Raw genomic sequence first — 54,672 nt, 5'->3', positions numbered from 1 at the left:
CATGCGCTCGTCGGTTTCCGACGGATGGCGGGCCAGGGTCAGCGCATGCCCCTGGTAGTAATTGCGGTCCATGTCGGCGATCTGCAGATCGGCTTTGAAGATTGTTGCTTTGAGTGCCATTGTGTCTGGGTCAGGAAAGTTGGAGATCAGCGGAAGACGACGGTCTTGTTGCCATTTTTCAGGATGCGGTGTTCCACGAACCACTTCACGGCACGTGCCAGCACCACGCACTCGACGTCGCGGCCGATCGCCGTCAGCGTTTCGGCATCCATCGCATGGTCGACCCGTTCCACGTCCTGTTCGATGATCGGGCCTTCGTCCAGGTCGCCGGTGACGAAATGGGCCGTCGCGCCGATCAGCTTGACGCCGCGGTGATGCGCCTGCGCATACGGCTTGGCGCCCTTGAAGCTGGGCAGGAAGGAGTGATGGATATTGATCGCGCGGCCGTCCAGCGCCTGGCACAGGCCCGGCGACAGGATCTGCATGTAGCGCGCCAGCACCACCAGGTCGATCTGGTGGGCGTCGAGCAGTTCGACGATCTTCGCTTCCTGCGCCAGCTTGGCCGACTCCGGCGCACCGGCCGCCAGCGGCAGGTGGTGGAAGGGAATATTGTAGCTGGCCGCCAGCTGGTAGAACTCCATGTGGTTCGATACGATGGCGGGAATTTCCACATTCAGCAAGCCGCTCTTGTAGCGGAACAGCAAATCGTTCAGGCAGTGGCCGATCTTTGACACCATCAGCATCACGCGCGGCTTGGCGTGCGCGTCGTGCAGTTGCCCGTGGAACTTGCCACCGAGCTGCATGACCTGCGACAGAGCCTCGAAGTCGGCCCGCAGCACGCTGTCGCTGATGGCCGGATCTTCCAGCGCAAAATGCACGCGCATGAAAAACAGCTGCGACTCCTGGTCGCCGAACTGGGCTGAATCGATGATGTTGCAGCCATGCTCGGCCAGGAAGCCGGACACGCGGTGCACGATGCCGCGCTGGTCCAGGCAGGACAGGGTCAGGATGTATTCAGGATGCGTCATGGTCGCGAAAAAGCAGGTCTGTAAGTAGTCTGTGAGCCTTCGCGACAATCGCGAAGGCGGTGGCGAACGGCGCTGGGCCGCACTGCCGCGAGGCCGGTATTGTCGCACGGCTGGGCCACTTTCCGAGCATATTCCAGAAGGTGCTTGTTCGACGCATCCCTTGATCTGCCGCAAATCCGCCGTTTTTTTTTACGCTTGCGTCGGCCTGCCGGGCCGAAAACACGGCGCCGGTATGGAACTTGCCATCATTCGCAGCGTCTATCTCCTTGCTTGAACTGAACGCGTATCCGGCGCTGCCGGATATTATTTCCACCACTACCGCAAGCACCGACAGCAAGGAGAACAGCATGGCCAGCAAGCAAGGTAATGAAACCGGCAACGAGCAAGACAGCAACCCTGGCAACAGCCAGAAAGGTGGCAGCAAGCGGGGCTTCGCCGCCATGAGCGAAGCACAGCAGCGCGAAATCGCCAGCAAGGGTGGCCAGGCCGCGCACCAGAAAGGCACGGCCCACGAATTCGACTCGGAAGAAGCACGCCGGGCAGGACAAAAAGGGGGTGAGGCCGTCAGCCGCAACCGCGAGCACATGGCCGAGATCGGCCGCAAAGGCGGCGAAAGCCGTCAATCGGCCAATCGCGACAACGACGGTAGCCGCAGCAGGACGCCACAAAAATCGAGCCGGCAAGGCGGCAAGGACGAGGACGAGCGCTGACGCCGAGGCGGCGCCGGCTGGCATGGGCGGGAGTGCCATCGCTGTGACGACCGGCACAGTGTGGTACATTCTCGCCTCGACCGATCCGCCCCCTCCTCCTGATGCCTGCCCTGAAATACCTGAGCGCCTATTCCGAGCAAACGCAATCGCAAGTGCAGCAACTGATCGCTCAGGACAAGCTGGGCGAGGTGCTGACAAAGCGCTATCCGCAAGCGCACGATGTGCGCAACGACAAGGCGCTGTACCAGTACGTGCAAGACCTGAAGAATGAATTCCTGCGCAACGCCGAACCGATCAACAAGGTCGCGTTCGACAGCAAGATCCATGTGATCCAGCATGCGCTGGGCTTGCATACGTCGATTTCCAGGGTGCAGGGCGGCAAGCTGAAAGCCAAGCACGAAATCCGCGTGGCTACCATGTTCAAGGAAGTGCCGCTGGAATTTTTGCGCATGATCGCCGTGCATGAACTGGCGCACGTGAAGGAAAAACAGCACGACAAAGCCTTCTACAAGCTGTGCACTTATATGGAACCGCAGTACCACCAGTATGAATTTGACGTGCGCCTGTATCTGACCCAGCTCGATCTATCCGGCCAGCGCTTGTGGTCGTAAAAAAGGCCGCTTGCAGCTAATGCTGCTAAGTTAGCGCCCCTACCCCACCAGTAAACCTGCAAAACGGATTAAAGGCCCAGTCGCCCGCACAGGCATTTTCTCGGGCTCGCATCTCCGGCCCGCCATTTTACGTTCTTACGCCTTGCGCCTTCAAATAAGTCAGAGCTTGCCGTGCCCAGACGGCATTTTACGGCGGCACATAAAACCCAGCAAACCCAGGCCGGCCAGCAGCATCGCATAAGTGCCAGGCTCGGGCACGGCACTGACACTGGCGCGGATATTATCGACCTGATAAGTGTGCAACAAGCCTTCCTGCCACGAGGCCGACACCAGCTTGCTGAAGCCGGTAAAGGTGTAGTTGCTGAAGCTGTTGTTGAAGTTATTGCTGCTGTCTACGGTGAAAGTCTGGCTGACGGTGCCGCCACCAGCCTTGGTGCCGACGAAGGTCACATCGTAGGCACCGGGCAGCAGGCTGACATAATTGGCCAGGCTGATCTTGTCGAGCGAGAAGGCTGCGCCGTCTGCGCGCGTCATGGTGGTGGTCGAAAGGGCCGCAGCTGTCAGGCCAGCCGAACCGGCGTAGGCGATCGTGTCCTGGCCGGGCGAATTCAAGGCATAAAAAAAGTTATTGTCGAATTTATAGCCCGCTTCGCTGTACGAATCGAACACGGTGGTACCGAAGCCGGAACGCTCCAGCGCGTTGAAAGTGATGACCGGTTGCTGGGCCTGGGCGGCGCCGGCGCCGAACCAGGCAACGAAAGCCGCGCTGCGCAAAATCATCAGATTGTTCAAAATGTTTACCTATGATAAATAAAGCGGCAAGGTCATGGCCGACAACGGGAAATGGCGCCATTGTTGAGGGCGCCGGCAAGGCAGTAAAACGGCACTGCTTGCTTGATAACCGTCAGTAGAACACATTCTTGTCTTGAAATCATTTTAATTTTCAAAATAACATGCCAATGTGCCATTTTTACAACTTTATCCCTGCTGTAGTACGGTGATGATCGCTTGATTTTCCATCAAGAAATAAACGAACCATGCGCTGCGCGGTACATGGCTGGCCTACGGCACAGCGACGCGATCACGGTGCGCAGTCTTTCAGGCGCTGCACCAGCGCGGCCGCATCATCATCGGCATTGAGGAAGGCGGCATGTTGCGGGCGGATAAATCCCTGTTCGCGGCCGTTTTGCACAAAACTGATCAAACCGTCATAAAAATGGTCAACATTAAGCAAACCGATCGGCTTGGCGTGGATGCCCAACTGGGCCCAGGTCAGCATTTCAAACAGTTCTTCAAGGGTGCCGTAACCGCCCGGCATGGCGATAAAAGCGTCGGACAGGCTGGCCATCATGGCCTTGCGCTCATGCATGTCCTTTACCACGAACTGGCGCGTCAGGCCCGTATGGCCCACTTCGCGTTCCACCAGGGCGGTGGGGATCACGCCCGTCACTTCGCCGCCCAGGCGCAGCACTTCATCGGCAATCACGCCCATCAGGCCCACATTGCCGCCGCCATACACGAGCGCGATATTTTCCGACACCAGCACGCGCGCCAGTTCGCGCGCCGCCACCGCATATTGAGGCGAGACGCCGGCATTGGCGCCACAGTACACACATAAAGCCTTGATCACAGGACCCTCATTTCTTCAGTTCATCAATAGCTGCCTCGACTTCAAGGCGCTCTTTCGCATCGACCGCCACGCACTCGGCGGCCTGTTCATACAAGGCCATCGCTTCGGCCAGTTTCTTATTTCCTTCGAGCATGGTCAAGGCACGCGCATATTCGCTGCGCGCAGAGGCCGAGGCGGGGTTCAGGGCCAGCGCCGTCCTGAAGTGCTGAAAACCATCCTCCTTGCTGGCGCCATAGCTGAGGCCACCGATCAGGGCGCCCACCTTGTCGATAATTTCCGTGTGATAGATGCCGAAGGCAATATGCACATCGGCATGCAGCGGCGCCAGGGTCACGGTGCGGTTCAGGCTGTTGCGCACCTTGGCGCCCATGCCCTGCGCGAGCGCCTTGACCACAGAAATGCCCAGTGCATAGCGGCCCAGGCTGTAGGCATGCCAGTAGAAGCCGGCCGGATTGTCTGGCTGCTCTGCCTGCTGGCGTTCGCAGCGCTCGGCCACTTCCTCGAACAGCGCCAGCCTGGCGCTCTCGTCAAGCTCCAGATGGGTGGCGTGCATGCAGGTGGCCTTGTGCGCCACGCTGTAGCCGGGCACGCCCACGGCCAGGCCCAGCTTCGCCGCGCGCTCGAAGTCGCCAGCATGATAGGCAATCCAGGCCTGCACCAGCGCCGCCTGCGCTGGAAACGGCTCGGCGTCGCCTGCATGCAGGCGCTGCCAGGCCGTTTCCAGCGACAAGGGTGTGTAGACATAAGCATTGTCGGGATACGGAAATTGTTTCCAGGCCATCACGGTCTCCTTGATCAAATCACGCTGTCGGTCAGCCGCCCACCGTCTTGCAGTGTAGTCAGGTATTGCTCCGACAGCTTACGGAACAGCAGATGGGTTTCATCGCGCAGATAGGGGCCGATCAGCGACAGCACCTGGTAGCAGCCACGCGCCAGCGCGTCGGACACTGATTGCTGCTCGCTGTACTTGCGCGGATTGCGCACATATTCATACGACAGCCAATAGGTGGCGACAACCACCATATTGGTTGCCATGGCGCCGATTTCCATGTCCGAGGCGACCAGCGACTGCTCGCTGCGCAAGTCTTCGCACAGCTGGGTGGCCACCTTGATCTTGTGCGCGAGGATCAGCTTGAACTGCAGTTCCAGCTTGCGGTTGCGCGACAGCAAGTCGTTCAGGTCGCGGTAGAAAAAGCGGTAGCGCCAGATCAGTTCGAACATCAGGTGCAGGTATAGCCAGACGTCCTCGATATTCGAACGGCGCCCGCTCGGCACCGTCAGTATGCGTTCAATCTCTGCCTCGAACTGGACGAAGATCGAATTGACAATATCGTCCTTGTTGCGGAAGTGGTAGTACAGGTTGCCGGGCGAGATGTTCATCTCTTCCGCAATCACGGTGGTGGTGATATTCGGTTCACCAAACTCGTTAAACAGGCGCAGCGACAATTCCAGGATGCGTTCGCGGGTACGACGTGGTGCTTTTTGTAGCATGGCGGGCAATCTCTCTTTGTTCTGCCCCAAGCATACCACCGAAGATAGCCGCCATGAAACACCGCGCGCCGGGGCTAGGACGTCTTCTTGACCTGCCTGCCGGGCGCTGCAATCTTTTTCTTGGAAGCCACTTTTTTGACGGGCCTGGCGGCGCCGGCCGACAAGCTTGCCACCTGGCGCTGCAGTTCTTCCACCTGTACGCGCAGCGCCGCCAGTGCGGCCTCGGTCGGTACGCCGATAGTCGACAGCGCGCGCGCCACGCGCTCTTCGAACACCTGTTCAAGGCGGTCTTGCGCGGCGCCGCCCGGCATCAAGGCCGCCTCTGCGCCTGGCGGCAATGGTGCGCCGTCATGGGCCAGGCTGGCCAGCACGCGCCCGCCCTCTTCCTGTGCGCGCGCAAACGCACCGAGGCTGGCCTGCCATATCTGCCGCGCCGAGGCCTGCATGCTGTCGGAGGTATCGTGCTTCAATTTTTTTGTCATTGTCCGCTCCCGTGTGATGTAAGGCCTTGCTGTTGATTCTAGAGGCCAGGAACAAATGCGGGTGACTCAATGCGCCGTTCTGTGCGCCAGCACACCCAAAAGCAGGCAGCTCAGGCGGCCGCCTGGCCCGCACCGTGCAGAAGACCATGCAGGCGGAAGCCTTCGCGGATGTTTTCGCGCAGCACCGCACCCTTCCAGGGCTTGGTATAGAAACGGTCGACGGCGCCGCGGTTAATCGCCGCCATGATGGGCGCCAGGTCGGCGTAGGCCGACAGCATGATGCGGAAGGTATTGGGGCACAACTGCTTGACCCGCTCCATGAATTCGGTACCGCTCATGGCCGGCATGCACTGGTCGCACAAAATCACCTGCACCTGGTGGCGCGCCAGGATGTCGAAGCCTTCGGCGGCCGTCTGCGCCGTCAGGATGCGGTAGCCGTCCTGGGCCAGGAAGTCGCTCAGCACGTCGAGCATGAAGACGTCGTCGTCGACGATCAGGAGGGTCTGCTGTTCTTCGTTGCCGGCGTCGCGCGGCGCCTGCAGCAGCTTGCCACCCATCAGCATCTGTTCGAACTCATCCTGGGGTACGGGACGGCTGAAATAATAGCCCTGCATTTCATCGCAGCCATGCCGGCGCAGATAGGCCAGCTGGGCATCGTTTTCCACACCTTCGGCGATTACCTGCAGCTTCATGCTGTGGGCCATGCTGATAATGGCCAGCACGATGGCCGCGTCGTCCGGGTTGCTGGTGACTTCGCGCACAAAGGCGATATCGATCTTGAGTTTGTCGATGGGAAAACGCTTCAAATACGCCAGGCTGGAATAACCGGTGCCGAAATCGTCGATGGAAATCTGCACGCCCAGCGCCTTCAGGTTGCGCAGCACGGTAATGGTTTCCTCGGCGTTTGACATCAATGAGCTTTCCGTCAATTCCAGCTCCAGCAGATCGGGGGCGATATCGTGCTTGCGAATGGCGCGCAACACTTCTTCCTCCAGCCCGCCGACAAAGAACTGGATACCCGACACATTCACCGACAGGTGCACCGGACCGATGCTGCTGGAACACCAGTCGGCGATCGCGCGGCAGGCCTGGTCGATCACCCAGTTGCCAACCCGCACGATCAGTCCGGTTTCCTCCAGCAGCGGAATGAACACGGCCGGCGACACCATGCCGTGGCCGGGGCGGCGCCAGCGTATCAGCACTTCGGCGCCGCTGACACGGCCCGAGCTGATGTGCACCTTGGGCTGGAAGAACAGCACGAATTCGTCGTTGTTGATGGCGCGCCGCAGGGCGTTTTCCATGTCCAGGCGGGCCATCGACTGGGCGTTCATTTCGGCTGTAAAGAAACGGAAGGCGTCGCGCCCCGCTTCCTTGGCGCGGTACATGGCCGTGTCGGCGTACTGGATCAGCGTGTCGGCGTCAGTCGCGTCGTCGGGAAAAACGGCGATGCCGATGCTGACCGTGACCGTCACCTCATGGCCATGCAGGTCGAACGGCTTGCGCATCGCTTCACGGATCTTGTCGACCACCGCCACCGAATGCTGGGCGCCATCGGGCAGTATCAAAATGGCGGCGAACTCGTCGCCACCGAAGCGGCCGATGGTGTCGCGCACGCGCAGGCAATCGACCAGGCGGCTGGAAAACTGGCGCAGCAGTTCGTCGCCGATGGTGTGGCCCAGGGTGTCGTTGACGTTCTTGAAGCGGTCGATATCTAGAAACAGCACCGCCACGTACCATTCATGCTCCTGCGCCTGGATCAGCGCGTGCGTGAGCGAATCGTAGAACTGGCTGCGGTTGGGCAGGCCCGTTAGCGTATCGAAATGGGCCAGTTTCAGCAGGCGCTGCTCGGTTTCCTTGCGTTCGGTGATGTCGCGCGCCACCGCTACCAGGATCCAGCTCTGGCCCGAGCGCAGGGTGCGCCGCTGCACTTCGACCGACAGCGGCGAGCCGTCCTTGCGGTGCAGCTGCAGTTCGGCCATCGGCGCCCCCTGGTCGCCGGCCAGCAGTTTGTCATACAGCTCGCCCAGCTGCGACGGGCCGTCGTACGCGCGGCCGGGGCCCACCTGCAGGAAGTCTTCGCGCTCGAAGCCCAGCATGCGGCAGGCCGTCTGGTTGACGTCGACAAAGCAGGCGACGGCGCGGTCGATCAGGAAGATGGCGTCGGCGGTAGCGTCCATCGCCAGGCGGAAGCGGCGCAGGTCTTCGTCGAGGCGGATGCGGGCCGCCATGTCGAGGGTCAGTTGTTCGTGATGGCGCTTGATTTCGTCGTACAGCAGCAGATTGTCGTAGGCCACCGCGATCTGCGCGGCCACCGTGGCGGCGACGCGCTCGTCGACTTCGGAAAACTCGTGCGCGCCCAATTTATCAACCAGGTACAGCCAGCCATGCACGCGCTCGCGCGAGGCGATCGCCACGCCGAGAAAGGAATGCACGGGCGGATGCGTGTCGGGCAGGCCCAGCGCGGCGGGGTCGCCTTCCAGGCCATTGACGCGATACGGTGGTGGCAGTTCCAGCAAACGCGACAGCACGCCCATGCGCGGTGCGGTGGCGATGTCCCCGATGTTTTCTTCTGCGCCGCACGAGGAAAAATAACTGAGCTTGTCGGCCCCTTCCTCCAGCACGCCGATGCAGGCATAGCGCGCCACGCAGATATTCTGCGCCACCTTGCAGCCGGCCGCGATCAGCGCGCGCGGATCGCGTTCGGCACCCAGGTCCATGCCCAGTTCGATCAGGGAAGTCAGGCGCAGGCTGACCGCCTGCAGGCTGGACAAGGAACGCGACAGGCGCTCGCTCATGATCGCCAGGTCTTCCGGCACGGGTGCCGCGCCATCGCTGGCCAGCTGCGAGATCTGCTTGCTGCTCGATTCGAGTTCGTCGAGGTAGCCGCTGACATGCTGTTCGATGCCGGCCAGCTTGCTCGGCTCGGCCGCGTCGGCCAGCCGCGCCTTGCTGCTGTCGAGTGGCGCCGGCACCACCAGGCCCAGCGCTTCGTTGACTGTGCGCACGATCACTTCGGGGTCGGACGGCTTTGGCAACACCCAGCGCACGCCGCAGGCTTGCGCCAGCAGGATGGCTTCCTGTTCACGGTAGGTAGCCGTGTAGAAAATGATGGGCACGTCGGCCAGCGCGGGGTTTTCATGCACGCGCGTGACGAATTCATAGCCATCCATATTGGGCATAAGGATGTCGGAGATGATCAGGTCCGGCCGCTCGGTACGCATTATTTCGAGCCCCTCGGCGCCATTCGCCGCTTCCAGCAGGCGATGGCCGCTGTAGCCCAGCAGTGCTGTCAGGAACTCGCGGTTGAGCACATGATCGTCAACAATCAGAATAGTGGAAATGTCGTTTTTAGCTGGCGTCGACGGCGCCCCGGGTAAAAAAGATTCCAGCTCCGCCACGAACAGGTCCGGTTCGATCGGCTTGCCGATATAGCCGTTGAAGCCCGCTTCAAGCAGGCGCTCGCGGTCACCCACCATCGCCAGCGCGGTGACGGCCAGCGCGGGAATCTTGCGCAGTACCGGGTCCTTCTTCAGTTCAGCCACCACGCCGTAGCCATCGAGCTTGGGCAAATGCACATCGCAGATGATCAGGTCAGGCACTTCGCTGCGCGCCATGCGCACGCCCTCCTCGCCATCGTAGGCAGCCAGCGGCGTGTAGCCGAAGGCACGCAGCAGATACACCATCAATTCCATATTGGTGGCGTTATCTTCAATAATCAGGATACGTGCGGACAATTGGCACTCCCACCCAGGTAACGTTTCACTATAAATACCCCCAAGCCCGCCTGTCGTCCGTGCGCTCTTGCGCACAACGCCAATTTGCGTGACACATTGATCCTACAACAGCGCGCGGATATCCCCGGAATTATTCGACAGGCACCGCCTCCAGCCGCCCCATCGGCCGCTACGCCACCTGTCAGCTTAAACCAGTACGCACCTGGAAAACAGTAATTTATGAGCGAAACGCTATTAAAATTTGGCAACAATAGTGTCAGAAGCGACAGCTTCGCCAGTGTGATAAAAAGTGAATAATTAGCACTTCAACAAGAAGCGAAAATGGCAGCGCCGGCTTTCGATGCGATAGCTACTTCCGACAATACCTGGCACATTACCCGTGCATCCGATGCCAGTGCCACATGGCCCAGGCCGGCATAAGCGCTATTGCGCGCGCCGGGCAGCCGCGCCGAATCCTGCGGCGCGACGATATTGTCGTGATGCGAGTAAATCGAGGTGATCAGCGCACGCGTCTGCGGCGACTCGTGCGCGTCCAGTTGCGCCAGCCAGGCGTTCGGCTGGCCGCCGGGCCGGCTCATCTGGCGCGCATTGCTACCCGGCGCCAGGTTGGCCAGCGCCGTACCGTGGTGCGGCGTGCCCAGGGTGATCACGCGCGCCACCTGCCGCGTGCCATGCTGGCGCAGGAATGCACGGGCCACCAGGCCGCCCATGCTGTGCGCGACGATAAGCACTTGCTGCGCGCCCGTTTGCGCCAGCAGCTCGTCGACGGCGCGCGCCACCAGCGGCACGAAATCGTCGATACCGGCGTTAACCGGTTCCAGGTCGACCGCCCCATGCGGCACGCCGGCCTGCGCCAGCCTGCGGCTCAACGGGGCCCAGAAGCCGCGGTTGCAGACATAGCCATGGACCAGCAGCACCGGCAAGAGGCCGCGGCCGGGCGACGGCACAGCACTGAGACGCGGGTACAGCATGCCCCATGACGAAGTACGCAGATTGGCGCCGAACTCAGCAAGAAACAGCCGCGCCGCGCCCGCCGCCGCGACCCCATGCGAGACCGGGGCGCCGCCAAAACGCCGGCTGTGCCAGAAGTTGCGTGCCACGATCAGCAAGCGCACCGCCAGCACGGCGGCCAGCGCCAGCAGCAGCGCTACCGCCGGCTGGCTGACGCCCGCTTGCAGCAGCAGCCACGCGACGCCCAGCATGGCCAGCAACTGCACCAGCATCAGCCAGCGCAAGGCGCGTGCGATCATGCGTCCGTCCTCAATCCCGGCGCCGGCTTGCCCGTCAGCTGTTGCGCCAGGGCGCTGGCCAGGCGCGCGGCCAGTGCATAGATCGACAGTTGCGGATTGGCGCCGATCGAGGTGGGGAACAGCGAACCGTCATGCACCGACAAATTGACCAGGCCCCGGTAGCGCCCATGCGCATCGCATACACCGAGGTGTTCATCGTCGGACATGGCACAGCCGCCCATCACATGGGCCGATACCACGCGCGCCAGCAGCGGCTTGAAAGGCAAGCCCTCGATGGCCTGGCGCGCCTGTGCCCAGGACGTGTAGTGGCCGGCCATTTCATGCACCGGATACACGCTGCGCGCGCCGGCGGCAAACTGGATCTCGGCCATGGCAAGCAGTGCGCGGCGCACGCCGTCCCAGATAAACGGTGTGAGCGGATAGTCGAGCACCGGTGCGCCGCTGGCGTCGATGCCGACCGTACCGCCTGCCGCTTCTTCATGAAAACCGTCGCGCAGCAGCGCCAGCAAGCCATGCACATGCGCAAACTCGCGCATGGTCCGGGCATGTGCCTCGCCAAAGCCGCCCATGGTGGTGGCCATCAGCAGCGGATGCAAAGGTGGCGCTTCAAGCTTGTAGCCGATAGCCCCGTCGATGGCCTGGGTGCCCAGAAAATGATCGGAATAAATCGTTTGCGGCGCGCCGGCATAGGCGTCGACCCGTTGCGTGAACAGCGCGGCGGAAATAACCGTTGGGTGCAGAAAGGTGCGCCGGCCCAGCAGCTTGTACGGATCGGGCGCTTGCGAGCGCAGCAGCAGCGCCGGTGTATTGATGGCGCCGCCAGCCAGCACGAAGTGTTTGGCACGCAAAGTCAGCGTGATGCCGGTCGGCACCAGTCCGGACGCGTCGAGCGCCGTCACCTGCATGCTGTCGACGCGTTCGCCCTTGAACGTGAAGCGCTGCGCCCGCGCATGCGTGACCAGGCGCGCCCCCAGGGAAAGCGCCGCGGGAATCGTCGTCACCAGCATGGACTGCTTGGCATTGGTGGGGCAGCCCATGCCGCAGTAACCGAGGTTCCAGCAACCATTTACATTGCGCCGGATGGCGGCAGTCGGAATACCCAGCTTGCGCGCACCGCGCCGCAGCAAATCGTTGTTTTCATTCGGCGGCACTGGCCAGTCACTTATATGCAAGCGGCGCTCGACCATCGCGAACCAGGGCGCCAGCGATTCTTCCGTATAGCCGGCCAGGCCATGCTGGCTGCGCCAGTGTGCCAGCGTGCCGGGCGGGGTGCGAAAGCTCGAGGTCCAGTTGACGGTGGTCGAGCCGCCAACAGTACGCCCCTGCAGGATATTGATCGCCTTGTCGCGCGTCTTGCGCGCCGCCGATTCCTGGTACAGCGCAGGGTAGGCGTCGGCTTCGCGCATCTTGAAGTCGCTGGACGACTTGAGGCCGCCCTCCTCCACGATCAGCACCTGCAAACCGGCCAGCGCCAGCAGTTCTGCCGTGATGCCGCCGCCGGCGCCGCTGCCGACAATCACCACATCGGCTTCCAGCGTGCGATCTGCCTGCAAAGTGGACGCATCGGTGACCTGCCAGCCGGCAGCCAGGCCGGCAACGACAGGATCGGGTATCGGAGAACTCATGCTTGCGCTTTCATGACAGTTCGGCCAGCGGCCCCGGATAGCCGATGGCGGCCCAGCTGGCGCTGTCGCCATACCAGGCGCCCAGGATCAGATCATGCAGCGCCAGGTAGGCCGTCTGCAAGGTGGCAAGCCGGTGAAAGCGCCAGCTGTGCAGAAACGCCGCCACCTGGCCAGGATCGGCCTGGCTCCAGTTGCCTTTGACACCGGCCACAAGGCGGCGCGCCGGCGCCAGCGCCAGCAGACCAAACAGGTCCTGCACCTCGCCCTGCTGCGCCAGCGGCAACCCCAGGATGGCGGTGCGCACGCCATCGATGGCGCGCGCCAGCGGCAGCGAAACTGCGCCCGGCGCCAGCGCACTGCCCAGCATGACGGGCACGATGGCGGCCAGTGCCGCGCGCGCTTCGCCATCGAGCACAAAACGCTGCGCCGGCGCTGGTGTTCGCCCCAGCCGGTAAGCGATGCCCCCAGCTGCCAGCGTGCAGGCGCCAGCCAGGCCCCATTTGAAAAACGATCTGCGTCGCATCGCCACCCGTCCCTTGTTGACCACGTATCTGGCAGCCAGTGTACGTCAAGGGCGCTGGCCCCTGCGCGCAAAAACTAGAGCCGCCAGTCTAACTGCGCCTCCGCGATAAACTGGCGCAGCAGCCGCATTTCGATCATCGCGGCTTTTTCGCCATCACCAGGATATGGCGCGCGATGCCGCGCAGGATATTGACTTCCTCCGTTTCCAGCCCGGTGCGCGAAAACAGGCGTTTCAGGCGCGGCATCAGCTTTTTCGGATTATCAGCGTCGAGAAAATCGATGGCCACCAGCGCTTCCTGCAAGTGCGCATACATGCCGTCGACCTGGGCCAGGCTGGCCGCGTCGCCATGAAAGCCGACCGGGCTGGCGGCCTGCTCGTCGCCCAAGGCGGCCACCCGGCATTCATAGGCCACTACCTGCGCCGCCTGCGACAGGTTCAGCGAAGAGTATTCGGGATTGGCGGGGATATTGATCAGGACATTGCACTGCTCGACGATCTCGTTGGGCAGGCCGAAACGCTCGTTGCCGAAAATCACGGCGGCACGCAGCTCGGTGCCGGCGGCCAGTTGAAAGGCGATCGCGCGCGGCGCGGTCACCGGCGGCGAAAATTCGCGCAGTCGGGCCGAAACGGCAGCGGCATAGTTGCAGCCTTCGAGCGCTTCGGCAATCGAGCCGACAATGCGCGCGCCGGCCAGGATATCCTGCGCGCCGCTGGCAAAGGCCACCGCTTCCGGGTCGACGAGGGCGTCGGCAAAGCGCGGATTGACCAGCACCAGGTCGGAAAAGCCCATGGTTTTCATGGCCCGCGCGACGGCGCCGATATTGCCGGAACGGCTGGTCTCGACGAGGATAAAGCGCAGGCGTTTGAACAGGGAAAGGTCGGTCTCGGGCAGGGTCATGTCAACGGTCATTTGTGCAGTAGCGATAAACAAGGGATGACAGCGACGTCGCCCCACAAGCCGGAATTTTAACCTGTCATCGCCGGCCAGGCGGCAAAGGAGGACAAGCGCAGTTTTTGCACGGCGAGAGAGCTGCTGCCCGAGCTCGCTTTTGCGCTGTATGATATGAAGTCGGCCTTTCCGCCGAAGCACGGCACAGGCCTTTCAAGCCCTCGTCCACAAGCAAGGAATTCTGATGTCCAACAAACCCAAAAACCCTGTCAGCCCCTGGCGCCGCTTCGGCAACGGCATGCTCGTTTCGCTGCTGATCGTGGCCGCCTGGAGCGTCATCTGCTGGTACCTGAGAGACTATAGTGGGCCCTGCCAGATGGAACTGAACGCATTGGGCATCATGCCGCTATACGTGCTGGCCATGCTGGCATACATGGTAGTGTGCCTGCTGCTGGCGCGCCGCAAAACCCTGTGGTGGAGCAGCGGCGCGGTGGCCGGCACGCTGCTCGGGGCGGCCGGTCCGATCACGCTGGCGTTGATTGCTGCCAGTGGCATGCCGGCCATGCGCTACTGACCCACGCCAGGGCGCCGCAGTGGCAGCCCGGCGACGACAAATTTCGGGGGTTTGAAAACAGACGTATTGATTTCGGGCAGATTCATTTAAAATAGCGCCATTGCGCGGTATCGATACAGGAAATGCCGGAACAAAACGTCACACAACGCTGACGCCAGGCCAACATTTCAAGCACGTCGCCACCGCTTTGCTCTTTAATTCATTCTTGCACTCCTGCGCTCCAGTACAAACCGGTACTGCCGGGCGCTCGCGTGCTTTTAACGGAAGCTCACATGCACCCAATGCTCAATACGGCCATCAAGGCCGCCCGCCGCGCCGCCACCGTCATCAACCGCGCGTCTTTCGACCTAGACCGCGTCGTCGTCACGGAAAAACAACATAACGATTTCGTCACCGACGTCGACCAGGCGGCCGAACAGGCCATTATCGAGGTGCTGTCCAAAGCCTACCCGGACCACGCGTTCCTGGGTGAGGAATCGGGCGCTTCCGCCAACTCGCACGACGAGAATGAATTCCAGTGGATCATCGACCCGATCGATGGCACCACCAACTTTATCCACGGCTTCCCGCAATACTGCATCTCGCTGGCACTGGCCCAGCGCGGCATCGTCACGCAAGCCGTGATCTACGACCCGGTGCGCAACGACCTGTTTACGGCCAGCAAAGGCGCCGGCGCCTTCCTGAATGAAAAACGCATCCGCGTGACCAAACTGGACCGCGTTGCCAACGCCATGCTGGGCACCGGCCACGGCGCCGGCCCGCGCGCGCTCGACGAATACCTGAAAATGTACGCCATCATGGGCGAACGCAGCCAGGGTGTGCGCAGCGCCGGCTCGGCCGCGCTGGACCTGGCGTATGTCGCTTGCGGCCGCCTGGACGGCTTCTATCAGAAAGGCCTGAAGCCATGGGACATCGCCGCCGGCGCCCTGATGATCACCGAATCGGGCGGCATCGTCGGTGAATTTTCCGGCGAGTCGGACTACCTGTACAAGGGCGACGTGATCGCCGCCAGCCCGAAAGTGTTTGGCCAGATGGTCAGCTTGCTGGCGCCGTTTGCCTGATCAGCCTCCTGTCCAGGAAGAGACCGGCTGCGGCCGGTTTTTTTACGCCTGCCGCGCGCCCTTGATCTGAATCAGTTACAGCGCTTTTTCTGCATGCTGTTATACTTCGCGCATGCGGCACAAATGACCAGTCCCCTTGCCGCTGTCTTTCGACCCTAATCTGATTGCCTGCGACTGGCGCCTCCCGATGGCGACAGGCCGATCTCACAATAAAGTTACCATGTCCTTTTCCTCCCTCGGATTGTCCGACGCTATCGTTCGTGCCGTTACCGAACACGGCTACACCGTACCGACCCCGATCCAGACCCAGGCGATTCCCGCCGTATTGGCTGGCGGCGACCTGCTGGCCGGCGCACAGACCGGTACCGGCAAGACTGCCGGCTTTACCCTGCCCGTGCTGCACCGCCTGTCGACCGACGCCAATGGCGCGGCCATTACCAGCAACACCTCGACGCGTCCGATCCGCGCGCTGATCCTGGCGCCGACGCGCGAACTGGCGGCCCAGGTCGAAGAAAGCGTGCGCACCTACGGCAAGTACACCAAGCTGAACTCGACCGTGATCTTCGGCGGCGTCGGCATCAACCCGCAAATCAAGCAGCTCAAACATGGCGTCGACATCCTGGTCGCCACGCCTGGCCGCCTGCTGGACCATATGGGCCAGGGCACGGTCAACCTGTCGAAAGTGGAAATCCTGATCCTCGACGAAGCCGACCGCATGCTGGACATGGGCTTTATCCGCGACATCAAGAAAGTGCTGGCCGTGTTGCCGCCAAAACGCCAGAACCTGCTGTTCTCGGCCACTTTTTCGGAAGAAATCAAGGCCCTGGCCGATGGCCTGCTGAACAAGCCGGCCATGATCGAAGTGGCGCGCCGCAATTCGACGGTCGAAGTGATCAAGCAGAAGATCCATCCGGTTGACCGCGACAAGAAACACCCGATGCTGTCCTACCTGATCAAGTCGAACAACTGGACGCAGGTGCTGGTATTTACCCGCACCAAGCACGGCGCCAACAAGCTGGTCGAGCAACTGGGCGCGGACGGCATCGGCGCGCTGGCGATCCACGGCAACAAGAGCCAGTCGGCCCGTACCCGTGCCTTGAGCGAATTCAAGGATGGCACGCTGCAAGTGCTGGTGGCCACCGACATCGCCGCGCGCGGTATCGATATCGACCAGTTGCCGCACGTCGTCAACTACGATCTGCCGAACATTCCGGAAGATTATGTGCACCGTATCGGCCGTACCGGCCGTGCCGGCGCCAAGGGCGAAGCCGTGTCGCTGGTCTGCGTGGATGAGCACGAAATGTTGAAAGACATCGAAAAGCTGATCAAGCAAACCCTGCCGCGTGAAGTCATCGAAGGCTTCGAGCCGGACCTGAACGCCCGCGCCCAGCCTGTGCAATTGCGCAGCGGTACCGGTGGTCACCGCAACAACAGCCGCGCGCCAGCCGGCGCCGTGGTGCGTGTCAAAACCGGCGGCAGCGGCGCCAAGCCACGCAGCGCCGGCCCATCGGGCGGCGGTGGTGGCGGCCGTTCCGGCAATGCACCGCGTTCGACAGCAAACCATCGTTCAGGCGGCCGCGGCCGCTAAGACCTTGTCTTGCTGACTGAAAAATGCGCTCTGCAACATCGTTGCGAGCGCATTTTTTTTCGTCTACAAGATTGCTTGATCGCAATATCAGTCACGCTGGCCGGGCCGACAATCGGTGTTTTCCTTTCCCGTCCGCCATCATGTCTCGTCTGCTCTTTACGCTATGCCTGCTGCTGGGCGGCTGCGCCACATCCTCCCCACCGCTTCCCGCCACGCAACAAGTGCTGGCGCTGGCCGACGACGCCAAAGCCCTGCAGGCGTTTGGCGAACTGGCGCTGCGTTATCGCGAAAGCTATGACCGGCTGCGCCCCTACCTGGACGAGCAACAGGACGCCCGTGAAAAGCAGCTGGACCGGCAGCGCCGCGCCATGTATGCGGACGTCATGCTGATACAGCTGGGCGTAGCGCAATACCTGCAAGGCCTGGGCCAACTGGCGCGTACAGACCGTTTTGCCTACACTGGCGAGATCAATGCAGCCAGCGTGACGATACGCGCCTGGCCCGATACCGGCATCGATGAGCGCGCGGCCAACGCGTACACCATCTTGCTGCGGCTGCTGGCACGCATGCACGGCGAAGCGCAGCACCGCCAGATGCTGGGCCAGCTGATGCACGATGGCGACGCTGCGTTGCAAACCCTGGTCTCGGCCCTGACAAGTTTGCTGCGGCTGTACGACAAGGCCGGCGACAATGAACGCGATATCGTGCTGGGCCTGCTGGAAACCGATATCGCTTTCACCGATACGCCATCGCAGCGCCTGCTGGCGGTGCTGGCGAAAACTGTGCAACAAAGCAAGGTCGACGAATATCGGCTCTACGGCCTGCGCCATACCCTGGCACGACAGCAACTGCTGGCGCTGGCGCAGGAACATGCACGCCTGGCCGGCCTGGGAGGGCTGCCATGAATCAGCACGAGCACCGTGAAGCCGCCCTCGGCAGCGCCATGCAGGTGGAGCAACTGGGCGACAGCCTGTCGCAGGCGGCCGACACCTTGCACGACGCCGTCATGCGCGCCATCCGCAAGCGCGCCAGCCTGGGCACGGCCGGCATTACCCAGGCCCAGGCGCAAGCCGTGTTCGCGCTGGAAGTGGCGCTGCGCCAGCAAGCCAATGCGCTGTATGCCGATGCCGCCGGCCACATCATCACCGGGCTCGATACGGCCCAAAGCCAGCTGAGCGGCTTGCTCGATACTGTGCGCCAGCGCATCGCCCACAACGAGAACGTCAGCCACTGGATCAGCCTGGCAACGGGCTTGCTGAACCTGGGGCGCGCCGTGCTGGCGCGCAGTCCGGAACGCGTGCTGTCGACGCTGGCGACGGTGCGTGAGCAGTTGCAGGCAGTCGCTGGCGACAGGTAGCTGGCAAACGATAGCGTGGCGGGAACCTTGCTTGCACACAGCCCGGTACAGCCGTGCGCAGGCCGGCCCGGTGTCTGTGCCAGAATGGAGCTCAGTTCTGATTGAAAGGCCGGCTCATGACTTATAAAACCGTGTTGCTCCATATCGATGACGGCGCCGGGCGCGCTGCCCGCATTGCACTGGCAGCCAGCGTGGCGCAAGCCTGCGGTGGCCACCTGACAGGCGTGGCCCTGACGGGCGTGTCGCGTCTGCTGTACCAGCACCAGCCCGACCTGGACGCCGATCCAAATTTGTCGCTGCACCTCAATTTCCTGCGCGAGCGAGCGGCCCGCGCGCTTGACGGTTTCGAACAGCAGGCCAGCAGCCTGGGCGTGGCCTCGTACGAGCAGCGCGTGGTAGACGACGAAGCGGCCGGCGGCATCAGCATGCTGGCGCGCTATGCGGACCTGGTGGTGATCAGTCAATACAACGCGGCCGACAAGTCGCCGTCGGTGATGCGCGATTTCCCCGCCTATGTACTGCTGCATTCGGGCACGCCGGTGCTGATCGTGCCGCATGCGATGCCACTGGCGCAGCCACAGTCGCCGGCTGCCGCGCGCAATGTGCTGTTGTCATGGAATGGCAGCAAGGAAGCCAGCCGCGCCGTCAGCGCCGCCCTGCCGCTGTTGCAACGGGCCGGCCAGGTGCATGTGGCCGTGTTCGACGCCCAGCGGCATGCGGCCGAGCATGGCGACCATCCTGGCGCCGACCTGCTGCAATACCTGGCCCGCCATGGCGTGCAGGCAAAACTGTTGCTGCTCGATGGCGGCGCCACGCGGCGCGGCGATATCGGCGAAGCCTTGCTGGCGCAAGTGTCCGAGCTGTCGGCCGACTTGCTGGTGATGGGCGCCTACGGCCATTCGCGGCTGCGCGAAACCATCCTCGGCGGCGTCACGCGCACGGTGTTGCAAAGCATGACGGTACCGGTGCTGATGGCGCACTGACAGCTTCAATCCCCGGAATGCCAGGTCTGCGCGCGGATCTTGGCCACCTGTCGCTGCGCCAGCCATTGCCACAGCTGCAGCGCATCATCCTGGCGCAGCGCCGTCATGCGGCGAGGGGTAGCCAAGGCGATCTCGCAATCACGGTCCGACCATTCCTCGAAAGTGACTTCGCCACCGCTAGCCACCTCTACCTGGTACATCAGGCCGTCGTCGTAGCCAAAACGCAGCATGGCGCTGGCAGGGCCGCCGTCGGGACCAGGACTGCCCCCGCGATACACCTGCTCCAGTGCTTCGGCCAGCTGAGTCGGCGTGGGGGCACTGATGTCGCGCCCGTCGGGCCGGGTGAGAATGAACCATGCTTGTGTCATGACGCGCCCCTATCCATACTCGTTAGCGTACAACTGGCAAGATGGCGGACAGCAACGGTGATCCAGGCAACGATGGCGCATGGGAACCCTCCCTGTCGGCACTATTTGTGCGATTAATAGTAACAGGGATCAAGGCGCCGGCGCACGCATGTTTGCGCGCATGGCGCGTCAAGCCACGCGCACGGGGATGCTGAGCGGGTCGAAGTCTTCCCAATCGCCGTTGACGATATTGCCTTCAGCCTGTTCGATATCCTGTGCGCCCAGCTGGCGCAGCGTGGCCAGCGCCTGTTCGCTTTCCGCGTCGCCCTCGACGGCAACTGCGATCAGCATGCCGGGCTGGCGCGGCCGGCGCTGGTTTTCATGCGGGCTGCCTTCGCCAGGTTCCACCTGTTCCGATTCGCCGGCGCCTTTCATTTTGTTAAAGCTGTACAGCGAACCCACATGGGCGCCGACCAGCGCACCGACCACTGGCCCGATCGGCCCAGCCACCATGACCGCCGCTGCCCCCACGCCGGCGCCCACCGCTGCGCCAACGGCTGCCCCTTCGGCCAGGCCTTCCGGAGTTTCCTTCGCGCCCGGCGACATGTCGCGGTCGCCACCGAGTTCATGCAGATCGTGCTGGCCCGGCTGGTTGACGAAAAAAGCACTGATGCGGCTGTCGGCAAAGCCCGCCAGGACCAGCGCCGCGCGCGCAGCGTCGACCTGGTCCTGTAACTGGAAATGACCTGCAAGGATGCGTGACATGATGGTTCTCCTGGTCGCTAGTCGATGAACTTGGCGCAACGGCGCCACCTTGCATAGCGTGCGCCCGTTGCCCGATGGGGACCGTACGCTTGCGCACACTGTCCAGACATCAACTGGCGCCAGGAAGAGGAAGCTCCTTACGCCAGCCTGACCATCTCGCGATACAGATCCGCCTTGCCCTCGAAGCCGATGCCCGGCAAATCCGGCAGCAGGATGTGGCCGTTGTCGACCTTCACGCCGTCCGGAAAACCACCATAGGGCTGGAACAGGTCCGGATACGATTCATTGCCGCCCAGTCCCAGGCCGGCCGCGATATTGAGCGACATCTGGTGGCCGCCGTGCGGGATGCAGCGCCTGGCCGACCAGCCGTGTTCCTTCAGCATGTCCAGGGTGCGCAGATATTCCACCAGGCCGTAGCTGAGCGCGCAGTCGAACTGCAGCCAGTCGCGGTCGGCGCGCATGCCACCGTAGCGTATCAGGTTGCGCGCATCCTGCATCGAAAACAGATCTTCGCCGGTGGCCAGCGGATTTTTATAATAGTTGCGCAGCGTGGCCTGCAGCTCGAAGTCGAGCGGATCGCCGGGTTCCTCGTACCAGAACAAATCGTATTGCGAGAGGGCTTTGGCGTATTTCACGGCCGTATCGAGGTCGAAGCGGCCATTCGCGTCGACCGCCAGTTTCTGGCCATCCTGCAACACGCTGAGCACGGAATCGATGCGGCGCAAGTCTTCGTCAAGGTCGGCGCCACCGATCTTTTTCTTCACCACCGTATAGCCGCGGTCGATATAGCTGCGCATCTCGTCCTTGAGCTTGTCGTGGTTCTGGCCCGGGTAGTAATAGCCGCCGGCCGCATACACGAAGATATGGCGGTCCGGCGTGCCGTTGCCGTAGCGGTCGGCCAGCAACTGGAACAGCGGCTTGCCTTCGATCTTGGCCACCGCATCCCACACCGCCATGTCGATGGTGCCGATCGCCACCGAGCGCTCGCCGTGGCCGCCCGGTTTTTCATTGGTGAACATGCAGTTCCATATCTTGTGCGGATCAAGATTGGTGCCAGCCTCGTCGACAAGGCTGGCCGGGTCCGCTTCCAGGATGCGCGGAATAAAACGTTCGCGCATCAGCGTGCCCTGGCCGTAGCGGCCGTTGGAATTGAAGCCGTAGCCGATCACCGGCTTGCCGTCGCGCATCACGTCGGTCACCACGGCGACCAGGCTCAGGGTCATCTTGCTGAAGTCGATATAGGCGTTGCGGATGGGGTAACTGATAGGTACGGTTTTTTCGCGTATTTCAACGATTTTCATGCGTGTGCCTCCTGTCAAAGTAAAACAGAGCTTACTCTTGAACTGTACGCATATAATTCACCTTAATTAAAACCATTATTCACTTGAAATGAAGATCGACACTGCGCCCGACCTGGCGTTTTTCGTGTTGTTGGCCAGGCTGGGCAACATGGCGGCCACCGCGCGCGAACTCGGTGTCACGCCACCGGCCATCACAAAACGCCTGAGCCTGCTGGAACAGCGCCTTGGCGTGCGCCTGGTCAATCGCACCACGCGCCGTATCAGCCTGACCAACGAGGGCGAGCTGTACCTGGCCCAGGCAGCACGGATACTGCACCAGATCCGCGACATGGAGGAGTCCGTTTCCAGCGGACGCGCCGCGCCGAAAGGTTTGCTGAGGGTCAATGGCACGCCCGGTTTTGGCCGCACCCGCATCGCACCCATCGTCTCGCGCTTTGCCCATGCTTACCCGGAAGTGGAAGTGGAACTGCACCTGACGGACCGGCCGATCAGCCTGGTGGAAGAAGCGTATGACGTGGCGATACGCTTCGGCGAATTGCCCGACACGCGATTGACGGCCAGGAAACTGATGGGCAACCGGCGTTTTCTGTGCGCTTCGCCGGCCTACCTGAAGCAGGCCGGGGAGCCGCAGACGCCGGAAGAGCTGCACCGCCACCGCTGTATTTTGCACCGGCAGAATGACGATGTGTACGGCACCTGGCGCCTGCAGAAAGGGCGCTCGGTGGAACTGGTGAAGGTGCGCGGCGCGGTGTCGAGCAACGACGGCGATATCGTGCTGAACTGGGCCCTGGACGGCCACGGCATCGTGCAGCGCTCGGAGTGGGACGTGGCGAAATACCTGGACAGCGGGCGGCTCAGGGAGGTGATGCCTGGCTACACCCTGCCCTCGGCCGACCTGTATCTGTACTACCTGAGCGCTCGCAACCTGCCGGCCAGGATGCGCGTGTTTATCGATTTCCTGGTGGCCGAGTTCAAGGCCTGAAGCGCGGCCCTACCATTGTGGCGCGTAATCAGGAGACTGCATAGGAAACGGCGAGTGCATGTGCTCGGGTTCTGTTGGCGGTTCGGCCCAGTCGCGCGGGTCGACCTTGTAAAACTTGAGAAACTCGGCATACAGCTCGGCGTGATGCTCGGCCATCTGGTACGGTTTTTCAAAGAACGTTTCGGTGGCGACAGCGAAGAACTCGGCCGGATTGGTGGCGCCGTAATGATCCATCACACTATGCTGGTGATAAATGGCGTCGTGGCGCAAATTGTCGAAGTCGCGCGACAGCACCGTGGCCCAGCTGCGGTAGCTGGTAACGTTCGGCAAGTACGGTGCGCCATTGGCGGCACCCGATTCGCTGTCGAGCTGGTGGGCGAACTCATGCAGTACCACGTTCTGGCCGTCGGTCCAGTCCGCAGCGCCCCGCTGCACATGGTCCCAGGCCAGCACCACCCGGCCATCGCCCCATGATTCGCCCAGCAAGCCATTTGCCGAAGGCGTAACCACTCCGCCCGGCCCCACCTCATTGCGCGTGACGACGAACTCGTTCGGGTACACCAGGATGGTATCGAGCTCGGGATAGACCAGCGTATCGCGGTTCAGCAGCAGCAAGCAGGCCTGGCCGGCGATGGTGTAGCGCATCTCGTCGGTGATCTCCAGGGCGCCGCAGCCGACAAACTTCTTTTGATACAGGAACTGCACCACCAGCCGGCGCAACTGTTGCTGCAGCGGCGCCGGCATATGGCGATACACGGGAATATTGTTTTGCAGGATAGCCAGGCCCTCGGGCGGCAGCGGACGCGACAGGGCGCGCTTCAGCCGCCAGCGGGGGAACCACAGCGACAGCACGATGCCGATGGTGACCAGGGCGATCCACAGCAAGGGGTTCATGCTGGCACCCGGGCAGGACAGAGGGAAGACAGGCAGGTGAAATCGGGCACGGCAGGAACTCCTGGTTGAGGCAGTCCAGCCAAGATGGGGTTGATTGCGATCTTTTCAATCGCTGCACATACCACCGGCACCATGCGAAAAGCCGGGTCGCAACCCGGCTTTCCTGGTGTTCAAACTGAATAAGGCTGAGAATCAAAGTGACTCTCATTACGCTGCCAGCTGGCCCGCAGGCCAACCCGACAGAACCTTATTCGCTTTTTTGCTGCGGCATGCCGAACAGGGCGGCCACCAGCGGATCGCGGGTTACCGGGCCACGGTTGACGCGGATGGCGTAATGGGTATCGTCGGCCAGTATATGGAAATGACGACCGCTACCTGCCATGCTTTGCTCGCGCAGGCCTGGACGGTCCTTGCGCGGTGGCGCGCCTTCACGTTTAGGCTGAACGATGGCGGCCAGGAAGGCACGCACGCGCTCAGGGTCAGGAGTCAGCTGGTACACGGCCTTGCCCAGATAGGTGGCGGTGCCTTCAATATAGCGTGCCAGTTCGATCACGCCCGCTTCGCGCAGGTCGCGGATGTATTTGCGTGCGCCCGACGGCGAGAATTTGAGGAACCAGGCGATTTCATCAGCCAGCATTTCGTGCATCGACAATTCGCCGATCAGCTTTTGCATGTTTTCAATCCGGCGCAGCGTAGCCGAAGTAGAACGTACGCGCTCGATGGGAGCCATGGAAATCGGGTTCATGCGCTCCGGGGGAATCGGGGCCGCACGCTCTACCATTGCCATTGAGGAACCCTTTTGGGTACCACGAAGTTCCTGGTGCGCTGCCTTCATTTCGCTCTTCACGTGAGACTGGGTCATTGCATGCATTTGAATACTCCTTTAAACGATTGCCGGTAGCCTGAATTGCTGAGTACTTGGTGTATTCCAAGAAATCACTAATTCCAGACGTCTGACCGCAGAATGCCTGCTTGGACCGTCTTGGTCTGTGCGTTAACGAACATTAACGGGCAGTCAGATCAAGAAAAGTAAAAATATTTCCGCAGGGCACTAATATTTTTGTTGCGGCGGCTGCATTGCAGTGCCGAATCCAGTATTGCACTTTCATTCCTTGCCTAACGTGCGATGGCGAACAGAAGGGAAAATTGCCTTAACATAAACTCAAGCTGATCGTCAGGCAAGTATCCATTCCACTACCTGGCGCCCAAGATCGATGCCGGGCATGACCATCTGTTGCAGCGCTGTTGAAAGATGGACGGCCCCAGCCGGCATCTCCCAACCTTACTTTGCAAAGGAATCATGATGATGAAAATGCCTTATCTGCTGGCCGCTGCTGCCCTGATCAGTCTCTCCGCGTGCAAGAAACCTGCCGATGCCCCCGTGCCGGAAGCCGCGCCGCCCGCCACCGCACCTGCGGTAGCAACAACCCCGGTCGAGCCGGCCGCGCCTGCCACCACGCCTGAAATGGCGCCAGGCACTACCCCAGCGCCCTTGACCGACCCAGCCACCACGCCGGCCGTGCCACCAGCCACGCCACCAGCGAAGTAATCAACACGACGCAAGCTGTCGTTTCCTCAGGCGCCGCGCAGCAACAACATCACAGCCCCGGCGCGGTGCGCCCCCACTCCTCGGGGGAATTACGCGTTGCGGTCTTCGATCCAACGCGTTTTTTTATGCCTGGCGCCGATTCCACGCCGCAGGTTCAGCTATCCCGTATTGATTTGCCTCAACTCCTCATTGATCCGTGCGGCAGGCCGCACGGTTTTCCCGCCATGCGTGCGGAAAACCGGAAACCACCCGGCAAACGTTTTGTGCGCGCCACAATTTAACGTTTAGAAACAATCACTTGCCATTCCCTGAAAAATACGTTTCACTGGCACGGAAGATGCTCTTATGTTTTCCATGGCCGCCGTCAGAGTGGCCCGTAAAACACCATCATCTAATGGAGACAGCATGACCCACCCTGCCCGAATTTCGTCTTTTTCATCCTTTTTCAATACCAAAGCCTTGGCCGTCGCCGTCGCGCTGGCCGCGCAATTCCCGCTGTCGGTACACGCCGCCGACCTGGTGCGCTTGGGCAACCTGAAGTTCGCCCACTACGGCGCGGTCGCCTACATGAAAGAAATCGCCCCCAAATATGACCTGAAGATCGAGGAACGCATCTTCGCCAAGGGCCTCGACATCGTGCCGGCCATGATCGCCGGCGAGATCGACGTCTCGGCCAGTGCGCTGGAAGCGGCCATCACGGGCCGTGCCACCGGCTTGCCGGTGTATTTGGTGGGCGGTTTCGCCAAGGGCGGAGTGCAGATCGTCGGCCGCCCCGACCTCAATATCAAGGGCATTGCCGACCTGAAAGGCAAGAAAGTCGGCGTCACGCGCGGTGGCCCGCAGGAAATCCTGCTGTTCGCCGAGCTGACCAAGGCCAAGCTGAGCTGGTCCGACAAGCCGGGCAAGGATGTGCAGATCCTCTACATGGGCTATCCCGACCTGAACCAGGCATTGCTTACCAAGGATATCGACGTCATGAGCCAGTCGGAACCTTATTCGACCCAGGCCATCCACAAGAAATATGGCACTGCCATTATCAAGCCTTACGACACACCGCTGGGCGAGCCGGTGCGCGCGCTGGTGATGACGGAAAAAATGTACAAGGAAAAGCCGGCCGTGGCACAGCGCTTCATGGATTGCTTCGTGGCCGCTACCCGCGCTTTCCTGGCCGACCCGAAACTGGCGGAAAAATACGTGCGTGAATCGATGTTCAAGAACCAGATCACCAGCGAGGACTACCGCGACGCCATCGACAACGCCATCTTTACGGAAGACATTACCCAGAGCCATGTGCAGCTGACTACCGACTACATGGTGAAGTTCGGCGTCGGCCGCATGGCCAAGCCACCTGTCGCCCGCGACTGGGTCAAGCTCGACCTGCTGGAAAAAGCCAAGAAATCCTACGCACCACGCTAACCCGGGAAGACTGACGATGAATCTGGAAATGATGAAACGCCTCGTGCACGGTTCCATCGTGCCGGTGGCCGTGCTGCTGTTCTGGCAAGCCCTGTCCACTTTCGGCTGGATCAATCCGCAGATCCTGCCGTCGCCGGTGGCGGTGGTGGTGAAATGGTATGAATACCTGATACCGACGCAAGCCTACACGCCCGAGGCCGGCAACTACCTGGTGTGGATGTTCTCGGGCGAATTGCCGCATGACGCCTGGGCCAGCCTGTCGCGCGTGCTGGGCGGCTTTGCCATCGGCGCCGGCCTGGCACTGCCGCTGGGCCTGTTGATGGGTACCAACAAGACCATCTACAAGCTGTTCGACCCGCTGGTGCAGGTGCTGCGCCCGATCCCGCCAATCGCCTATATTCCGCTGGCGATCCTGTGGTTCGGCCTGGGCAACCCGCCCGCCTTCTTCCTGATCAGCATCGGTTCCTTCTTCCCCGTGCTGATGAACACCATCGCCGGCGTGCGCCAGGTGGACGGTATTTATATCCGCGCCGCCCGCAACCTGGGCGCCAGCCAGATGACGATGTTTCGTCGCGTGATCTTGCCGGCCGCCACACCGTATATCCTGGCCGGTGCGCGCATCGGCATGGGCACGGCCTTTATCGTCGTGATCGTGGCAGAAATGATTGCGGTCAATAGCGGCCTGGGCTTCCGTATCCTGGAAGCGCGCGAATACTTCTGGTCCGACAAGATTATCGCCGGCATGTTTACCATCGGCCTGTTTGGCCTGGCCATCGATATCGCCATGAATGCCCTGAACAATCATCTGCTGCAGTGGCACCGCGGCCTGGAACACTAAAGAGGTAGCACCATGACCACCATCAATATCAAAGCAGTCAACAAGATCTTCACCACCGGCGGCAGCGACGTGATCGCCTTGAAGGACATCAACCTCGATATCGCCAGCGGCGAGTTCATTTGCCTCCTGGGTCCTTCGGGCTGCGGCAAGTCGACCCTGCTCAACGCGCTGGCCGGTTTTGCGCAGCCCACTTCCGGCCAGCTCCTGGCCGGCGGCAAGCTGATCACGCAGCCTGGTCCCGATCGCGGCATGGTATTCCAGGAATACGCGCTGTTTCCGTGGATGTCGATTGAAAGCAATATCGCCTTTGGCCTGGAAATCGCCGGCAAGTCGCCTGCCGAGATCCGCGAACGGGTCGACATGCTGCTCAACATGCTGGGCCTGACGGAATTTCGCCTGCGCTTTCCGAAAGACCTGTCGGGCGGCATGCGCCAGCGCGTGGCGATTGCGCGCGTGCTGGCCCTCGATTCGCCCATCATGCTGATGGATGAACCGTTCGGCGCACTCGATGCCCTGACCCGCCGCAATTTGCAGGATGAGTTGCTGAAAATCTGGAAAGTTTTCGGCACCACCATCGTGTTCGTCACGCACTCGATCGAGGAATCGATCTACCTGGCCGACCGCACCATCGTCATGACCTACCGTCCCGGCACCATCAAGCGCGACGTGGCGATCGACCTGCCGCGTCCGCGCGACCCGAGCGACCCCGAGTTCAACCGCATCAAACGCATGCTGGGCGAGATGGTGATGGAGGAGCAGCAACGGCACCATAACGCAGAGACAATGGCGAGCACGGCAGACTAGTGAAGTGGCTGAACCCCCCGGCAGGCGCCCTGCTTGCCAGCGCCTCGCTGATCTCGCTGGTGGCGCTGACCTGGTCCACCCATGCCTGGGTGCAGCAGCGCCAGCTCGACGAATTGCACCGCACCCTCGACACGCGCGCCGAACTGTATGCGGCGTCGATCGGCGGCGCGCTCGACAAATATGAATTCCTGCCGCTGGCGGTTGCCCAAAGCGAGGCCGTGGCGCAGCTGATCGAGCAGCCGACGCCAGACAAGGTCAGCGAACTGAACGCTTACCTGGTCGACATCAACCGCCGTGCCGGCGCCTTTGCCGTGTATGTGCTGGACGCAAACGGCACCACCCTGGCGTCGAGCAACTGGCAGGACGCCAGTTCCTATGTCGGCGTCAACTATGGCTTCCGGCCGTATTTCAAGAATGCCATCGCAGGCGGCATTGGCAGGTTTTACGGCATCGGCGCCTCCACCTTCGAGGCCGGCTATTTCATTTCACAGCCGGTGCTGCGCGACGGGCGCATCATCGGCATTGTCGCCGCCAAGGTCAACCTGGACTGGATCGAGCAATCGTGGCGCTCGCCGGGCGCAGGCGAGCAGATCTGGGTCAAGGATGCCAATGGCGTGATCATCCTGGCCAGCACGCCGTCGTTCAAATTCAATACCCTGGCGGCCCTGTCGGCAGCGGCCAGGCAGGATATCAGCGCGCAACGCCAGTTCTTGCAGGAAAACCTGCCCATCCTGCCGCACCGTGTACAGCGCCAGTTCGCCGATGGCGCCAGCGTGATGACACTGGAACATGCGCCAAGCGACCAACTGCCGGCCTTACCGGCCAAGGCCGACTATCTGGCCGTCAATCGGCCGCTGGGTCCATTGCGCTGGCAGATCACGGTGCTGGCCGAACTCGACCAGGTTGACGAGGCCGCCCGCAACGCCGCCATCGCCGCAGCGCTGGGCTGGGCTCTGCTGATGCTGGCCCTGCTGTATGCGCGCCAGCGCCGGCGCCGGATTGCCGACAAGCTCAAGGCCCAGCAAACCCTGGCGCTGGCCTATGAGCAGCTGGAAATCAAGGTGTCGCAGCGCACGGCCGACCTGCTGCATGCGAATGGCCGGCTGCAGGCGGAGGTGGCCGAGCGCGAACGGGCCGAGCAGACCCTGCGCTACGCCCAGGCCGAACTGGTGCAAAGCGGCAAGCTGGCCGCCATCGGCCAGATGGCGGCTGGCGTCACACATGAGCTGAACCAGCCGCTGGCGGCCCTGCAGACTTTTTCCGACAACGCCAGGGTGTTGCTGGCGCGCGGGCGCATCGATGACGCGCTCGACAACCTGTCGACCATTTCCGACCTGGTCAAGCGCCTTGGTTATGTCACCTCGCAACTGAAGGGCTTTGCGCGGCGCAGCGACGATGCGCGCAAACCGGTATCGGTGCGCCAGGCGTTTGCGCAAACCATGCTGCAAGTACGCACGCGCAAGAACTCGCAACGCTTGACCCTGCATGAAAGCTGGCCCGAAGAAGAAATCATTGTGCTGTGCAACGCCATCGGCCTGGAACAGGTATTGAGCAACCTGATCACCAACGCCATGGACGCCGTACCCGAGACCGAAGCGGTGCAGATCTGGCTGCAGGTGCGCAGCGAAGGCGCGCTGGCCGTGATCCATGTGACTGACAATGGCCCCGGCATTGCGCTGGCCTCGCTGGACCGTATTTTCGATCCCTTCTATACCACCAAGGAACATGGCCTGGGGCTGGGGCTGTCGATCAGCGCCGGCATCGTGCGCGCGGCCGGCGGCGCGCTGGCCGTACGCAACCGCTCCAGGGCCGAAGGGGGCGGCGCGCAGTTTACAATCACGCTGACGCGACAGCAAAACAAGATCAAGGACGAGACGGATGCATGAGAACAACTTCGACGGCATGCAAGTGCTGCTGGTGGAAGACGACGCCGTGGTGCGCAAGGGTGCGCGCCAGTCGCTGGAACTGGCCGGACTGCAAGTGACGGCGGTGGCCACGGCCGAGGAAGCCCTGCCTTACCTGGTACCGGAATTTGCCGGCATTTTGCTCAGCGACATCAAGCTGCCCGGCATCGATGGCCTCCGCTTGCTCGATATCGCCGTCGCGCAGGACGCCAGCCTGCCGGTGATCCTGGTCACCGGCCACGGCGACGTGTCGATGGCGGTCGGCGCCATGCGCCGTGGCGCCTACGACTTTATCGAAAAACCGTTCTCGGCCGACTTGCTGGTGGAAGTCTGCCGGCGCGCGCTCGACAAGCGCCACCTGGTGCTGGAAAACATGAACTTGCGGCGCCAGCTCGAGCAGCGTGTCGGCATCGAGGCGCGCATCGTCGGGCGCAGCCCGGCCATGGCCAAGGTGCGCCAGCTGGTGCTGAACCTGGCGCCGAAATCGGCCGACATCATCATCCTGGGCGAAACCGGCACCGGCAAGGAGCTGATCGCGCGCTGCCTGCACGACTTCAGCGAGCGGCGCGACCACCCGTTTGTCGCCATCAACTGCGGCGCCCTGCCCGAATCCATTTTCGAGTCCGAACTGTTCGGCCACGAGGAAGGCGCCTTTACGGGCGCCCAGCGCCAGCGCATCGGCAAGATCGAATACGCGAACGGCGGCACCCTGTTCCTTGATGAAATCGAAAGCATGCCGCTGGCGCTGCAGGTCAAATTGCTGCGCGTGCTGCAGGAACGCCAAGTCGAACGCCTCGGTTCGAACAAGCTCATTTCGGTGAACTTTCGCGTGATCGCCGCTGCCAAGGAAGACTTGCATCTGCTGGCCGAGCAGGGCAAGTTTCGCGCCGACCTGTATTACCGCCTGAATGTCGCCAGCCTCACCTTGCCTGCCCTGCGCAACCGGCGCGAAGATATCCCGCTGCTGTTCGAATTTTTCGTGCTGCAGGCGGCCTTGCGCTATGGCCAGCCCGCGGCCCTGGTCAGCGGCGAACTGCTGGGCTCCCTGATGGCGCAGCGCTGGGCCGGCAATGTGCGCGAACTGCACAATGTTGCCGATCGCTTCGTGCTCGGCTTGCTGGACGATACCCTGAGCCCGGCCGGCTGCCGCGAAGCCTCGCTGGCCGAGCAGGTCGACGCGTTCGAGATCTCGATTATCGAGGAGGCATTGCGGCGCCATAACGGCAATGTGATCGAGGCGGCGACAGCGCTGAATATTCCGAAAAAAACCCTGTACGACAAGCTCAAGCGTTTCGATATTTCTACCGAGCAGTTTCGCTGATGCCTGCATGCTTGCCAGCCATGCGCCCACAGCGGCGAGCGGCGTACTCCTACTTGCCGTGATCGCTCGCGGTGACAAAATGAATACTCTTTAATTCGTATCAAAAGGAGTTTTTCATGAAACCATCCTCACTGATGTTTGCCGCCCTGCTGGCCGGCGCGGCGTCCCTGGTGCAAGCCCAGTCGAACACCAAGCCACCGGTCAATGCCCCAGTGCGTGACAGCACCAGCACGCCACAAAATGGCGAAGCGGAAAAAATCGTGGATCCTGCGGGCGAACTGGACAAACGGGAAAAGAAAAACGCCAGGAAACCGACCAAAAAGGTACAGTCCGAAGCGCACAGCAACCCCAACAAACAGGGCACGCCGATGCCGCCGCCACCACCGAATATGCAAAACGACGCTGACAAGAAAGGCTCGAGCAGCAATACGGGCGTAGCACCACCACCTCCGCCGCCACCGATGCCAGGCAAATAAGCGCTGGGTGTCCACGGTGCCATCGCCGCGGGCGATGGCAAGCGGCACGATGGCTTGCACAAAAGTGATATCAGGCAATTGCCCACAAGACGATGAGGCGCGCTCCTACTTGCCGGCCTCGTCTCGCATGGGACAATGCGGCATCATATTCACCACAGGACACGCACCATGAAAACCGCCGCTCTTTTGCTTTCCGCCACCCTGATGACCGTCGGTGGCGCCTGGGTACAAGCCCAATCGACCACCAATGTGAACCAGACCGGCAACCACGTCAATAACCAGGCCGATCCGGGCCAGCAATCGGACCAGTCCGACAAGCTCGACAATAAAGGCAAGCCTGTGCCAGGCAGCAAAATGCGTCAGCACGAGCGTCCTGCCAGGATCAAGCATGCTAACAAGCGCCACCCGGCACCCACGCCGGCCAAGCCGAACACCCAGCCGGTACCGGCCCCCCTGACGCCGCCAGCCATTCCGGCCACGCCAAATGCACCGATGCCGGCGGTGCCGCCGACCACGCCCGCAACCATGCAATAATCTACTGTAGTTATTGCCAACATTACTGGCACCGCGTTAGTATCGGGGACAACTTTTCCGAGGAAACCATGTCTCCGATCGAACGCAAATGGTGGTTTGCACTTCCCGTGATGATGCTGGCAGTCCTTGCCACATCTTTCCTTTTCCAGATAGAGCAAGTGCCACGCAGCTACTCGCTGGCATGGTTCGTCATTTTCTCGCTATGCGCTGGAGGACTGCAACGCTTGCTGTCGTTTATGACGTGGCTATTGCTGTTGTGGCTGGCACCTGGCCTGGTCGACAAGCGGCTGGCAGATCCCAAGCCGAGCGCGTGGTCGGCCATGCGCAAACGATAAACACGAGGTCGATGAAAAGGCAACCAACCTCTGCCCGCATCGTCAGTCATGCCTTGCCAACGCCTGCGGCCCACCTGAAAGGCTGACCAAGCACCGCCTTGCCAAATACTGTTGCCGGTGGGATTCGTTGGGCTGGCAGCGCAAGCGGCGCGCGCCGACCGGGTGCCCACCTAAAAAAATAAACAATTTAGTGCATAAAAATGTTGTATTTGTCTCGATTTTGCAACACCATTGAGATACAACAATCCTTTGTGCGGTAACGCACCGACCGGTTGAACTTGGAAACGTATTCTCCAATCCAACAGCAGTGCATCTCAAACAAAACATGCGCATCTGGAATTGTTGTGGCAGTACAGTACAGACCATCTAGCCGCTTGATGTCTTAAGAAAAATCTTTATTAACGTTTGGAGTTACTTGTGAATAATCTAAAAAAAATCGCCGTTGCCGCCGCCGTATTGTGCTCGTCCATCGGCGCACAGGCTCAGGAAATCAATCCTTCCTGGTACATTCAACCAAGCATTAATGCTTCGAAACCAGATTCGAGTTTCTCTTCCGACAAAACCGGCTACGGCGCTGGCCTGCGTTTTGGCAAGCCTGTTTCGCCTGACTGGGACGTGCAATTCGGCACCACCTATACACGCTCGAAAGACAACGGCAACCGCTACCAGCAAAATACGCTGGGCGTCGATGGCCTGTACTTCTTCAACCGTAATCCTGGCTTTGCACCATTCGTCGTAGTCGGCGCCGGCATGCAGCGCGACAAGGACAATGGTCCTCTGGGCGAACGCAGCAAAAGCTCCCCATACGCCAACCTGGGCCTGGGTTTCCAGAGCAAGCTGACCGACCAGTGGTCGACCCAATTGGATGTGCGCAATGTGCATGGCTTCCTGCGCGGCAACACCTTCCCGGAAAGCAAATCGAGCAACTGGTATGTCAACGTCGGCCTGAACTACGCTTTCGACAAGCCGCCAGTCGCTGCACAACCAGCGCCGCCACCGCCGCCAGTGCGTGAAGAAGTTGTCGTGGTTCCACCGCCACCACCACCGCCGCCAGCACCACGCTTTGAAAAAGTAACAATGGCCGCCACCGAACTGTTTGCGTTCGACAGCGCCAAACTGGCACCGACCCAGACCAAACTGGACGAAATCGCTCGCGTGCTGACGGCAGCACCGGATGTCAACAATGTTGTCATCAGCGGCTACGCCGACCGTATCGGTTCGGCCAAGTACAACCAGAAACTGTCGCAGCAACGTGCTGACGCAGTCAAGGTTTACCTGGTGAACAAAGGTATTGCTTCGAACCGCCTGAGCGCCGAAGGCAAGGGCTCGACCAATCCAGTCGTTACTTGCGATAACAAGAAACGTGCTGACCTGATCAAGTGCCTGGAACCGAACCGTCGCGTTGAAGTTGAGCAAATCACGATCGAGCGCCGCGTACGATAATCACGTTTTTTAGTGGTACGCCACTGATCAAAAAAAAGGGGCTGCGGCCCCTTTTTTCCATTGAAAGCCACGCATGACTATTTCTAGCCGCAATCCCCGCCTGGCCAGGTTGGCGCCGCTGGGCAAGACGATGCGCAACGTGATCGTCTGCTCCGTCACCGAGTGGCTGGAACACCGCGCGTCCAGCAAGGGTGCCGCCCTCGCCTATTACACCCTGTTCTCCGTTGCCCCCATTCTGGTACTGGTGATTGCCATCGCCGGCTTTTTCTATGGCCCTGCCGCCGCCCGCGGCGAACTGATGTCCCAGCTGCAAGGCTTGCTGGGCACGCAAGGCGCCGAAGCGATCCAGCTGGTGCTGGCCGGCGCCCAGAACCACGACCAGGGCCGCATTGCCACGCTGATCGCCGGCGCCCTGCTGCTGTTCGGCGCCACCAGCGTATTTGCTGAACTGAAGGCCAGTCTTGACGAGATCTGGCAAGTGCCACCCCTGAAGGAAGCCGGCGCCTGGGACATGATAAGAACGCGCCTGCTGTCGTTTGGCCTGGTGCTGGTGCTGGCATTCCTGCTGATGGTATCGCTGGTAATCAGCGCGGCCATGGCGATTCTGGAAAATTACTGGGAAGGCCACTGGAAAGACGCTGCCGTGCTGTTTTCCGTTATCTCCAACCTGCTGGGATTTGCCGTCATCGCCTGCCTGTTTGCCGTCATCTACAAAATGCTGCCACGCGTGCGCCTGTCCTGGCGCGATGTGATGATAGGCGCGCTGGGTACGGCCTTCATGTTTGCATTGGGTAAGTATGCAATCGGCGTGTACATCGGTAACAGCGGCGTGGCCAGCAGCTATGGTGCGGCCGGCTCGCTGGTGGCCCTGCTGATCTGGATCTATTATTCGGCGCAGATCTTTTTCCTTGGTGCAGAATTCACGCGCCAGTTCACCTTGCAACTGGGCAGCATGAAACATGCACCGAAAACGGAAGACGGCGATTTGGTGACGAAAGTGTTAAAGCGGCACCAATCGTGATGTGAAAAGCAGCTCCATGCAAAACGGCACCCTCGTGTGCCGTCTTTGCGAATACGAGGCAGTTTATTCCCCCAGCAACTCCGCCACGATTTCCATCCCCTGCACGCGCTCGGCTACCACCTTGACGATGACGATGATGGGTACACCCAGCAGCAAGCCCCATACACCCCACAGCCAGCCCCAGAACAGCAGGCTGACGAATACCGCCGTCGGATTCATGCGGGCGATGCGCCCGGTCATCCAGGTGGTGACAAAGGTGCCGACCAGGGTGGCGATGCCGAGCGAGGTGGCCATCACCAGCAAGACCATCTCCAGCGATTCGAACTGCAAAAAGGCCACCAGTCCGGTGGCTATCGTGATCAGCAAAGGGCCAAAATAGGGAATGATGTGCAGCAAGCCGGCCATGATGGCCCAGGCGCCCGCGTTTTCCAGGCCGATCAGGTGCAGCACTATCCACATCAGCAGCGCCAGCAGCACATTGGTCACCAGCAGCATGAACATATAATTCTGGATCGAAGTATTGATGTCTTCGAGGATATGGACGGTGACTTTTTTCCGGCTCAGCGACGGGCCGGTCAGCTTGACCAGCTTGCGTTTGAAGGTGTCACCCGACAGCAGCAAAAAGAACACCAGGAAGATGACCATGGTGGCCTGGCTGACAAACCCCATCAGGCCCAGCGAGCCGGCCCAGACCCAGTCCATGATCTTGAAATTCGGGCCTTCGGCAGCGGCGGCGCGGCGTACATTGCGGCGTGCTTCGGCGCCGGCGGCCACCTGCTCGATTTCGTTGGCCACGGCCTGCATCTTTTGAAACGTGCTTTCCTTGCCGCCCGCCTTGGCGGCGATCAGCCGTCCCAGCTTGTGCGTGGCGGCCGGCAACTCTTCAACGATGGATTCGAATTCACCCTGCACGCGTTCGATCACGACGATGGAGCCGAACAGGATCAATGCCGTGACCACGGTAGCGCCGATAGCGCGCGGCAAGCGGATTTTTTCCAGCCAGGCGACGAGCGGATTGAGGGTATAGGCAATGAAGATGCCGAAGATAACTGGAATCAGAAATTTTTGCGCCCACTGCAGCGCATAGACGAAACTCACAGTGGCGATAATGCCGAGCGCCAGGCCACGCGCATTGACATGCAGCGGCAGGCGCAAGGCAGGGTCGGGATGCTCCACGGAAGGCAGTGCGGCAGGCTCTTTGATACCGGCATCAACCGACTTGGAAGGGATATCGGCTCGGTGGCTCATGAGACTCCCGCTACGTTCTGTGGATAGCCAAAGCGCCTGCCACGATGGCAGGCGCTTTGGCGGGACTGGCGATTACTTGACGCGGATATCGTTCTTGACCGATTTCACGCCTTTGACGCCGCGGGCGATTTCGCCGGCTTTGGCAGCATCACCTGGCTGGGCAACGAAGCCGCTCAGCTGAACCACGCCTTTGAAGGTTTCCACGTTGATTTCGGTGGCTTTCAGGGTTGGCTCGTTGATGATGCTGGCTTTGACTTTGGTGGTGACCAGTGCATCGTCCACGTATTCGCCCGTACCTTCTTTGGTTGGGGTCGAAGCGCAGCCAGCAACGGCGAACAGGGAAGCGACGAACAGGCCGGTAGCGATAGATTTGGTGAATTTCATGGTATTTTCCTTTTAGGAGTGGTCAATCAGGGCGCTCAAAATGAGCTTTTTTTAACAGTTCAGCCGACTTCAAAGTGCTCGAGAAACTGTCGCGAAGGGCAACAGGTTTATCGTGCGCTTAATAGCCGAACTGAGTTTTTGCAGCCTTCACACATTCGTCTTTGGCTGCGCCGGCCAATGCTTCGCACTTCTCAGTGGCAACCTTGTACTCGGCTTTTCTTTTGTCTTCACGCGCATCGCTGCGCGCTTCGATGACTTTCTTGTCTGCCTTGGCATCGGCCAGGGCGGCGACCTTGGTCGACTTGGCCAGCTTGACGCAGACATCCTTGTCGTTGCCGGTCAGCGCATCGCAGCGCTTGAGGTCGACGTCATAGTTGGCATCGGCAATCTTGACGCGGGCCTTGGTGTAGGCGCGCAGGGTATTCGTGTATTGCGCCTGGGCTACCGCTTCGTCGTAGGCACGTACGGCTTTCGCTTCGGCGATGCAGACATCTTTCGGATTGCCAGTGATTTTTTCGCACTCGGCGTGAGCTGCCTTGTAATTGACACCCGCTTGTTCGTTGGCGCTTTTGTAGGCAGCCTTGGCTTCCGGCGTGGCGGCCATGGCGGCGCTGCCCCATGCTGCACAAGCGATACCGACGATAACTGCGGCGAAGGTCTTGCTGATGTTTTTCTTATTCATATGATGCTCCCTGGTAAATGATCTTTTGCCTATCTGCGTGGCATGACTACCGTTTTACGTGGATCGATTGCGCCGCTCTGTACGCTGGCGTACACAACTTGGCGAATTTAACGCCAATGGGCAAAGATGGGCCAAATAACAACAGAAAAGCAATTTGACCATGCCTGCGCATGGAAAACTGGCGCCGAATAAGTACGTGCGCCAGCGTACAGACCGCAGCATGGTCGCTGCCTAAGATGGCTCCATGCACTTTTACAACGTCAGGAGAATAAAATGAAAACCAATGCCACCTTGGCTGCACTGATGATTGCCGCGACCGCCGTACTCAGTGGTTGCGCCAGCACCGCTCCATCGCAAAACTACAATGGTTCGCAACCTGAATCGGCCACCTATGGCACCATCGATTCGATCCAGCCAGTCCAGGGCCGGGCCCAGACCAGCGGCGCAGGCGCCGTTGTCGGCGGCATTGCCGGCGCCCTGTTGGGCAGCAATATCGGTTCGGGCAGCGGCCGCACCGCCGCCACGGTTGCCGGCGCCGTTGCCGGTGGCGTAGTAGGCAACCAGGTCGAAGGCCGCCAGCAACAGGCACAGAACTACCAGATCAATGTTCGCCTGGACAACGGCCAATACCGCAGTGTGGTGCAAGACAGCATCTATGACCTGAACCCGGGCAACCGCGTACGCGTCATCGACGGCCGCGTCTACCGCTATTAATCGTTTTTGATCATCGCGCGATGGCCGTCAGGCCTCGCGCACTTACAACTAAAAAATACAGGGAGTTACCATGGGCACCATTATTCTGGTCATTTTGATTTTGGCGCTGATCGGCGTGCTGCCGACCTGGCCACACAGCCGCAGCTGGGGTTATGGCCCCAGTGGCGTTGCCGGTCTGATCGTCGTGATCCTGATCCTGCTGCTGCTGACAGGCAGGCTGTAACAAAGAGGCGCTACGGCGCCTTTTTTCATTCTGAGAGGAACTACCATGTACAAACCTGTCGCCACCCCTTTGGCCGCCCTGCTGCTTTCCTGCCTGGCTTCATTGGCCCTGGCGCAAACCGCGCCACTGACCGGCATGGCGCAAGCGGGTGACCCGGCCCGCTGGTACCAGGCCGACAGCACGCCGCAAGCCCAGCTGCGCACTTTGCACAAGGAAATCGGCGCTGCCCTGAACGAAGCGAAAAAAGCCTGCCGCCAGGAGGCCGCCGCAGATCGCAGCGCTTGCCTGAAAGCAGCGCAGGATACTTACCGCCAGGACATGGCCAATGCACAGGCGCTGCGCAAGGCAGCCCACCCGCAGTAAGTGTCAGGCCGTGCTGCGTTCGTACGGGGGCAATTCATGCACCACCAGCGGCGTATCTTCCTTGACGAACGCCAGCCAACCGGCTGCCTTGACGGCCCGCAAGCCATCCTGGTAGCCCTGCTCCCAGCGCCAATCGATCGAGCCTTTTGAAAAATTGATGTCCTTGGCCGCCATGTGCCAGTCGCGACCCGCGTACGGCAGGCGCACGATGTGCATGGTGCTGGCGCCGCCAAGCGCGGCCAGCTCGGCTGCCTGCTGGCGGTTATCAAACGTATCGGGCAGCCTGGCGTACAGCTCGCGCAGCTTGTGCTGCAGGGTATGCGTGTTGACGTAGTCTTCGATATGGCGCTTCGAGCGCGACGCAAAAGTGACGTCTTTTTGCCGCGTCTGCACTTCATCCAGGGTGGTCGGCTCCGGCCCTTCCGAACTCCACAAGTCGACCATGAAGACCAGGGTGTCGACGTGCGGCGTGTCGTCAAGCACGGTTTCCAGCGGTGTATTCGAATACAGGCCGCCGTCCCAATACAAATCGCCATCGACGCGCACGCCGGCAAAACCAGGCGGCAAGGCGCCGCTGGCACGGATATGGTTGACTTCCAGACGCTGGTGCTGGCTGTCGAAACTGTGCAGGCTGCCGCATTTCACGCGCAGGGCATTGACCGACAGCCGCATGCCGCCGGGCTGGTTCAGGTAATCGAAATCAACCAGTTCTTCCAGGGTACTGGTCAGCTCGCTGGTGTCGTAATAGCTCGCTTCTTCGGGTGGCACGGCCACGCCGGCCGAGAACAGGCTGAACAGGCGTGGTTTGAAAAAGCCGGGCACGCCACGCAGCACGGTGTCGAGCGTGGCCAGCCAGATATTCGAGCGACGCTGCACATCGCCGACCCGCGTCATGTCGATGCTGTCGCGGTGCGACACACGCCGCCAGAACTCCTTCAGCCTGACCAGGCGGTCTTCATGCTTGTTGCCGGCCAGGATGGCGGCATTGATGGCGCCGATCGAGGTGCCCACCACCCAGTCCGGCGCCAGTGCATGCTCGTGCAGCGCCTGATAGACACCGGCCTGGTAGGCTCCCAGGGCACCGCCGCCCTGCAACACCAGCACGATGCGCATGCGCGCGGGATTCAAGGGATTGGTCATGGTCGTCAAGATAGCTCCAGGCTCTGGCGTGCAAGAGTGCACCGTGATGCATTGTAAGGGATTGCGTGCACAGCCGCAGAGGGGCATGCGCTTGAAAAAAACGCCGTCAATGACGGCGTTCAGCACTGCGATGGCGGTTGCGGCTCAGTGTTTGCGGCGCAGCCAGCCTGTGGCGACGGCAGCGACGGCCACCAGCACCAGCGCCGGCTTGACCAGCTTTTTGCGGCCGATGAATGACAGGGCCGTCATCGCGTAAGGCATCAGGCTTTGCAGGCGGAAGCCGCCTGGTGCCAGCAATGACTCGAAGCGGTGGCCGGCAAAGCCGCTGACCGTCTGCACCACACCCTGCAATATGGTTTCGGGGCGCAGCGCGTGGCCCACATTGGCGCGGGCATGCACGATGCTCACGCGGTACAGTTCGCCTTCGGCAATCAATTGCCGCTTGCGCGCCGCTTGCATCGTCATTTTGTCGTGTTCCGACATGAGTGTTCCTCCTTGGGCAGCATGGCAAAGGCAAGGCCCGCAGGGAAGCGATTCCGTGCGGGCCTTGCCAGATGGTACTAGATCAGCATGTCGCGGTCGGCTTTCAATTCAGCCATGGTGGCTGGCAGAGAAAGCTTGCCTTGACGTAGCATCGCGCGCGCATACATGACGAGCACGCAAGCGAGCAGCAAGAATACCGCCGTCATGATCAGCAGTATCTTCCAGCCCAGGCTATCCCAGGCGAGGAAGACCACCAGCACGCTGCCATAAGCGATGGCAAACAGGCCTGCCACCATCGCCAGAGCGAAAATGACAACCAGTTGCAGCAGATGGTTGCGCACTTCCGACAATTCGATGCTTGCCAGTTCCAGCCGTGACAACATCAGTCCGACTGCGTTCCTGGCCAGGCCGGCGATCGAGCCGATCAGTCCTGGCCCCTGGTGAGACGAAGCAGACTTGTCCATATCGCTCCTGACTTGATTACTTGCGGCCCAGGATAAAGCCGATCAGTACGCCGACGCCAGCGGCCAGGGCCACTGTGCGCCATGGGTTTTCTTTCACATAGCCATCAGCCTGCGCAGCGATTTCCTTGGCCGACACGATGGCGGCGGCTTGGGCTTCCTGTGCCTTGACCAGGGCAGCATCGAGGGTTTTCATGCCCTTGACGCGCACTTCGTCGGCTTTTTCGCCGGTCAGCGCGGCAGCGGCGCTGAACAAAGCCTGGGCATCTTTTACCAGGGTTTTGACATCGTTATTGACGGTAGTAATATTGTTTTCCAACATGGTTAATCTCCTTGCAGTGGTTGAATGTAACTTTTGTAGCAATTATAGTAATAATAACTGTTTATTCCATCAGATCGCGCATGTCATCGGCGTGCTCTTCTTCGACGGCCATGATCTTGACGAGCAACTGACGCGTGGTCGGATCCGTGTCGCCGATAGTAACGATCATCTGGCGGTATGACTCGATCGCCACGCGCTCGGCGATCAGGTTGGCCCTGACCATGCTTTGCACGTCGTCGGAATCATCATACTCGGCATGGCTACGCTCAAGCAATGTTGCCGGATTAAAATCTGGTTTGCCGTTCAATTGAACGATGCGTTCGGCCAGCCAGTCTGCGTGTTCCTGTTCCTGCTCGGCATGTTCGAGGAACTCGGCCTTGATGGTGCCGTTATCACGTCCGCTCACGGTGTAGTAATGACGCTTGTAGCGTGCAATGCACACCAGCTCGGTCGCCAGCGCGCCATTCAACATATTGATCACTTCCTGGCGATTGGCCTGGTAGCCTTCCGTGACGGCGCCATCGTCCAGATTGCGGGCGGCGGCGCGAATGGCGGCTGTATCGATTCCCGAAGGAGTGGCAACTGAAGTATCGGACATAATTTTCCTCTCAATTCTAGCGTGGGTATCCGCCGGCCATACACGGCCGGCGCTGCCTTGGTACTGCCGCTGCAAAGGGCGCCTGCCCCTTGCAGCGCGTGACACCAATCAGTTCAGATTAACGACGGGCGGGAATGGCCGTGTTGTCTTCCGACAGCACGATTTCCACGCGGCGATTCAACTGGCGATTCGCTGCGGTATCGTTGCCCGCCGCAGGGTATGCGACGCCATAGCCGCGCGTGGCGATGCGGTCGCGGGCGATGCCCTGGCCCAGCAAAGCGTTACGCACGGACTCGGCACGGCGTTGCGACAGTTCCAGGTTATGCGCGGCGCTGCCGGTGCTATCGGTAAAGCCTTCGATCAGCACGGTGCGTTGTGGATTGTTTTTCAGCACTTCGGCCAGCTTGTTGGCAGTGTTGATGCCGTTCGAGGTCAGGTCGGCCTTGTCGGTGCCAAACAGCACATCACCCAGGGTGATGATCATGCCGCGTTCGGTTTTCTTGGCGGCCAGGTCAGCCAGTTGCACTTCCAGTGCAGCAGCGCGAGCCTGTGCATCGCGGGTTGCCATTTCGGCGTTCTGTGCCTGTGCCTTGGCTGCTTCGGCAGCTGCCTGCGCAGCTTGGGCGCGGGCGGTAGCCTGGTCAGCCTGCTGGGTGCGCGCTTCGAGGCGCAGTTCGTCGCGCTGCTTGCCGGCGTTGGCTACATCAGCCTCGGCAGCTTTCTGCTTGGCGACTTCTTGTGCGGTGGCGATTTTTTGCTTGGCCAGATAAGCCAGCTTGTCGACCTGCTCCTTGTCGTCCTGGCGCGTGGCGGCAGCGTTCGCCGCTTCCAGCGCGGCGCTGGCGTCACGCCATTCGCGTGGCGCATAGGTCGACACCATCGGGTTCGACTGCGCAGCCATATAGTCGCCGCGGGTCTGGTCGAGCAGGCTGGTGGTGGTCGGTGCGGAGCTGCAGGCTGCAAGCAGTGCAGCCATGGCCAGCAGGCCTGGAAGGGTAGTGTAGGTAGCTTTTTTCATGATGTGTGGTTCCTGTTCTTATTGTTGGGGAGCTTGCATGTTGGCGCGGTTGAGTTCTTCGCGCATGACGCGCAGGTTCTCGTTGATTTCGTCAGCGGCGGTGGTCGCCTTGGTCGAATTAGCCTTGCTTTGCGCCAGCTTGGCATCGGCTTGCGCCTGGTCGGCCAGTTCGCGTGCCAGCTTGTAGTCATGGTCTTTCAGTGCCTGGTTGGCGCGCATCATTTTTTCGCGGGCCGAACGCATTTCGTCCGGCGCCAGTTCGGCGGCGCCAGAGCTGGCAGCGTTGTCCAGTGCGGCGCGCGAAACGGCCACGTCGGCCGTGGCCGGGGTTTTCTGGCTGGCGCAGCCGGTCATCAGCACGACGGCGGTAGCGCAGGCAGCCAGTGCGGTCAGGGGGGATTTGAAAAGATCTCGGTTTGTCATTTTTTTTCTCCTGGAGAACATGAATCGGGTAACTTTGGGGAGCATCAAAACTGGTGCTACGGCGCCACGCTGATGCATGAAGCGGCGCCTGATGTATGACGTTATAGCCCCTGCCGACAACGCTATCAGTTCGCTGCCGCACATAGCGTAAGAAAGCGACAATAGTCACCCCTGCAAGGTGCGCCAGCGTACAAACGAGCGTATTGGGCGCCGCTTTGCTGTAGCATCGCGCATATCGCTGCGCCCTGCGCTACCGCCCTGATCCACCCAGAAAGAATGCTCCATGCCTCACCTGTCACTACCCAAGTCGCGCCGCGCAAAAATCGTTCTCGTCACCGCCGGCCTGCTGCTCACCGTACCGGTCGTCGCCGTCGTCGTGCTGATGAATGCGGACTGGAACCGCGCCAAACCCTGGCTCAGTGCGCGCACCAGCGAAGCCCTGGGCCGCCCTCTCGTGATCGACGGCGACCTGTCGCTGACCTGGCAACAGCCTGCGACGAAGCACGGCTGGCGCGACTATTTGCCATGGCCACATTTGCAGGCGCAACAGGTACGCATGGGTAATCCGGCCGGCATCACGGCCGAGCCTGGCCATCCGGATGCGGCCAGCGTCAGCCAGCTTGCCTTTTCGCTCAATCCGCTGGCCCTGCTGGATAAAAAGATCGTGATCCCGCAACTGCGCTTCGACAGCCCGACGGTGCGCCTGCTGCGCAGCAAGGATGGCAATAACAACTGGACATTTGAAAAGCAGAACCCCGGCTCAAACTGGCAGTTCGACCTGCAAAGCGTGGTCTTCAGCAAGGGCACGGTGTATCTCAGCGATGGCGTCACCAATACCACGCTGAAGGCCGATGTCGACACCATCGCCGATGCCCGCTACGGCATCGCCTGGAGCGTGGGCGGCACCTATCGCGGCGCACCCGTGAGAGGCAGTGGCAAGGCCGGTGGCGTGCTGTCGCTGCAGCAGCAGGGCACGCCATTCCCCTTGCAGGCCGAGATGCATTCGGCAGGCACCACCCTGGCCATCGTTGGCACCCTGACGCGCCCGACCGAACTGGCGGCACTCGACGTGCTGCTGAAAATAAGCGGCCCCAGCATGGCGCAGCTGTATTCGCTGACAGGCGTGCTGCTACCGGAAACGCCACCGTTCAGCACGCAAGGAAGGCTGACGGGTGTACTCAAGCGCGGCGGTGGCGACTGGGTCTATGACAAATTCAGCGGCAAGGTGGGCTCAAGTGATATCAGTGGCAAGATGACATTCTCGGAGCGCAAGCCACGCAATTTCCTGGCCGGCAACGTGCACTCGCGCCTGCTGCAGTTCAGCGACCTCGGTCCGCTGGTGGGTGCAGACAACCGTGCCAGCAAGGAGCAGCGTGGAGAACGCCAGGTGCAGCCAGCCGGGCGCGTGTTGCCGGTACAGGCATTCAAAACCGAGCGCTGGACCAGCCTGGACGCCGACGTGCGCTATACGGTCGACAAGATCACCCGTGACGCCGACTTGCCGATCAGCCAGGTCGACACGCACATCGTGTTGAAAGACAGCGTGCTGTCGCTGAGCCCGCTCAATTTCAATATCGCCGGTGGCACGCTGGTGTCACAGATCCGGATGGACGGCAGCGGCAAGACTGTGCCCGGGCGCATCGCTGCCGAACTGAAAGCAAGCGCGCGCCGCATGCAGATCAAGCAGCTGTTCCCGAAGCTCGAACCACTGCAGGCCAGCGTGGGCCAGATCAATGGCGACGCCGCCTTGAGCGCCACCGGCAACTCGGTGGCCAGCTTGCTGGGCAACTCGAATGGCGAGGTCAAGGCACTGATCAATGGCGGCAGCATCAGCAAATTGCTGCTGGAGGAAATGGGCCTCAATATCGGCAGCGTGGTGCTGGCCAAACTTTCGGGCGACAAACAGGTCAGGCTCAACTGCCTGGCAGCCGATTTCGGCGTCACCCATGGCCTGATGCAGACGCGCCAGTTCATTGTCGACACGGACGACGCCACCTTGCATGTCGACGGCACCATCAACCTGGACAATGAACGGCTGGACCTGACCTTGCGGCCGGACAGCAAGGGCGTGCGCATCTTCTCGCTGCGCGCGCCGCTGTATGTAAAAGGCACTTTCAGCGATCCTGATGTCAGTGTCGACAAGGGCGTGCTGGCCTTGCGCGCCGGTGGCGCACTGGCACTGGCGGCGGTGGCGCCGTTTGCAGCCCTGCTGCCGCTAGTCAATGCCGGACCTGGCGAACAGAGCGAGTGCGCAACCCTGCTGAGCCAGGCTGGCAGCAAACCGGTGGCGCCGCCGCCTGGCAAGCAGCGCGCACGCAAGGCACCGCTGCCGAAGACCGGCGAGCGGGCAATTGCACGCTGAGGACAAGCTGTAGCGCCTTACATTTGTTACGCCCCTATGTGCGTTGCCGAACAGAACTTATCTGTTTGAAATCCTATTCTGTATCTGTGCTTGAACAATGATTGGCGCACATGATTTACCGGCTGCCGCACGCCGGCGCCAACAGACCGAATCTAAAGGAGATCTACCATGCAAACGTTTAAAAAACTCGCCGCTACCACTTCCCTCGCCGCTCTGGTGCTGAGCCTGACCGCTTGCGCCAATATGTCCGGCCAGGATAAAAACACCGCTGTCGGCGCAGGCATCGGCGCCGTTGCCGGTTCCGTACTGACCGGCGGCAGCGCTGTTGGCGCAGTTGGCGGCGCAGCCGTCGGCGGCGTGATCGGTAACCAGGTCAAGCCCAAGTAATTGCAGGCAATAAAAAGCGGGGCGGCTACTTCGGTAGCCGCCCCGCTTTTTTTACGCCTCGCATCTGTACGCAAGGCTGCCGCAAAGATTCAGACAAACACATTGGCCATGCCGGCCGTGCCCGTGTCCTTGACCAGTTCGTAGCAACGACAGGAGACCGCTTCCAGCCCCGCTGAATCAAGGATCTCGATATTGCCGCGGCTGTAGGTAATCAGTTTCTGCTGCTGCAGCGCGCTGGCCGCCTTGGTAACGCCGACACGGCGCACACCGAGGGTATGGGCCAGGAATTCGTGGGTCAGGTGAAATTTTTCAGACTGCAAGCGGTCACGCGTGATCAGCAGCGAACGAGCCAGCCGCGCTTCAAGCACGTGGAAACGGCTGCAGACGGCAATTTGTATCGCCTGCGCCAGCAAGGTGTCGGTGTAGCGGTACAGCAAGCGCTGCAGGGATTCGAGCTGGGCAAACTCGGCGCAGAAATCGGCGCGCGATATGCGGCTGGCGCTGCCGGAACGCTGGACAATGGCGCGCACCTGCGCCTGTTCATGCCCGAGCGCAACAGATGCGCCCAGCACGCCTTCGCGGCCAACCGAACCCACTTCAAGCGTCATGCGGCCTTCGGCCACTGCCAGCAGCGAAATGAGGCAGTCGCCCGGGAAATAAATATGGCTGATCACTTGGCCCGGTTCGTACAGCACGTCGCCGACCTCGACCCTGACGTTATCGAACCGCGCCGACAGATGCTTGAGGTCGGACTCCGGCAGGCTGGCCAGCAGGCGATTGCCTGCAGCGGCCACAGCCATTGCGGAGCGGCCTGCATCGCGGGGCAGGTTAATGGTAGCGGTCATTGATGGCATTGCCTTTTCCTTTGTGTCGTTACAACTCGACATAATTTTTACCTAGCCTACGGGGCCACCTTGACCATGTATGTACGGTGACGCACGGAAGCGAATCACGTAGCACCGCACACTCGGCTTTCAAATCAATAACAAGATTCAGGCCAGGCCCTCCCGGAGCCACCCATCAAGATTCATTCAGTTAATACAGGAGCATTACATGAGCACTACGACCAAATCCTTGCATCCCCTTATCATCGCCGCCGCTGTTGCGGTACTGCTGTTTTGTGGCGTCGGCACGGCGGCCCTGATGGGCTGGCTGCCCACCTCGGACAGCCGCGAAACCCAGCCTTTGAGCAGTGCCGCCTCCAGCGAACAGCTGGCCAGCTTGCAAACGGTCGCGCCGCCAGCGAGCGCCAAGCCGCTGGCCGCCCTGCCCCAGCAGCCAGCGCCGGTACAGCGGCCGCAGCCACAGCCTGAGCCCGAGCAATACGCGGCCGAACCGGCACCGGCCCCCAAGGTATGCAACAACTGTGGCGTGATCGAAGCGATCAATGAAATAAATACGCGCGCCTCGGGCAGCGGCGTCGGCGCTGCTGGCGGCGCCGTCGTTGGCGGCCTGTTGGGCAACCAGGTGGGCGGCGGCCATGGCAAGCAGCTGGCCACGGTCCTCGGCGCCGTCGGCGGTGCTGTCGCCGGCAACCAGATCGAAGGCAGCGTACGCTCGACCCGCAGCTATAACATCGTGGTGCGCCTGGACAATGGCAAAACCCGCACCGTGCACCAGAGCGCCGAGCCGAACTGGCGCCAGGGCGACCGCGTGCGCGTGGTCAATGGCGGCCTGCGCGCCGGCTAAGATCGCCTTTCTCGTTGCGAATTGAACACACGCCCGGCCAGTCCGGGCGTTTTCTTTTGATCATGTTCGTTCGCGCACAGATGCGATCGTGACTACAGGAGATGATGCACTTAGGAAATTTATCGAGTCACCCATCAAAGGAGACGGACATGGACAATAACAAGGCTGACAACAAAATATGGCTGGGCTTTATCGGCGGCGGCATGCTGGCGACGATACTGGGCTTTTGCGCACTGGATCTGGCGCCCGGCGGTGCTGCTGCACCCGTGTTCGGCGTGATGCTGCTGTTGACGGGCGGTATGCTCAGTTGCCTGGCCGGCGCCGTCGGCATGGCCGGCATGCTGGCCTGGCTACCAGGCATGGCGCAAGCAGAACATGCCAATCTGCAAGGAAATGCAAATAAGTCGTAGTTATGTACGACAGCGTACAGATAGTTTCGGCAGCAAAGTAGACAATGCATCATGACATCAGCGTGTTGTAAGGAGTGTCACTCCGGCAGCAACGCAAATGGCAAAAAACTGATGGCAGCGCAGGTGATATCACCTTGCTTTCATCCACATATTACTCACGGAGGACACATCATGCTCTACACAATCGCAGTAGTACTCATTATTCTCTGGCTGTTGGGCCTGGTTACGTCCTACACCATCGGCGGTTTTATCCATATTCTGTTGGTCGTTGCAGTGATCATGATCCTGTTGCGTCTGATTAGCGGGCGCGGCCTGTAGAGGCTGCAGCCGGCTCGGCTTGACGCTGGCGGCGGCGCTCGTGAAAACGGGCGCCGTCTTTGCATCTGCGCTGCCACTGGCAAGACCTGTCTTTTTGCAGTAACGTGTGCGGGTAATCCCCCGGATACGTCCATAACAATATCAAGCAACTCCAGGAGAAACTCCATGAATTCATTCAAACCTCGCGCAGGCGCCAAATCGGTGATCGCCATGCTGGCCCTGACGGTCGCCGTTTCCGGCTGTGCCGACATGTCCTCCACACAACGCGGTACGGCCACTGGCGCCGGTATCGGCGCAGGCCTCGGCGCCCTGATTGGCGGCACCACCGGCGGCGGCAGCAGCGGCCGCACCGCTGGCGGCGCCCTGCTGGGCGCGGCCGCTGGCGCCGTGGTTGGCAATATCTGGTCGAACCGCATGGAAAACCAGAAGCGCACGATGGAACAAGCAACGCAAGGCACCGGCGTGCAAGTGACGCAGACGGCAGACAACCGCCTGAAAATGGAAATCCCGAGCGATATTTCGTTCGACACCAACCGCGCCGATATCAAGGGCAACTTCCGCCCCATCCTTGATCGTTTCGCCGCGACACTGAACGACAACCCGAGCACCACCGTGAGCATCATCGGCCATACGGACAGCACGGGCAGCGCCTCGATCAACGAGCCGCTGTCGGTCGAACGCGCGGCGCACACGCGCGACTACCTGTCGATGCGCGGTGTCTCGCCGACCCGCGTCGTGGTCGAAGGCCGTGGCGCGCGTGAACCGATCGCGTCGAACTCCGACGACAGCGGCCGCGCACGCAATCGCCGCGTGGAAATTTATGTGGCTGAATTAGCGCCACGTTAATTTTCCGCAGCACCAATAAAAACAGCCGGACCATCCACATGGCCCGGCTGTTTTTTTACGTGCAAAGGTTTATTTCGCGGTCGCCGCCTTCGCGCCAGACTCTTTTGCCACCTTGGCAAAGTCACCGGCCGTCACTATAGATACCGCTTCCGGCTTCAGGTAGTCGCGCAGGCTCTGGTTCACCTGCGCCAGCGTAAGCGCCGTCACTTTCGCTTCCAGGTTCTTGTCATAGGCCATGGTACGGCCATCCGACAGATAGCTCGACAGCTCGCGCGCCAGTGGGCCGTCCTGGGTGCGGCTTACTTCCTCCGATTGCAGCCAGCCTTTTTTCGCTTCGACCAATTCCGCTTCCGTAAAGCCTTCGGCCAGCACCTTGGCGATTTCCTCGCGCAGCGCCGCTTCTACCTTGACGGTATTTTGCGGTGCACTGATGGCGTAGGCCATCCAGTAGCCGGCGGGTTCATGCACAGGTACGTTCAGTTGCGAACCGACGCCGTACGACAGACCTTCCTTCTGGCGGATGCGGTCGGCCAGTCGGCTGCGCAGCGCGCCGCCACCGAACATGTGATTGGCGATCACCAGCGCCGGATAAGCGACGGCGTCATCTTTCAGGGGGATCGGCGCGATGGCGAACAGCACGCTGTTGGCCTTGTCCGGCGTTTCCAGGCTGATCTTTTCGCCACTGGCGGGCTTGACCGCGTCAGCAATGCGCACGTACGGCTGCTGCGCCTTCCAGTTGCCGTACAGGCTGGTCACTTGTGCCTGCAGGGCCGGCGCGTCGAAGTCGCCGACGACAGCCACGGTAGCGCTGGAAGCACCATAATAACTGGCATGGAAGGCCTTCACATCGGCAACCTTGACGCCTTTCCAGGCGAGCAATTCAACCGGCAGCGTGTCGACGTGGCGTACATGGCCGGCCGGCGTGGCGTCGATCAGGCGACGGAAGGCATTGACGGCCAGCGGTTGCGGCTCGGGCATTTCCTGCTCGGCACGGCCAACACGTTCACGCTGCAATTCCAGGAATTCCGTTTCGGACAGGGCCGGCTTTTGCAGCACTTGCGCCAGCAGGTCCATGGCGGCCGGCAGGTTCTCGCGCTTGCCCATCAGGAATGCCGTCACGCCTTCGGCGCCGCCGCTGACATTGAACTGCATGCCAAGCTGATCGAATTTATCTTTGACTTCCTGGCGCGAGAGTTTATCGGTGCCGCGCGACAGCAGATTGGCCGTGTAGCTGCCGATGGCCGATTTGCCGGCCAGGCTGTCGGCACTGCCCAGGTTCAATTTCAGCACCACACTGACCGTGCCGCCCTTGGTTTTCTTCGGCAGGAAAGCGCCCTTCATGCCATTCGACAAGGTGAAGCGCTGCGTGCGCGCTTCCACATTGTCGGGGCTGGGGTCGAATACTTCGCCTTGCGCCCCCACCGCGCGGCCCGTATAGCCGGCCAGCTGCGGCGCCACGTCGGCATACGCCGGTACCGTGGTGCGGTCCGGCGCGTCGGTCGGAATAAAGCGGCCCACGGTGCGGTTCGAGCTCTTCAGGTACTTTTCGGCGGCTGCCTGCACCTGCGCGGTGGTCACCTTGTCGAGCTGGTCGCGTTGCAGGAAGAACAGGCGCCAGTCGCCGGAGGCCAGCGATTCGGTCAGCGCGATGGTCAGGCTGGCCGTGTCCGACGAGGCCAGTTCGATCTGCTTGGCCAGGTTCTGCTTGGCGCGCGCCACTTCGGCGTCTGTCAGTGGCTGCGACTTCAGGCCTTCGAGCACCTTCAGCATGGCCGCCTGCGCCGCGTCCAGATCGCCGTCCTTGGGCACCTGCGCGCCGAACAGGTTGTAGCCCGGTTCCAGGGTGCTGAAGGAATTGTTGATGATCTTGCTGGCCAGCTTGGTTTCCACCAGCGCCTTGTGCAGGCGGCCGGCCGGCGCGCTGGTCAATACCTCGCCCAGCACATCGATAGCAACCGATTCCGGATTGCCGGCTGGCGCCACGTGGTAGCCCACGCCTACCAGTTGCGTGCCGCCGCTGCGGCGCACCGTCACCGAACGCTCGCCATCCTGCACCGGCTCGGCAGTGTAGGTCGGCTCGATCACGCGCGTCGGTTTCGGAATCTTGCCGAACAGCTCGTTGATCTGTTTCAGGACCTTGGCTTCGTCGAAGCGGCCGGCCACCATCAGCACGGCGTTATCGGGCTGGTAGTACTTGTGATAAAAGGCACGCAGGCGCGGGATATTGACCTGCTCGATATCGGAACGCGCGCCGATGGTCGACTTGCCGTAGTTGTGCCAGTCGAAAGCCACTGCCTGGATGCGCTGGCTGGTCACGCGCAGCGGATTGCTCTCGCCCATCTCGAACTCGTTGCGCACTACCGTCATCTCACCCTTGTTGGTCTTCGGGTTCCACAAGTCGTTCTGGTCGATCGCGGCATTGACCATGCGGTCCGCTTCCATCGCCAGCATCTGGCGCAGGTTGTCGTCATTGGCCGGGAAAGTGGCGTAGTAATTGGTGCGGTCAAACCACGTGGTGCCATTGAACTGGGCACCGGTCGAATTGAGTATCTCGACCGGGGTTTTGCTGCCCTTCTTGATCCCGAAATTGGCGCTGGGCTTGAACAGCAAGTGTTCCAGCAAGTGCGCCATGCCGGTCTCGCCGTAGTTTTCATGGCGCGAGCCGACCATGTAGACGATATTGGTGGTCAGGGTCGGTTTGCTGGCGTCAGGAAACAGCAGCACGCGCAAGCCGTTGGCCAGCTTGTATTCGGTAATGCCTTCGACCGAGGTGACTTTCACCGCCGCCGCCGGCGTACCGGCTTTCTGGGTTTTGACGGATGGCGCCGGTGTGGCGGCCAGCACGAAGGAGGGGGACAAGATGCCGGCGGCAAGCAAGAGAGCGGTAATTGGTTTCAAAGCATGATCCTGGTAACACTGCGTTAGTGGAAAAAACCATCAACAACAAACGACAAGGGCAACAGTTGTCACGGCGCAGTGCTGCGTCTTCACCGCACAATGAAAATGTTACTCTTACGCAATTTACGACATTATTATCAATTACGCAAGTGGCGCAGTCATGGCGCTGAAATAATGGCGTGCTATACTCGACCGCTCCAGAACTATCTGCCTGTATATGAGACGAGCTCTCGTCCTGCTTTGCCTTTTTGTCTTCACCGCTTTACCCCAGGCTTTCGCCAGCATGGCGTACGCCAGCCCTTCCCCATTCCAGCACGCCGACCTGCATGCGGCCAGCGTCGATTGTCCTGACACCCACGCCCATGCCGATACATCGTCCGACGCCGCCGCCGACAGCTGCGACGCCGAAGAGTGCGACAACGACCCCATCACGCTCTATCCTGCATTTCGCCAGGCAATTCCTTTTTGCGCCATCATCTGGCAGGCGGGACCCGGCACACTTGCCGAAGCGGACGTATGGCAGGCCACGCGCCCGCCACGCGTTCGCAGCTGATGCATGGCTCACACTCACGCCCGGGGCAACCCTGTCGCCGGGCAAGCTTGAAACTTTTTGACTTTACAAGGTAAGACATAATGGAATGGTTATTTGACCCGACAATCTGGGTCGGCCTGCTGACGCTGGTCGTACTGGAAATCGTGCTCGGTATCGACAACCTGATTTTTATCGCCATCCTGGCCGAGAAACTGCCGCCGCACCAGCGTGACAAGGCCCGCGTGCTGGGCCTGACCCTGGCGCTGGTGATGCGCCTGGGCCTGCTGTCGCTGATTTCCTGGCTGGTGACCCTGACCGCGCCGCTCTTTTCGGTGTGGCAATTTACGTTTTCGGGACGCGACCTGATCCTCCTGGTCGGCGGCCTGTTCCTGCTGTTCAAGGCCACCACCGAATTGCATGAACGCCTCGAAGGCGTAACGCACGCCGCCACCGGCTCCAAGGTCTACGCGGGCTTCGGCCTGGTGGTGGCGCAGATCGTCGTGCTCGACGCCGTGTTCTCGCTCGACGCGGTGATCACGGCGGTCGGCATGGTCGAGCACCTGGGCGTGATGATGGCGGCAGTCATCATTTCCATCGGCGTCATGATGCTGGCCTCGAAGGCGCTGACGCGCTTCGTGAACGCGCATCCGACCGTGGTGGTGTTGTGCCTGAGCTTCCTGCTGATGATAGGCCTGTCGCTGATCGCCGAAGGCCTGGGCTTCCATATTCCGAAGGGCTATCTGTATGCGGCCATCGGTTTCTCGGTGGTGATCGAGTTCTTCAACCAGCTGGCGCGCCGCAATTTCCTGAAACTGCAATCGACCACGCCGCTGCGCGACCGTACTGCGCAAGCCGTGCTGAGCCTGCTGGGCGGCCGCAAGGGCCGCGAAACGGTGCAGGAAGATGAAGTCCAGGAAACACCGGACATGTCGGCGTTTGGCGTCGAAGAGCGCAATATGGTCAGCGGCGTGCTGACTCTGGGCGAGCGCTCGATCCGCTCGGTGATGACGCCGCGTGGCGACGTATCGTGGGTCAACCTGAACGACAGCAGCGAGAAGATGCTGACCTTGCTGCGCGAAACGCCGCACAGCATGATTCCTGTCTGCAATGACGACCTCGACAATGTGGTGGGCCTGGCGCGCAGCAAGGACCTGATCGAAGACCTGGTGTCGCACGGCAAGATCGACCCGGCCAGCATGCGCGAAGCGATCGTGGTGCCGGAAGCGGCCGGCGTGCTGAAAGCGATGGAAACGCTGCGCCGCTCGCGCGGCCAACTGGTGCTGGTGGTCGACGAGTTCGGCACCGTGCAGGGCGTACTGACGCCGATCGACATCCTGGAGGCGATTGCCGGTGAATTTCCGGATGAGGACGAACAGCCCGACGTGGAATTGCTGGGTCCGGGCCACTGGCGCATCGATGGCGCAACCGACCTGCATTACCTGGAGCAAGTGTTCGAGATGGAAACGCTGGTCAGCGAAGACGGTGAATACAACTCGCTGGCCGGTTTCCTGCTGGCGCACTTCGAAAACATGCCGGCCGTTGGCGAAGTGCTGGAACTGAACGACCTGCGCTACGAGATCCTGGAAGCGGACGAGCGCCGCATTGCCTGCGTCGACGTGCGCCGCATCGAGCCCGACCACAGCCTGTAATCACAGTTTGTAACAAGGCGGCAAGCGTGCGCCGCCTGCCATCGCGTATGCTGGGG

At 61.1% G+C, this 54,672-nt stretch carries 61 protein-coding genes (1 of these 61 running past the window's edge); 31 read left to right on the top strand and 30 right to left on the bottom strand.

Going from position 1 to position 54,672, the window contains the following annotated elements; all coding sequences use genetic code 11:
- The 3 genes in view from ACQ4WM_RS16645 to ACQ4WM_RS16635 are tightly spaced (at most 26 nt apart) and all read right to left on the bottom strand, a layout consistent with a single transcriptional unit that may run on beyond the window.
- A protein-coding gene (locus ACQ4WM_RS16645) for a YaeQ family protein (RefSeq protein WP_436547788.1) crosses the window boundary here: on the bottom strand, positions 1-120 show its beginning. The gene continues 423 nt to the left of window position 1, outside the view; only the first 120 of its 543 coding nucleotides appear in the window; its start codon is at positions 118-120; its stop codon lies off the left edge, out of view.
- Between the two features lie 26 nt (positions 121-146).
- Positions 147-1,028, bottom strand: a complete 882-nt coding sequence (gene purU, locus ACQ4WM_RS16640; protein ID WP_436547787.1) for a formyltetrahydrofolate deformylase — start codon at positions 1,026-1,028, stop codon at positions 147-149.
- Positions 1,015-1,377 carry a hypothetical protein gene (locus tag ACQ4WM_RS16635; protein WP_436547786.1) on the bottom strand — a complete coding sequence of 121 codons (363 nt, stop codon included), beginning with the start codon at positions 1,375-1,377 and terminating at the stop codon, positions 1,015-1,017. The genes purU and ACQ4WM_RS16635 overlap by 14 nt, the downstream gene beginning before the upstream one ends.
- On the opposite strand from ACQ4WM_RS16635, the gene ACQ4WM_RS16630 reads away from it, so the two are divergent.
- Both ACQ4WM_RS16630 and ACQ4WM_RS16625 read left to right on the top strand, forming a co-directional pair.
- Complete coding sequence (locus ACQ4WM_RS16630; RefSeq protein WP_436547785.1) at positions 1,376-1,738, top strand: KGG domain-containing protein; 363 nt, start codon at positions 1,376-1,378, stop codon at positions 1,736-1,738. The genes ACQ4WM_RS16635 and ACQ4WM_RS16630 overlap by 2 nt on opposite strands.
- Before the next feature lie 101 nt (positions 1,739-1,839).
- Positions 1,840-2,349 carry a YgjP-like metallopeptidase domain-containing protein gene (locus ACQ4WM_RS16625; RefSeq protein WP_436547784.1) on the top strand — a complete coding sequence of 170 codons (510 nt, stop codon included), beginning with the start codon at positions 1,840-1,842 and terminating at the stop codon, positions 2,347-2,349.
- A gap of 159 nt (positions 2,350-2,508) precedes the next feature.
- On the opposite strand, the gene ACQ4WM_RS16620 is transcribed toward ACQ4WM_RS16625, so the two are convergent.
- The 10 genes from ACQ4WM_RS16620 to ACQ4WM_RS16575 form a co-directional block, all read right to left on the bottom strand.
- Positions 2,509-3,129, bottom strand: coding sequence for a PEP-CTERM sorting domain-containing protein (locus ACQ4WM_RS16620; RefSeq protein WP_436547783.1), 621 nt, complete (start codon positions 3,127-3,129; stop codon positions 2,509-2,511).
- Positions 3,130-3,430: 301 nt separating this feature from the next.
- A complete protein-coding gene (locus ACQ4WM_RS16615) occupies positions 3,431-3,976 on the bottom strand; it encodes an LOG family protein (protein ID WP_436547937.1) in 546 nt (181 codons plus the stop codon).
- 10 nt (positions 3,977-3,986) lie between these two features.
- The gene (locus tag ACQ4WM_RS16610; protein WP_436547782.1) at positions 3,987-4,760 is read right to left on the bottom strand and encodes a tetratricopeptide repeat protein; all 774 of its coding nucleotides are present in this window, start codon (positions 4,758-4,760) and stop codon (positions 3,987-3,989) included.
- A gap of 14 nt (positions 4,761-4,774) precedes the next feature.
- Positions 4,775-5,470, bottom strand: a complete 696-nt coding sequence (locus ACQ4WM_RS16605) for a TetR/AcrR family transcriptional regulator (protein ID WP_436547781.1) — start codon at positions 5,468-5,470, stop codon at positions 4,775-4,777.
- Between the two features lie 74 nt (positions 5,471-5,544).
- Positions 5,545-5,952 carry a phasin family protein gene (locus ACQ4WM_RS16600; RefSeq protein WP_436547780.1) on the bottom strand — a complete coding sequence of 136 codons (408 nt, stop codon included), beginning with the start codon at positions 5,950-5,952 and terminating at the stop codon, positions 5,545-5,547.
- A gap of 110 nt (positions 5,953-6,062) precedes the next feature.
- On the bottom strand, positions 6,063-9,686 hold the full coding sequence (locus tag ACQ4WM_RS16595) for an EAL domain-containing protein (protein ID WP_436547779.1): 3,624 nt from the start codon (positions 9,684-9,686) through the stop codon (positions 6,063-6,065).
- Between the two features lie 305 nt (positions 9,687-9,991).
- Entirely contained in the window at positions 9,992-10,936 is a 945-nt protein-coding gene (locus tag ACQ4WM_RS16590; protein WP_436547778.1) for an alpha/beta fold hydrolase, read from the bottom strand.
- Positions 10,933-12,561, bottom strand: a complete 1,629-nt coding sequence (locus ACQ4WM_RS16585) for a GMC family oxidoreductase (protein WP_436547777.1) — start codon at positions 12,559-12,561, stop codon at positions 10,933-10,935. The genes ACQ4WM_RS16590 and ACQ4WM_RS16585 overlap by 4 nt, the downstream gene beginning before the upstream one ends.
- A gap of 10 nt (positions 12,562-12,571) precedes the next feature.
- Positions 12,572-13,084 carry a hypothetical protein gene (locus tag ACQ4WM_RS16580; RefSeq protein ID WP_436547776.1) on the bottom strand — a complete coding sequence of 171 codons (513 nt, stop codon included), beginning with the start codon at positions 13,082-13,084 and terminating at the stop codon, positions 12,572-12,574.
- 133 nt (positions 13,085-13,217) lie between these two features.
- Positions 13,218-13,982, bottom strand: coding sequence for an RNA methyltransferase (locus tag ACQ4WM_RS16575; protein ID WP_436547775.1), 765 nt, complete (start codon positions 13,980-13,982; stop codon positions 13,218-13,220).
- Between the two features lie 235 nt (positions 13,983-14,217).
- Between ACQ4WM_RS16575 and ACQ4WM_RS16570 the strand changes: the two genes are divergently transcribed.
- The 6 genes from ACQ4WM_RS16570 (at position 14,218) to ACQ4WM_RS16545 (ending at position 19,536) form a co-directional block, all read left to right on the top strand.
- Positions 14,218-14,547 carry a hypothetical protein gene (locus ACQ4WM_RS16570; RefSeq protein ID WP_436547774.1) on the top strand — a complete coding sequence of 110 codons (330 nt, stop codon included), beginning with the start codon at positions 14,218-14,220 and terminating at the stop codon, positions 14,545-14,547.
- 281 nt (positions 14,548-14,828) lie between these two features.
- Entirely contained in the window at positions 14,829-15,608 is a 780-nt protein-coding gene (locus ACQ4WM_RS16565) for an inositol monophosphatase family protein (protein WP_065307196.1), read from the top strand.
- A gap of 220 nt (positions 15,609-15,828) precedes the next feature.
- Positions 15,829-17,196, top strand: a complete 1,368-nt coding sequence (locus ACQ4WM_RS16560; protein WP_436547773.1) for a DEAD/DEAH box helicase — start codon at positions 15,829-15,831, stop codon at positions 17,194-17,196.
- A 140-nt stretch (positions 17,197-17,336) separates the two neighbouring features.
- Entirely contained in the window at positions 17,337-18,101 is a 765-nt protein-coding gene (locus tag ACQ4WM_RS16555) for a hypothetical protein (protein WP_436547772.1), read from the top strand.
- Positions 18,098-18,553 carry a hypothetical protein gene (locus ACQ4WM_RS16550; RefSeq protein ID WP_436547771.1) on the top strand — a complete coding sequence of 152 codons (456 nt, stop codon included), beginning with the start codon at positions 18,098-18,100 and terminating at the stop codon, positions 18,551-18,553. The genes ACQ4WM_RS16555 and ACQ4WM_RS16550 overlap by 4 nt, the downstream gene beginning before the upstream one ends.
- A gap of 116 nt (positions 18,554-18,669) precedes the next feature.
- On the top strand, positions 18,670-19,536 hold the full coding sequence (locus ACQ4WM_RS16545; protein WP_436547770.1) for a universal stress protein: 867 nt from the start codon (positions 18,670-18,672) through the stop codon (positions 19,534-19,536).
- A gap of 5 nt (positions 19,537-19,541) precedes the next feature.
- Here the strand turns inward: ACQ4WM_RS16545 and ACQ4WM_RS16540 are convergent, their stop codons facing one another.
- The 3 genes from ACQ4WM_RS16540 to ACQ4WM_RS16530 form a co-directional block, all read right to left on the bottom strand.
- Positions 19,542-19,904, bottom strand: a complete 363-nt coding sequence (locus tag ACQ4WM_RS16540; protein WP_436547769.1) for a hypothetical protein — start codon at positions 19,902-19,904, stop codon at positions 19,542-19,544.
- A 168-nt stretch (positions 19,905-20,072) separates the two neighbouring features.
- A complete protein-coding gene (locus ACQ4WM_RS16535) occupies positions 20,073-20,648 on the bottom strand; it encodes a hypothetical protein (RefSeq protein WP_436547768.1) in 576 nt (191 codons plus the stop codon).
- Between the two features lie 137 nt (positions 20,649-20,785).
- Positions 20,786-21,949, bottom strand: a complete 1,164-nt coding sequence (locus ACQ4WM_RS16530) for a mandelate racemase/muconate lactonizing enzyme family protein (RefSeq protein WP_436547767.1) — start codon at positions 21,947-21,949, stop codon at positions 20,786-20,788.
- A gap of 88 nt (positions 21,950-22,037) precedes the next feature.
- On the opposite strand from ACQ4WM_RS16530, the gene ACQ4WM_RS16525 reads away from it, so the two are divergent.
- Positions 22,038-22,931: a LysR family transcriptional regulator gene (locus ACQ4WM_RS16525; protein WP_436547766.1), complete on the top strand. Its 894-nt coding sequence runs from the start codon at positions 22,038-22,040 to the stop codon at positions 22,929-22,931.
- Between the two features lie 9 nt (positions 22,932-22,940).
- Here ACQ4WM_RS16525 and ACQ4WM_RS16520 read toward each other — a convergent pair whose 3' ends face one another.
- Together ACQ4WM_RS16520 and ACQ4WM_RS16515 are read right to left on the bottom strand one after the other, a co-directional pair.
- Complete coding sequence (locus tag ACQ4WM_RS16520) at positions 22,941-23,825, bottom strand: M90 family metallopeptidase (RefSeq protein WP_436547765.1); 885 nt, start codon at positions 23,823-23,825, stop codon at positions 22,941-22,943.
- A 247-nt stretch (positions 23,826-24,072) separates the two neighbouring features.
- The gene (locus ACQ4WM_RS16515) at positions 24,073-24,660 is read right to left on the bottom strand and encodes a winged helix-turn-helix domain-containing protein (protein ID WP_436547936.1); all 588 of its coding nucleotides are present in this window, start codon (positions 24,658-24,660) and stop codon (positions 24,073-24,075) included.
- A 465-nt stretch (positions 24,661-25,125) separates the two neighbouring features.
- Here ACQ4WM_RS16515 and ACQ4WM_RS16510 point away from each other — a divergent pair, with 465 nt between their 5' ends.
- The 11 genes from ACQ4WM_RS16510 (at position 25,126) to ACQ4WM_RS16460 (ending at position 35,466) form a co-directional block, all read left to right on the top strand.
- A complete protein-coding gene (locus tag ACQ4WM_RS16510) occupies positions 25,126-25,374 on the top strand; it encodes a hypothetical protein (protein ID WP_436547764.1) in 249 nt (82 codons plus the stop codon).
- A gap of 405 nt (positions 25,375-25,779) precedes the next feature.
- Positions 25,780-26,790, top strand: a complete 1,011-nt coding sequence (locus ACQ4WM_RS16505; protein ID WP_436547763.1) for an ABC transporter substrate-binding protein — start codon at positions 25,780-25,782, stop codon at positions 26,788-26,790.
- A 28-nt stretch (positions 26,791-26,818) separates the two neighbouring features.
- Positions 26,819-27,628, top strand: a complete 810-nt coding sequence (locus tag ACQ4WM_RS16500) for an ABC transporter permease (protein ID WP_436547762.1) — start codon at positions 26,819-26,821, stop codon at positions 27,626-27,628.
- A 12-nt stretch (positions 27,629-27,640) separates the two neighbouring features.
- Positions 27,641-28,432, top strand: a complete 792-nt coding sequence (locus ACQ4WM_RS16495; protein ID WP_436547761.1) for an ABC transporter ATP-binding protein — start codon at positions 27,641-27,643, stop codon at positions 28,430-28,432.
- Positions 28,432-30,318, top strand: a complete 1,887-nt coding sequence (locus ACQ4WM_RS16490; RefSeq protein WP_436547760.1) for a sensor histidine kinase — start codon at positions 28,432-28,434, stop codon at positions 30,316-30,318. The genes ACQ4WM_RS16495 and ACQ4WM_RS16490 overlap by 1 nt, the downstream gene beginning before the upstream one ends.
- Positions 30,311-31,657, top strand: coding sequence for a sigma-54-dependent transcriptional regulator (locus ACQ4WM_RS16485; RefSeq protein ID WP_436547759.1), 1,347 nt, complete (start codon positions 30,311-30,313; stop codon positions 31,655-31,657). Before ACQ4WM_RS16490 ends, ACQ4WM_RS16485 begins: the two co-directional genes overlap by 8 nt.
- Before the next feature lie 116 nt (positions 31,658-31,773).
- Entirely contained in the window at positions 31,774-32,133 is a 360-nt protein-coding gene (locus tag ACQ4WM_RS16480; RefSeq protein ID WP_436547758.1) for a hypothetical protein, read from the top strand.
- 168 nt (positions 32,134-32,301) lie between these two features.
- The gene (locus ACQ4WM_RS16475) at positions 32,302-32,667 is read left to right on the top strand and encodes a hypothetical protein (RefSeq protein ID WP_436547757.1); all 366 of its coding nucleotides are present in this window, start codon (positions 32,302-32,304) and stop codon (positions 32,665-32,667) included.
- Between the two features lie 68 nt (positions 32,668-32,735).
- A complete protein-coding gene (locus ACQ4WM_RS16470; protein WP_436547756.1) occupies positions 32,736-33,002 on the top strand; it encodes a hypothetical protein in 267 nt (88 codons plus the stop codon).
- 417 nt (positions 33,003-33,419) lie between these two features.
- Positions 33,420-34,445, top strand: coding sequence for an OmpA family protein (locus ACQ4WM_RS16465; RefSeq protein WP_436547755.1), 1,026 nt, complete (start codon positions 33,420-33,422; stop codon positions 34,443-34,445).
- A gap of 73 nt (positions 34,446-34,518) precedes the next feature.
- Positions 34,519-35,466, top strand: a complete 948-nt coding sequence (locus ACQ4WM_RS16460) for a YihY/virulence factor BrkB family protein (RefSeq protein ID WP_436547754.1) — start codon at positions 34,519-34,521, stop codon at positions 35,464-35,466.
- Positions 35,467-35,529: 63 nt separating this feature from the next.
- Here ACQ4WM_RS16460 and ACQ4WM_RS16455 read toward each other — a convergent pair whose 3' ends face one another.
- From ACQ4WM_RS16455 to ACQ4WM_RS16445, 3 genes are all read right to left on the bottom strand, one after another.
- Positions 35,530-36,621 carry an AI-2E family transporter gene (locus tag ACQ4WM_RS16455; RefSeq protein ID WP_436547935.1) on the bottom strand — a complete coding sequence of 364 codons (1,092 nt, stop codon included), beginning with the start codon at positions 36,619-36,621 and terminating at the stop codon, positions 35,530-35,532.
- A gap of 165 nt (positions 36,622-36,786) precedes the next feature.
- Entirely contained in the window at positions 36,787-37,098 is a 312-nt protein-coding gene (locus ACQ4WM_RS16450) for a BON domain-containing protein (protein ID WP_152244645.1), read from the bottom strand.
- 118 nt (positions 37,099-37,216) lie between these two features.
- Positions 37,217-37,780 (bottom strand): hypothetical protein, encoded by a 564-nt coding sequence (locus ACQ4WM_RS16445; protein WP_436547753.1) that lies wholly within the window; start codon positions 37,778-37,780, stop codon positions 37,217-37,219.
- 273 nt (positions 37,781-38,053) lie between these two features.
- Here ACQ4WM_RS16445 and ACQ4WM_RS16440 point away from each other — a divergent pair, with 273 nt between their 5' ends.
- From ACQ4WM_RS16440 to ACQ4WM_RS16430, 3 genes are all read left to right on the top strand, one after another.
- Positions 38,054-38,494: an outer membrane lipoprotein gene (locus ACQ4WM_RS16440; RefSeq protein ID WP_436547752.1), complete on the top strand. Its 441-nt coding sequence runs from the start codon at positions 38,054-38,056 to the stop codon at positions 38,492-38,494.
- 70 nt (positions 38,495-38,564) lie between these two features.
- The gene (locus ACQ4WM_RS16435) at positions 38,565-38,717 is read left to right on the top strand and encodes a DUF3309 family protein (RefSeq protein ID WP_065307223.1); all 153 of its coding nucleotides are present in this window, start codon (positions 38,565-38,567) and stop codon (positions 38,715-38,717) included.
- A 45-nt stretch (positions 38,718-38,762) separates the two neighbouring features.
- Positions 38,763-39,080 carry a hypothetical protein gene (locus ACQ4WM_RS16430; protein WP_436547751.1) on the top strand — a complete coding sequence of 106 codons (318 nt, stop codon included), beginning with the start codon at positions 38,763-38,765 and terminating at the stop codon, positions 39,078-39,080.
- A gap of 3 nt (positions 39,081-39,083) precedes the next feature.
- Here the strand turns inward: ACQ4WM_RS16430 and ACQ4WM_RS16425 are convergent, their stop codons facing one another.
- The 7 genes from ACQ4WM_RS16425 to ACQ4WM_RS16395 form a co-directional block, all read right to left on the bottom strand.
- On the bottom strand, positions 39,084-40,220 hold the full coding sequence (locus ACQ4WM_RS16425) for a patatin-like phospholipase family protein (protein ID WP_436547934.1): 1,137 nt from the start codon (positions 40,218-40,220) through the stop codon (positions 39,084-39,086).
- Between the two features lie 144 nt (positions 40,221-40,364).
- On the bottom strand, positions 40,365-40,703 hold the full coding sequence (locus tag ACQ4WM_RS16420; RefSeq protein WP_436547750.1) for a hypothetical protein: 339 nt from the start codon (positions 40,701-40,703) through the stop codon (positions 40,365-40,367).
- A 77-nt stretch (positions 40,704-40,780) separates the two neighbouring features.
- Positions 40,781-41,167 carry a phage holin family protein gene (locus tag ACQ4WM_RS16415; protein WP_436547749.1) on the bottom strand — a complete coding sequence of 129 codons (387 nt, stop codon included), beginning with the start codon at positions 41,165-41,167 and terminating at the stop codon, positions 40,781-40,783.
- A 16-nt stretch (positions 41,168-41,183) separates the two neighbouring features.
- Positions 41,184-41,486: an ElaB/YgaM/YqjD family protein gene (locus ACQ4WM_RS16410; protein WP_312440008.1), complete on the bottom strand. Its 303-nt coding sequence runs from the start codon at positions 41,484-41,486 to the stop codon at positions 41,184-41,186.
- A gap of 61 nt (positions 41,487-41,547) precedes the next feature.
- A complete protein-coding gene (locus ACQ4WM_RS16405) occupies positions 41,548-42,084 on the bottom strand; it encodes a ferritin-like domain-containing protein (RefSeq protein WP_436547748.1) in 537 nt (178 codons plus the stop codon).
- Between the two features lie 118 nt (positions 42,085-42,202).
- Positions 42,203-43,102 carry an OmpA family protein gene (locus ACQ4WM_RS16400; RefSeq protein ID WP_436547747.1) on the bottom strand — a complete coding sequence of 300 codons (900 nt, stop codon included), beginning with the start codon at positions 43,100-43,102 and terminating at the stop codon, positions 42,203-42,205.
- Between the two features lie 18 nt (positions 43,103-43,120).
- On the bottom strand, positions 43,121-43,525 hold the full coding sequence (locus ACQ4WM_RS16395) for a DUF4398 domain-containing protein (RefSeq protein WP_436547746.1): 405 nt from the start codon (positions 43,523-43,525) through the stop codon (positions 43,121-43,123).
- Positions 43,526-43,808: 283 nt separating this feature from the next.
- Here ACQ4WM_RS16395 and ACQ4WM_RS16390 point away from each other — a divergent pair, with 283 nt between their 5' ends.
- Both ACQ4WM_RS16390 and ACQ4WM_RS16385 read left to right on the top strand, forming a co-directional pair.
- On the top strand, positions 43,809-45,887 hold the full coding sequence (locus ACQ4WM_RS16390) for an AsmA family protein (RefSeq protein WP_436547745.1): 2,079 nt from the start codon (positions 43,809-43,811) through the stop codon (positions 45,885-45,887).
- A 168-nt stretch (positions 45,888-46,055) separates the two neighbouring features.
- Positions 46,056-46,274 carry a YMGG-like glycine zipper-containing protein gene (locus tag ACQ4WM_RS16385; protein ID WP_436547744.1) on the top strand — a complete coding sequence of 73 codons (219 nt, stop codon included), beginning with the start codon at positions 46,056-46,058 and terminating at the stop codon, positions 46,272-46,274.
- Between the two features lie 89 nt (positions 46,275-46,363).
- Here the strand turns inward: ACQ4WM_RS16385 and ACQ4WM_RS16380 are convergent, their stop codons facing one another.
- Entirely contained in the window at positions 46,364-47,074 is a 711-nt protein-coding gene (locus ACQ4WM_RS16380; RefSeq protein WP_436547933.1) for a Crp/Fnr family transcriptional regulator, read from the bottom strand.
- A gap of 253 nt (positions 47,075-47,327) precedes the next feature.
- On the opposite strand from ACQ4WM_RS16380, the gene ACQ4WM_RS16375 reads away from it, so the two are divergent.
- The 4 genes from ACQ4WM_RS16375 (at position 47,328) to ACQ4WM_RS16360 (ending at position 49,537) form a co-directional block, all read left to right on the top strand.
- A complete protein-coding gene (locus ACQ4WM_RS16375) occupies positions 47,328-47,963 on the top strand; it encodes an outer membrane lipoprotein (RefSeq protein WP_436547743.1) in 636 nt (211 codons plus the stop codon).
- 149 nt (positions 47,964-48,112) lie between these two features.
- Positions 48,113-48,373 carry a hypothetical protein gene (locus ACQ4WM_RS16370; RefSeq protein WP_436547742.1) on the top strand — a complete coding sequence of 87 codons (261 nt, stop codon included), beginning with the start codon at positions 48,113-48,115 and terminating at the stop codon, positions 48,371-48,373.
- Positions 48,374-48,544: 171 nt separating this feature from the next.
- Entirely contained in the window at positions 48,545-48,691 is a 147-nt protein-coding gene (locus tag ACQ4WM_RS16365) for a lmo0937 family membrane protein (RefSeq protein WP_121670992.1), read from the top strand.
- 210 nt (positions 48,692-48,901) lie between these two features.
- Positions 48,902-49,537, top strand: a complete 636-nt coding sequence (locus ACQ4WM_RS16360; RefSeq protein WP_495542700.1) for a YiaD family glycine zipper/OmpA-like lipoprotein — start codon at positions 48,902-48,904, stop codon at positions 49,535-49,537.
- Between the two features lie 69 nt (positions 49,538-49,606).
- Here ACQ4WM_RS16360 and ACQ4WM_RS16355 read toward each other — a convergent pair whose 3' ends face one another.
- Positions 49,607-52,435 (bottom strand): M16 family metallopeptidase, encoded by a 2,829-nt coding sequence (locus tag ACQ4WM_RS16355; RefSeq protein ID WP_436547740.1) that lies wholly within the window; start codon positions 52,433-52,435, stop codon positions 49,607-49,609.
- Positions 52,436-52,718: 283 nt separating this feature from the next.
- Here ACQ4WM_RS16355 and ACQ4WM_RS16350 point away from each other — a divergent pair, with 283 nt between their 5' ends.
- Complete coding sequence (locus tag ACQ4WM_RS16350; protein WP_436547739.1) at positions 52,719-52,988, top strand: hypothetical protein; 270 nt, start codon at positions 52,719-52,721, stop codon at positions 52,986-52,988.
- A gap of 80 nt (positions 52,989-53,068) precedes the next feature.
- The gene (locus ACQ4WM_RS16345; protein WP_436547738.1) at positions 53,069-54,616 is read left to right on the top strand and encodes a TerC family protein; all 1,548 of its coding nucleotides are present in this window, start codon (positions 53,069-53,071) and stop codon (positions 54,614-54,616) included.
- Positions 54,617-54,672 lie beyond the last annotated feature (56 nt).

This window comes from Janthinobacterium longum (assembly GCF_051380735.1).
GTDB lineage: Bacteria > Pseudomonadota > Gammaproteobacteria > Burkholderiales > Burkholderiaceae_D > Janthinobacterium.
The sequence above is the reverse complement of the archived record's forward strand: the minus strand, read 5'-3'. Positions and strand labels throughout refer to the sequence as shown.

Bases quoted from the DNA above. Each gene is read 5' to 3' on its own strand.
- purU (WP_436547787.1), bottom strand. From the start codon at position 1,028: ATGACGCATCCTGAATACATCCTGACCCTGTCCTGCCTGGACCAGCGC.
- ACQ4WM_RS16630 (WP_436547785.1), top strand. From the start codon at position 1,376: ATGGCCAGCAAGCAAGGTAATGAAACCGGCAACGAGCAAGACAGCAAC.
- ACQ4WM_RS16635 (WP_436547786.1), bottom strand. From the start codon at position 1,377: ATGCTGTTCTCCTTGCTGTCGGTGCTTGCGGTAGTGGTGGAAATAATA.
- ACQ4WM_RS16625 (WP_436547784.1), top strand. From the start codon at position 1,840: ATGCCTGCCCTGAAATACCTGAGCGCCTATTCCGAGCAAACGCAATCG.
- ACQ4WM_RS16620 (WP_436547783.1), bottom strand. From the start codon at position 3,129: ATGATTTTGCGCAGCGCGGCTTTCGTTGCCTGGTTCGGCGCCGGCGCC.
- ACQ4WM_RS16610 (WP_436547782.1), bottom strand. From the start codon at position 4,760: ATGGCCTGGAAACAATTTCCGTATCCCGACAATGCTTATGTCTACACA.
- ACQ4WM_RS16605 (WP_436547781.1), bottom strand. From the start codon at position 5,470: ATGCTACAAAAAGCACCACGTCGTACCCGCGAACGCATCCTGGAATTG.
- ACQ4WM_RS16600 (WP_436547780.1), bottom strand. From the start codon at position 5,952: ATGACAAAAAAATTGAAGCACGATACCTCCGACAGCATGCAGGCCTCG.
- ACQ4WM_RS16590 (WP_436547778.1), bottom strand. From the start codon at position 10,936: ATGATCGCACGCGCCTTGCGCTGGCTGATGCTGGTGCAGTTGCTGGCC.
- ACQ4WM_RS16585 (WP_436547777.1), bottom strand. From the start codon at position 12,561: ATGAGTTCTCCGATACCCGATCCTGTCGTTGCCGGCCTGGCTGCCGGC.
- ACQ4WM_RS16580 (WP_436547776.1), bottom strand. From the start codon at position 13,084: ATGCGACGCAGATCGTTTTTCAAATGGGGCCTGGCTGGCGCCTGCACG.
- ACQ4WM_RS16575 (WP_436547775.1), bottom strand. From the start codon at position 13,982: ATGACCCTGCCCGAGACCGACCTTTCCCTGTTCAAACGCCTGCGCTTT.
- ACQ4WM_RS16570 (WP_436547774.1), top strand. From the start codon at position 14,218: ATGTCCAACAAACCCAAAAACCCTGTCAGCCCCTGGCGCCGCTTCGGC.
- ACQ4WM_RS16565 (WP_065307196.1), top strand. From the start codon at position 14,829: ATGCTCAATACGGCCATCAAGGCCGCCCGCCGCGCCGCCACCGTCATC.
- ACQ4WM_RS16560 (WP_436547773.1), top strand. From the start codon at position 15,829: ATGTCCTTTTCCTCCCTCGGATTGTCCGACGCTATCGTTCGTGCCGTT.
- ACQ4WM_RS16555 (WP_436547772.1), top strand. From the start codon at position 17,337: ATGTCTCGTCTGCTCTTTACGCTATGCCTGCTGCTGGGCGGCTGCGCC.
- ACQ4WM_RS16550 (WP_436547771.1), top strand. From the start codon at position 18,098: ATGAATCAGCACGAGCACCGTGAAGCCGCCCTCGGCAGCGCCATGCAG.
- ACQ4WM_RS16545 (WP_436547770.1), top strand. From the start codon at position 18,670: ATGACTTATAAAACCGTGTTGCTCCATATCGATGACGGCGCCGGGCGC.
- ACQ4WM_RS16540 (WP_436547769.1), bottom strand. From the start codon at position 19,904: ATGACACAAGCATGGTTCATTCTCACCCGGCCCGACGGGCGCGACATC.
- ACQ4WM_RS16535 (WP_436547768.1), bottom strand. From the start codon at position 20,648: ATGTCACGCATCCTTGCAGGTCATTTCCAGTTACAGGACCAGGTCGAC.
- ACQ4WM_RS16530 (WP_436547767.1), bottom strand. From the start codon at position 21,949: ATGAAAATCGTTGAAATACGCGAAAAAACCGTACCTATCAGTTACCCC.
- ACQ4WM_RS16525 (WP_436547766.1), top strand. From the start codon at position 22,038: ATGAAGATCGACACTGCGCCCGACCTGGCGTTTTTCGTGTTGTTGGCC.
- ACQ4WM_RS16520 (WP_436547765.1), bottom strand. From the start codon at position 23,825: ATGAACCCCTTGCTGTGGATCGCCCTGGTCACCATCGGCATCGTGCTG.
- ACQ4WM_RS16515 (WP_436547936.1), bottom strand. From the start codon at position 24,660: ATGAAGGCAGCGCACCAGGAACTTCGTGGTACCCAAAAGGGTTCCTCA.
- ACQ4WM_RS16510 (WP_436547764.1), top strand. From the start codon at position 25,126: ATGATGATGAAAATGCCTTATCTGCTGGCCGCTGCTGCCCTGATCAGT.
- ACQ4WM_RS16505 (WP_436547763.1), top strand. From the start codon at position 25,780: ATGACCCACCCTGCCCGAATTTCGTCTTTTTCATCCTTTTTCAATACC.
- ACQ4WM_RS16500 (WP_436547762.1), top strand. From the start codon at position 26,819: ATGATGAAACGCCTCGTGCACGGTTCCATCGTGCCGGTGGCCGTGCTG.
- ACQ4WM_RS16495 (WP_436547761.1), top strand. From the start codon at position 27,641: ATGACCACCATCAATATCAAAGCAGTCAACAAGATCTTCACCACCGGC.
- ACQ4WM_RS16485 (WP_436547759.1), top strand. From the start codon at position 30,311: ATGCATGAGAACAACTTCGACGGCATGCAAGTGCTGCTGGTGGAAGAC.
- ACQ4WM_RS16480 (WP_436547758.1), top strand. From the start codon at position 31,774: ATGAAACCATCCTCACTGATGTTTGCCGCCCTGCTGGCCGGCGCGGCG.
- ACQ4WM_RS16475 (WP_436547757.1), top strand. From the start codon at position 32,302: ATGAAAACCGCCGCTCTTTTGCTTTCCGCCACCCTGATGACCGTCGGT.
- ACQ4WM_RS16470 (WP_436547756.1), top strand. From the start codon at position 32,736: ATGTCTCCGATCGAACGCAAATGGTGGTTTGCACTTCCCGTGATGATG.
- ACQ4WM_RS16460 (WP_436547754.1), top strand. From the start codon at position 34,519: ATGACTATTTCTAGCCGCAATCCCCGCCTGGCCAGGTTGGCGCCGCTG.
- ACQ4WM_RS16450 (WP_152244645.1), bottom strand. From the start codon at position 37,098: ATGAAATTCACCAAATCTATCGCTACCGGCCTGTTCGTCGCTTCCCTG.
- ACQ4WM_RS16445 (WP_436547753.1), bottom strand. From the start codon at position 37,780: ATGAATAAGAAAAACATCAGCAAGACCTTCGCCGCAGTTATCGTCGGT.
- ACQ4WM_RS16440 (WP_436547752.1), top strand. From the start codon at position 38,054: ATGAAAACCAATGCCACCTTGGCTGCACTGATGATTGCCGCGACCGCC.
- ACQ4WM_RS16435 (WP_065307223.1), top strand. From the start codon at position 38,565: ATGGGCACCATTATTCTGGTCATTTTGATTTTGGCGCTGATCGGCGTG.
- ACQ4WM_RS16430 (WP_436547751.1), top strand. From the start codon at position 38,763: ATGTACAAACCTGTCGCCACCCCTTTGGCCGCCCTGCTGCTTTCCTGC.
- ACQ4WM_RS16425 (WP_436547934.1), bottom strand. From the start codon at position 40,220: ATGACCAATCCCTTGAATCCCGCGCGCATGCGCATCGTGCTGGTGTTG.
- ACQ4WM_RS16420 (WP_436547750.1), bottom strand. From the start codon at position 40,703: ATGTCGGAACACGACAAAATGACGATGCAAGCGGCGCGCAAGCGGCAA.
- ACQ4WM_RS16415 (WP_436547749.1), bottom strand. From the start codon at position 41,167: ATGGACAAGTCTGCTTCGTCTCACCAGGGGCCAGGACTGATCGGCTCG.
- ACQ4WM_RS16410 (WP_312440008.1), bottom strand. From the start codon at position 41,486: ATGTTGGAAAACAATATTACTACCGTCAATAACGATGTCAAAACCCTG.
- ACQ4WM_RS16405 (WP_436547748.1), bottom strand. From the start codon at position 42,084: ATGTCCGATACTTCAGTTGCCACTCCTTCGGGAATCGATACAGCCGCC.
- ACQ4WM_RS16400 (WP_436547747.1), bottom strand. From the start codon at position 43,102: ATGAAAAAAGCTACCTACACTACCCTTCCAGGCCTGCTGGCCATGGCT.
- ACQ4WM_RS16395 (WP_436547746.1), bottom strand. From the start codon at position 43,525: ATGACAAACCGAGATCTTTTCAAATCCCCCCTGACCGCACTGGCTGCC.
- ACQ4WM_RS16390 (WP_436547745.1), top strand. From the start codon at position 43,809: ATGCCTCACCTGTCACTACCCAAGTCGCGCCGCGCAAAAATCGTTCTC.
- ACQ4WM_RS16385 (WP_436547744.1), top strand. From the start codon at position 46,056: ATGCAAACGTTTAAAAAACTCGCCGCTACCACTTCCCTCGCCGCTCTG.
- ACQ4WM_RS16380 (WP_436547933.1), bottom strand. From the start codon at position 47,074: ATGGCTGTGGCCGCTGCAGGCAATCGCCTGCTGGCCAGCCTGCCGGAG.
- ACQ4WM_RS16375 (WP_436547743.1), top strand. From the start codon at position 47,328: ATGAGCACTACGACCAAATCCTTGCATCCCCTTATCATCGCCGCCGCT.
- ACQ4WM_RS16370 (WP_436547742.1), top strand. From the start codon at position 48,113: ATGGACAATAACAAGGCTGACAACAAAATATGGCTGGGCTTTATCGGC.
- ACQ4WM_RS16365 (WP_121670992.1), top strand. From the start codon at position 48,545: ATGCTCTACACAATCGCAGTAGTACTCATTATTCTCTGGCTGTTGGGC.
- ACQ4WM_RS16360 (WP_495542700.1), top strand. From the start codon at position 48,902: ATGCTGGCCCTGACGGTCGCCGTTTCCGGCTGTGCCGACATGTCCTCC.
- ACQ4WM_RS16350 (WP_436547739.1), top strand. From the start codon at position 52,719: ATGGCGTACGCCAGCCCTTCCCCATTCCAGCACGCCGACCTGCATGCG.
- ACQ4WM_RS16345 (WP_436547738.1), top strand. From the start codon at position 53,069: ATGGAATGGTTATTTGACCCGACAATCTGGGTCGGCCTGCTGACGCTG.